This is a genomic window from Polycladomyces subterraneus (assembly GCF_030433435.1).
Lineage (GTDB): Bacteria > Bacillota > Bacilli > Thermoactinomycetales > JIR-001 > Polycladomyces > Polycladomyces subterraneus.
In genome coordinates this window covers 1-57,671 of sequence record NZ_JANRHH010000049.1, presented here as the reverse complement: position 1 = coordinate 57,671, position 57,671 = coordinate 1, and the positions used below count along the sequence as shown (strand labels likewise).

General features: G+C 51.9%; 62 protein-coding genes. 41 read left to right on the top strand and 21 right to left on the bottom strand.

Annotation, left to right across the window (positions count from 1 at the left end; genetic code table 11):
* Nucleotides 1–88: 88 nt before the first annotated feature.
* Complete coding sequence (locus tag NWF35_RS14460) at nucleotides 89–682, bottom strand: nucleotidyltransferase domain-containing protein (protein WP_301240052.1); 594 nt, start codon at nucleotides 680–682, stop codon at nucleotides 89–91.
* On the opposite strand from NWF35_RS14460, the gene NWF35_RS14455 reads away from it, so the two are divergent.
* Nucleotides 674–1,003 carry a VOC family protein gene (locus tag NWF35_RS14455; RefSeq protein WP_301240051.1) on the top strand — a complete coding sequence of 110 codons (330 nt, stop codon included), beginning with the start codon at nucleotides 674–676 and terminating at the stop codon, nucleotides 1,001–1,003. The genes NWF35_RS14460 and NWF35_RS14455 overlap by 9 nt on opposite strands.
* A gap of 139 nt (nucleotides 1,004–1,142) precedes the next feature.
* Here the strand turns inward: NWF35_RS14455 and NWF35_RS14450 are convergent, their stop codons facing one another.
* A complete protein-coding gene (locus tag NWF35_RS14450; RefSeq protein WP_301240050.1) occupies nucleotides 1,143–3,203 on the bottom strand; it encodes a molybdopterin-containing oxidoreductase family protein in 2,061 nt (686 codons plus the stop codon).
* A 126-nt stretch (nucleotides 3,204–3,329) separates the two neighbouring features.
* Here NWF35_RS14450 and NWF35_RS14445 point away from each other — a divergent pair, with 126 nt between their 5' ends.
* A complete protein-coding gene (locus tag NWF35_RS14445; RefSeq protein ID WP_301240049.1) occupies nucleotides 3,330–4,034 on the top strand; it encodes a hypothetical protein in 705 nt (234 codons plus the stop codon).
* 296 nt (nucleotides 4,035–4,330) lie between these two features.
* Here the strand turns inward: NWF35_RS14445 and yfhS are convergent, their stop codons facing one another.
* A complete protein-coding gene (gene yfhS / locus NWF35_RS14440; RefSeq protein ID WP_301240048.1) occupies nucleotides 4,331–4,510 on the bottom strand; it encodes a mother cell protein YfhS in 180 nt (59 codons plus the stop codon).
* Between the two features lie 87 nt (nucleotides 4,511–4,597).
* Between yfhS and pabB the strand changes: the two genes are divergently transcribed.
* Entirely contained in the window at nucleotides 4,598–6,022 is a 1,425-nt protein-coding gene (gene pabB / locus NWF35_RS14435; protein WP_301240047.1) for an aminodeoxychorismate synthase component I, read from the top strand.
* A gap of 146 nt (nucleotides 6,023–6,168) precedes the next feature.
* On the opposite strand, the gene NWF35_RS14430 is transcribed toward pabB, so the two are convergent.
* Nucleotides 6,169–6,531 carry a hypothetical protein gene (locus tag NWF35_RS14430; RefSeq protein ID WP_301240046.1) on the bottom strand — a complete coding sequence of 121 codons (363 nt, stop codon included), beginning with the start codon at nucleotides 6,529–6,531 and terminating at the stop codon, nucleotides 6,169–6,171.
* Nucleotides 6,532–6,635: 104 nt separating this feature from the next.
* Here NWF35_RS14430 and NWF35_RS14425 point away from each other — a divergent pair, with 104 nt between their 5' ends.
* The 6 genes from NWF35_RS14425 (at nucleotide 6,636) to NWF35_RS14400 (ending at nucleotide 12,600) form a co-directional block, all read left to right on the top strand.
* Entirely contained in the window at nucleotides 6,636–7,274 is a 639-nt protein-coding gene (locus tag NWF35_RS14425) for a hypothetical protein (RefSeq protein ID WP_301240045.1), read from the top strand.
* A 129-nt stretch (nucleotides 7,275–7,403) separates the two neighbouring features.
* Entirely contained in the window at nucleotides 7,404–8,012 is a 609-nt protein-coding gene (locus NWF35_RS14420; protein WP_301240044.1) for a class I SAM-dependent methyltransferase, read from the top strand.
* Nucleotides 8,013–8,085: 73 nt separating this feature from the next.
* A complete protein-coding gene (locus tag NWF35_RS14415) occupies nucleotides 8,086–8,802 on the top strand; it encodes a response regulator transcription factor (protein ID WP_301240136.1) in 717 nt (238 codons plus the stop codon).
* 25 nt (nucleotides 8,803–8,827) lie between these two features.
* On the top strand, nucleotides 8,828–10,231 hold the full coding sequence (locus NWF35_RS14410; RefSeq protein ID WP_301240042.1) for a HAMP domain-containing sensor histidine kinase: 1,404 nt from the start codon (nucleotides 8,828–8,830) through the stop codon (nucleotides 10,229–10,231).
* 202 nt (nucleotides 10,232–10,433) lie between these two features.
* Complete coding sequence (locus tag NWF35_RS14405; protein ID WP_301240041.1) at nucleotides 10,434–10,874, top strand: GNAT family N-acetyltransferase; 441 nt, start codon at nucleotides 10,434–10,436, stop codon at nucleotides 10,872–10,874.
* Nucleotides 10,875–11,304: 430 nt separating this feature from the next.
* Nucleotides 11,305–12,600, top strand: a complete 1,296-nt coding sequence (locus NWF35_RS14400) for a S8 family peptidase (protein ID WP_301240040.1) — start codon at nucleotides 11,305–11,307, stop codon at nucleotides 12,598–12,600.
* A gap of 85 nt (nucleotides 12,601–12,685) precedes the next feature.
* On the opposite strand, the gene proC is transcribed toward NWF35_RS14400, so the two are convergent.
* Nucleotides 12,686–13,525: a pyrroline-5-carboxylate reductase gene (gene proC, locus NWF35_RS14395; protein ID WP_301240039.1), complete on the bottom strand. Its 840-nt coding sequence runs from the start codon at nucleotides 13,523–13,525 to the stop codon at nucleotides 12,686–12,688.
* Nucleotides 13,526–13,981: 456 nt separating this feature from the next.
* On the opposite strand from proC, the gene NWF35_RS14390 reads away from it, so the two are divergent.
* The 16 genes from NWF35_RS14390 to NWF35_RS14315 all read left to right on the top strand — a co-directional run bounded on the left by NWF35_RS14390 (nucleotide 13,982) and on the right by NWF35_RS14315 (nucleotide 29,124).
* Nucleotides 13,982–14,518 carry a DUF402 domain-containing protein gene (locus NWF35_RS14390; RefSeq protein WP_301240037.1) on the top strand — a complete coding sequence of 179 codons (537 nt, stop codon included), beginning with the start codon at nucleotides 13,982–13,984 and terminating at the stop codon, nucleotides 14,516–14,518.
* Between the two features lie 11 nt (nucleotides 14,519–14,529).
* A complete protein-coding gene (gene lepB / locus NWF35_RS14385) occupies nucleotides 14,530–15,057 on the top strand; it encodes a signal peptidase I (RefSeq protein ID WP_301240036.1) in 528 nt (175 codons plus the stop codon).
* A 251-nt stretch (nucleotides 15,058–15,308) separates the two neighbouring features.
* On the top strand, nucleotides 15,309–16,088 hold the full coding sequence (gene codY / locus NWF35_RS14380) for a GTP-sensing pleiotropic transcriptional regulator CodY (protein ID WP_301240035.1): 780 nt from the start codon (nucleotides 15,309–15,311) through the stop codon (nucleotides 16,086–16,088).
* 168 nt (nucleotides 16,089–16,256) lie between these two features.
* Complete coding sequence (locus NWF35_RS14375) at nucleotides 16,257–17,444, top strand: serine hydrolase domain-containing protein (RefSeq protein ID WP_301240034.1); 1,188 nt, start codon at nucleotides 16,257–16,259, stop codon at nucleotides 17,442–17,444.
* Between the two features lie 160 nt (nucleotides 17,445–17,604).
* On the top strand, nucleotides 17,605–19,371 hold the full coding sequence (locus tag NWF35_RS14370) for an ABC transporter ATP-binding protein (protein WP_301240033.1): 1,767 nt from the start codon (nucleotides 17,605–17,607) through the stop codon (nucleotides 19,369–19,371).
* 37 nt (nucleotides 19,372–19,408) lie between these two features.
* Nucleotides 19,409–19,828, top strand: a complete 420-nt coding sequence (locus NWF35_RS14365; protein WP_301240032.1) for an anti-sigma regulatory factor — start codon at nucleotides 19,409–19,411, stop codon at nucleotides 19,826–19,828.
* Nucleotides 19,829–20,649: 821 nt separating this feature from the next.
* The gene (gene cyoE, locus NWF35_RS14360) at nucleotides 20,650–21,597 is read left to right on the top strand and encodes a heme o synthase (RefSeq protein WP_301240031.1); all 948 of its coding nucleotides are present in this window, start codon (nucleotides 20,650–20,652) and stop codon (nucleotides 21,595–21,597) included.
* Nucleotides 21,598–21,664: 67 nt separating this feature from the next.
* A complete protein-coding gene (coxB, locus tag NWF35_RS14355; protein WP_435873918.1) occupies nucleotides 21,665–22,681 on the top strand; it encodes a cytochrome c oxidase subunit II in 1,017 nt (338 codons plus the stop codon).
* 220 nt (nucleotides 22,682–22,901) lie between these two features.
* Nucleotides 22,902–24,671: a cytochrome c oxidase subunit I gene (ctaD, locus tag NWF35_RS14350; protein ID WP_435873917.1), complete on the top strand. Its 1,770-nt coding sequence runs from the start codon at nucleotides 22,902–22,904 to the stop codon at nucleotides 24,669–24,671.
* Nucleotides 24,668–25,291 carry a cytochrome (ubi)quinol oxidase subunit III gene (locus tag NWF35_RS14345; RefSeq protein WP_301240028.1) on the top strand — a complete coding sequence of 208 codons (624 nt, stop codon included), beginning with the start codon at nucleotides 24,668–24,670 and terminating at the stop codon, nucleotides 25,289–25,291. Before ctaD ends, NWF35_RS14345 begins: the two co-directional genes overlap by 4 nt.
* Before the next feature lie 17 nt (nucleotides 25,292–25,308).
* The gene (locus NWF35_RS14340; RefSeq protein WP_301240027.1) at nucleotides 25,309–25,620 is read left to right on the top strand and encodes a cytochrome C oxidase subunit IV family protein; all 312 of its coding nucleotides are present in this window, start codon (nucleotides 25,309–25,311) and stop codon (nucleotides 25,618–25,620) included.
* 314 nt (nucleotides 25,621–25,934) lie between these two features.
* Nucleotides 25,935–26,801 (top strand): cytochrome c oxidase assembly protein, encoded by an 867-nt coding sequence (locus tag NWF35_RS14335; RefSeq protein WP_301240026.1) that lies wholly within the window; start codon nucleotides 25,935–25,937, stop codon nucleotides 26,799–26,801.
* A gap of 268 nt (nucleotides 26,802–27,069) precedes the next feature.
* Nucleotides 27,070–27,519 (top strand): DUF420 domain-containing protein, encoded by a 450-nt coding sequence (locus NWF35_RS14330; protein WP_435873910.1) that lies wholly within the window; start codon nucleotides 27,070–27,072, stop codon nucleotides 27,517–27,519.
* A gap of 268 nt (nucleotides 27,520–27,787) precedes the next feature.
* Nucleotides 27,788–28,165, top strand: coding sequence for a CidA/LrgA family protein (locus NWF35_RS14325; protein WP_301240023.1), 378 nt, complete (start codon nucleotides 27,788–27,790; stop codon nucleotides 28,163–28,165).
* A complete protein-coding gene (locus tag NWF35_RS14320; protein WP_301240021.1) occupies nucleotides 28,162–28,848 on the top strand; it encodes an LrgB family protein in 687 nt (228 codons plus the stop codon). The genes NWF35_RS14325 and NWF35_RS14320 overlap by 4 nt, the downstream gene beginning before the upstream one ends.
* A gap of 114 nt (nucleotides 28,849–28,962) precedes the next feature.
* On the top strand, nucleotides 28,963–29,124 hold the full coding sequence (locus tag NWF35_RS14315) for a hypothetical protein (RefSeq protein WP_301240020.1): 162 nt from the start codon (nucleotides 28,963–28,965) through the stop codon (nucleotides 29,122–29,124).
* 286 nt (nucleotides 29,125–29,410) lie between these two features.
* Here NWF35_RS14315 and NWF35_RS14310 read toward each other — a convergent pair whose 3' ends face one another.
* From NWF35_RS14310 to NWF35_RS14300, 3 genes are all read right to left on the bottom strand, one after another.
* Nucleotides 29,411–33,925 carry a glutamate synthase-related protein gene (locus NWF35_RS14310; protein WP_301240018.1) on the bottom strand — a complete coding sequence of 1,505 codons (4,515 nt, stop codon included), beginning with the start codon at nucleotides 33,923–33,925 and terminating at the stop codon, nucleotides 29,411–29,413.
* A 482-nt stretch (nucleotides 33,926–34,407) separates the two neighbouring features.
* Nucleotides 34,408–34,800: a globin domain-containing protein gene (locus NWF35_RS14305; protein ID WP_301240016.1), complete on the bottom strand. Its 393-nt coding sequence runs from the start codon at nucleotides 34,798–34,800 to the stop codon at nucleotides 34,408–34,410.
* 483 nt (nucleotides 34,801–35,283) lie between these two features.
* Nucleotides 35,284–36,579, bottom strand: a complete 1,296-nt coding sequence (locus tag NWF35_RS14300) for a glutamate-1-semialdehyde 2,1-aminomutase (RefSeq protein ID WP_301240134.1) — start codon at nucleotides 36,577–36,579, stop codon at nucleotides 35,284–35,286.
* A 318-nt stretch (nucleotides 36,580–36,897) separates the two neighbouring features.
* On the opposite strand from NWF35_RS14300, the gene NWF35_RS14295 reads away from it, so the two are divergent.
* The 7 genes from NWF35_RS14295 to NWF35_RS14265 all read left to right on the top strand — a co-directional run bounded on the left by NWF35_RS14295 (nucleotide 36,898) and on the right by NWF35_RS14265 (nucleotide 43,271).
* Complete coding sequence (locus NWF35_RS14295; RefSeq protein WP_301240014.1) at nucleotides 36,898–37,851, top strand: protein kinase family protein; 954 nt, start codon at nucleotides 36,898–36,900, stop codon at nucleotides 37,849–37,851.
* Nucleotides 37,852–37,878: 27 nt separating this feature from the next.
* Nucleotides 37,879–38,625 carry a sporulation protein gene (locus tag NWF35_RS14290; RefSeq protein ID WP_301240012.1) on the top strand — a complete coding sequence of 249 codons (747 nt, stop codon included), beginning with the start codon at nucleotides 37,879–37,881 and terminating at the stop codon, nucleotides 38,623–38,625.
* Between the two features lie 30 nt (nucleotides 38,626–38,655).
* On the top strand, nucleotides 38,656–39,408 hold the full coding sequence (locus NWF35_RS14285) for a sporulation protein (RefSeq protein ID WP_301240011.1): 753 nt from the start codon (nucleotides 38,656–38,658) through the stop codon (nucleotides 39,406–39,408).
* Nucleotides 39,409–39,473: 65 nt separating this feature from the next.
* Nucleotides 39,474–40,190, top strand: a complete 717-nt coding sequence (locus NWF35_RS14280; protein ID WP_301240009.1) for an SDR family oxidoreductase — start codon at nucleotides 39,474–39,476, stop codon at nucleotides 40,188–40,190.
* A gap of 500 nt (nucleotides 40,191–40,690) precedes the next feature.
* Entirely contained in the window at nucleotides 40,691–41,695 is a 1,005-nt protein-coding gene (locus tag NWF35_RS14275) for an ABC transporter ATP-binding protein (RefSeq protein ID WP_301240132.1), read from the top strand.
* Complete coding sequence (locus NWF35_RS14270; RefSeq protein ID WP_301240008.1) at nucleotides 41,688–42,482, top strand: ABC transporter permease; 795 nt, start codon at nucleotides 41,688–41,690, stop codon at nucleotides 42,480–42,482. The genes NWF35_RS14275 and NWF35_RS14270 overlap by 8 nt, the downstream gene beginning before the upstream one ends.
* 3 nt (nucleotides 42,483–42,485) lie before the next feature.
* Complete coding sequence (locus NWF35_RS14265; protein ID WP_301240007.1) at nucleotides 42,486–43,271, top strand: ABC transporter permease; 786 nt, start codon at nucleotides 42,486–42,488, stop codon at nucleotides 43,269–43,271.
* Here the strand turns inward: NWF35_RS14265 and crcB (NWF35_RS14260) are convergent.
* The 3 genes from crcB (NWF35_RS14260) to gerPC form a co-directional block, all read right to left on the bottom strand.
* The gene (gene crcB / locus NWF35_RS14260) at nucleotides 43,268–43,636 is read right to left on the bottom strand and encodes a fluoride efflux transporter CrcB (RefSeq protein ID WP_301240006.1); all 369 of its coding nucleotides are present in this window, start codon (nucleotides 43,634–43,636) and stop codon (nucleotides 43,268–43,270) included. The genes NWF35_RS14265 and crcB (NWF35_RS14260) overlap by 4 nt on opposite strands.
* The gene (gene crcB, locus NWF35_RS14255) at nucleotides 43,633–44,040 is read right to left on the bottom strand and encodes a fluoride efflux transporter CrcB (protein ID WP_301240005.1); all 408 of its coding nucleotides are present in this window, start codon (nucleotides 44,038–44,040) and stop codon (nucleotides 43,633–43,635) included. Before crcB (NWF35_RS14255) ends, crcB (NWF35_RS14260) begins: the two co-directional genes overlap by 4 nt.
* Before the next feature lie 142 nt (nucleotides 44,041–44,182).
* Nucleotides 44,183–44,545, bottom strand: coding sequence for a spore germination protein GerPC (gene gerPC / locus NWF35_RS14250; RefSeq protein WP_301240003.1), 363 nt, complete (start codon nucleotides 44,543–44,545; stop codon nucleotides 44,183–44,185).
* Nucleotides 44,546–44,699: 154 nt separating this feature from the next.
* Between gerPC and NWF35_RS14245 the strand changes: the two genes are divergently transcribed.
* The 7 genes from NWF35_RS14245 (at nucleotide 44,700) to NWF35_RS14215 (ending at nucleotide 49,510) form a co-directional block, all read left to right on the top strand.
* Nucleotides 44,700–45,143, top strand: coding sequence for an Hsp20/alpha crystallin family protein (locus NWF35_RS14245; protein WP_301240002.1), 444 nt, complete (start codon nucleotides 44,700–44,702; stop codon nucleotides 45,141–45,143).
* 62 nt (nucleotides 45,144–45,205) lie between these two features.
* Nucleotides 45,206–45,409: a spore germination protein gene (locus NWF35_RS14240; RefSeq protein WP_301240001.1), complete on the top strand. Its 204-nt coding sequence runs from the start codon at nucleotides 45,206–45,208 to the stop codon at nucleotides 45,407–45,409.
* 14 nt (nucleotides 45,410–45,423) lie between these two features.
* Entirely contained in the window at nucleotides 45,424–45,804 is a 381-nt protein-coding gene (locus NWF35_RS14235) for a hypothetical protein (protein WP_301239999.1), read from the top strand.
* A 52-nt stretch (nucleotides 45,805–45,856) separates the two neighbouring features.
* Nucleotides 45,857–46,546, top strand: a complete 690-nt coding sequence (locus tag NWF35_RS14230; RefSeq protein ID WP_301239998.1) for a response regulator transcription factor — start codon at nucleotides 45,857–45,859, stop codon at nucleotides 46,544–46,546.
* A complete protein-coding gene (locus NWF35_RS14225) occupies nucleotides 46,536–47,891 on the top strand; it encodes a sensor histidine kinase (RefSeq protein ID WP_301239997.1) in 1,356 nt (451 codons plus the stop codon). Before NWF35_RS14230 ends, NWF35_RS14225 begins: the two co-directional genes overlap by 11 nt.
* A 347-nt stretch (nucleotides 47,892–48,238) precedes the next feature.
* Entirely contained in the window at nucleotides 48,239–48,712 is a 474-nt protein-coding gene (bcp, locus tag NWF35_RS14220) for a thioredoxin-dependent thiol peroxidase (RefSeq protein WP_301239995.1), read from the top strand.
* Between the two features lie 21 nt (nucleotides 48,713–48,733).
* On the top strand, nucleotides 48,734–49,510 hold the full coding sequence (locus NWF35_RS14215) for a class I SAM-dependent methyltransferase (protein WP_301239994.1): 777 nt from the start codon (nucleotides 48,734–48,736) through the stop codon (nucleotides 49,508–49,510).
* A 92-nt stretch (nucleotides 49,511–49,602) separates the two neighbouring features.
* Here NWF35_RS14215 and NWF35_RS14210 read toward each other — a convergent pair whose 3' ends face one another.
* The gene (locus NWF35_RS14210) at nucleotides 49,603–49,776 is read right to left on the bottom strand and encodes a hypothetical protein (protein WP_301239992.1); all 174 of its coding nucleotides are present in this window, start codon (nucleotides 49,774–49,776) and stop codon (nucleotides 49,603–49,605) included.
* A 182-nt stretch (nucleotides 49,777–49,958) separates the two neighbouring features.
* On the opposite strand from NWF35_RS14210, the gene nth reads away from it, so the two are divergent.
* Nucleotides 49,959–50,639, top strand: coding sequence for an endonuclease III (gene nth / locus NWF35_RS14205; RefSeq protein ID WP_301239991.1), 681 nt, complete (start codon nucleotides 49,959–49,961; stop codon nucleotides 50,637–50,639).
* A 67-nt stretch (nucleotides 50,640–50,706) separates the two neighbouring features.
* Entirely contained in the window at nucleotides 50,707–51,138 is a 432-nt protein-coding gene (gene perR, locus NWF35_RS14200) for a peroxide-responsive transcriptional repressor PerR (RefSeq protein ID WP_435873916.1), read from the top strand.
* A 40-nt stretch (nucleotides 51,139–51,178) separates the two neighbouring features.
* Here the strand turns inward: perR and NWF35_RS14195 are convergent, their stop codons facing one another.
* From NWF35_RS14195 to NWF35_RS14155, 9 genes are all read right to left on the bottom strand, one after another.
* The gene (locus NWF35_RS14195) at nucleotides 51,179–51,346 is read right to left on the bottom strand and encodes a hypothetical protein (RefSeq protein ID WP_301239989.1); all 168 of its coding nucleotides are present in this window, start codon (nucleotides 51,344–51,346) and stop codon (nucleotides 51,179–51,181) included.
* Between the two features lie 20 nt (nucleotides 51,347–51,366).
* Nucleotides 51,367–51,891 (bottom strand): hypothetical protein, encoded by a 525-nt coding sequence (locus NWF35_RS14190; RefSeq protein WP_301239988.1) that lies wholly within the window; start codon nucleotides 51,889–51,891, stop codon nucleotides 51,367–51,369.
* 18 nt (nucleotides 51,892–51,909) lie between these two features.
* On the bottom strand, nucleotides 51,910–52,689 hold the full coding sequence (locus tag NWF35_RS14185) for a hypothetical protein (RefSeq protein WP_301239987.1): 780 nt from the start codon (nucleotides 52,687–52,689) through the stop codon (nucleotides 51,910–51,912).
* Nucleotides 52,690–52,705: 16 nt separating this feature from the next.
* Entirely contained in the window at nucleotides 52,706–53,224 is a 519-nt protein-coding gene (locus NWF35_RS14180; RefSeq protein WP_301239985.1) for a hypothetical protein, read from the bottom strand.
* Nucleotides 53,221–53,733, bottom strand: coding sequence for a hypothetical protein (locus tag NWF35_RS14175; protein WP_301239983.1), 513 nt, complete (start codon nucleotides 53,731–53,733; stop codon nucleotides 53,221–53,223). Before NWF35_RS14175 ends, NWF35_RS14180 begins: the two co-directional genes overlap by 4 nt.
* Before the next feature lie 12 nt (nucleotides 53,734–53,745).
* Entirely contained in the window at nucleotides 53,746–54,345 is a 600-nt protein-coding gene (locus tag NWF35_RS14170) for a hypothetical protein (protein WP_301239982.1), read from the bottom strand.
* A 26-nt stretch (nucleotides 54,346–54,371) separates the two neighbouring features.
* On the bottom strand, nucleotides 54,372–56,480 hold the full coding sequence (locus NWF35_RS14165; protein WP_301239980.1) for an AMP-dependent synthetase/ligase: 2,109 nt from the start codon (nucleotides 56,478–56,480) through the stop codon (nucleotides 54,372–54,374).
* Between the two features lie 614 nt (nucleotides 56,481–57,094).
* Nucleotides 57,095–57,460, bottom strand: a complete 366-nt coding sequence (locus NWF35_RS14160) for a DUF2614 family zinc ribbon-containing protein (RefSeq protein ID WP_301239979.1) — start codon at nucleotides 57,458–57,460, stop codon at nucleotides 57,095–57,097.
* A gap of 17 nt (nucleotides 57,461–57,477) precedes the next feature.
* On the bottom strand, nucleotides 57,478–57,671 hold a 194-nt coding region (locus NWF35_RS14155), incomplete at its 5' end, for a hypothetical protein (RefSeq protein ID WP_301239977.1).

The window sequence follows — 57,671 nt, the reverse complement described above, 5'->3', positions numbered from 1 at the left end:
GCTTCGGGCTGTCTCTCATTTTTCCATGTCCAGCATGAGGTTTTGGAAAGAACGGCCCCTTCATTCTCAATGGATCACGACATGTGGCTTACTCGTCACTTTCCAGCAAGGCGATCCAATGACTGTCCGGTTGATATCTTTTCAGCGCGTTCAACAGCCATTCACGGCTTGTTTTGCCCAATCGTTTGAAGTGGTTGGCAAAATCCTGTTCATCTTTGGGGCGTGGGTTTTTGGCTTTGAACAGCAATTGCCATTCCGGAGCGACGTGGGGCCGGCCACTCCCGTCTTGTTGTGCAAAGCATTGAATATCCAACGTAATGACAGGGGACCGTCGGAACAGCACCTTGTCACCGTCACGGTCAATGAGCAGAAACTCCAACTTCAGGTCTCCTTTTTGGAAAACAAGCTCATGGCGAGGGGGGCGTACATCTTCCAACTCTCTGAAAATCTCATACCGTCTTTCACCCGGAATAGCCACATACGCTGTCCATCCGTCGAAATACTGAATGAGCCGCTCCGTATCTTCCCTGAAAATAGTGAGGTCGAGATCACCGTGTTCCCGTGTCACTCTTCCAACTGATAGATCAAGTGCCCAGCCTCCGGAAACAAACCAAGGGCGATCAAAAGATTTCATCACACTTAGAACTTGATCAATGGGATGGAACGGGTAGGTTTGATTCATGAACTACCCCTTTTTTCGAAAGACCATATTTTGTTGGGGATGGGCGATGTGTTGGGACTGGAAGTGACATACGAGTCCGATCAGTCAGTCTTTCTCAAATGCGGCGAGCAAATGATCGCCCTCTTTACCCATGAAAATCACCCGGAGGGTGCACGTCGCTTGGAAGGGGCGGTCAAAGGCATCTCCCATCTTGAATTCCGGATCAAACGAAGCGATAAAGAGTATTGGCACCAAAAACTGCGGGATGCCGGTTATCACGCTTACAAGGACAATTTCGAGGATGAAGACGGAAACCTGTTCCACGTTGTATATGAAGACTGAATGACAATTGAAGAGGATGGGCCTTTTTTTCCTCTTGTACTCACTCGTCGGAAAAAGGCCCATCCTCCCCTTGGATTAAGGATGATCAGACACGATTTTCTCTGCAATGTCTCTGATTCTCCGATCCATTATCTTCCCATCACTCCGCTTTTTCCAGTTGGACTGCAGTGGAGAAGAAGACGGCACCGCCCCCCATATCAGCTTCCCGGTCGGGCGTCAGTTGGTTAATTCCTTTTCCATCCGGATAGGAGGACAACCACCACAATCCCATGCTGACCAACACGCCGGGAAGAACGGCGTCGGTGACTTTCGCCGTCAAGATACAACTCCCCCGCTCATTCCAGATGCGTACGAGGCTCCCGTCGACGATTCCCTTCCGCGCTGCATCTTTCGGGTGAATTTGCAAAGTGGGCCGTCCTTCCATCTTCTGCAGTTTGGGAATGTTACCCATGCTGGAATTGAGATATTGGTGGTTGGGCGGAGAGATGAGCATGAACGTATCGGGATCTTTCGCGTTCCGTTCCCCGTCGGTCCCCTCTTTCGGTGCGATGTGAGCAGGGAGAGGGTCTAATCCTTCCGCCCGAAGCGATTCGTTGAACAGGAGAATACGAACACCGCGTTGCAACCGTTCCGGGAATACCGCATTCTCCGATAAATCCAACTTGACGATCTCTTTTTCCATCAGCTCGTCAAAATCAATACGGGACAGGCAGGGATTGTCCGAGTTGTCCAGGACTTGGCGGATCAGGTCCTCCTCCGTATCGTCAAAGCAGGGCTCAGTGAAACCCATCCGTTTGGCCAATGTACGGAACAACTTGTAGTTGGACCAGGCTTCACCTTGCGGCGGCAGGATCGGACGGGCCACTTGGACGTACATATGCCAATAGGATTTGTATACATCCAGGTTTTCAAAATGGGATGTGGCGGGCAGCACCAGATCGGCATAACGGGCGGTGTCCGTGAGAAACAGATCATGTACCACTGTGAACAGATCTTCCCGAGCCAGACCGCGCAACACCTTTTCCTGAGACGGTGCCACTGCGGCTGGATTGCTGTTATAGACGAACAGCATGCGAATCGGCGGATCAGACTCCAGCAATGCGCTCCCCAGATGGATCATATTGATGCTGCGCACGTTGGGATTGGGCAACAAATCGGGGCGTTCCAGTTTGTCGGTGTCCACTTGGACCAAACCGTTCCCCTTGAGCGCTCCGCCGCCTTTGTACCGCCATTGGCCAGTGAGGGCCGGCAGACAGGTGATGGTGCGGACGATCATGCCGCCGTTGTCATGATGTTGCAACCCGTTGCCGATCCGGATGAACGAGGGAGATGTTTTCCCATACTCCCGGGCCAGCCGGATGATGGTCTCCTTCGGTACGCCCGTGATGCGGGACACGCGTTCGGGAGGATATGCTTTCAGCCGTTCCCGCAGTTGCTCCCATCCAACGGTATAATCGCGCAAAAACGCTTCGTCGATCAGGTTTTCCCGCTCCAACACGTGCATCATGCCAAGCGCCAATGCCGCATCAGTACCAGGATACAACTGGACGAACTCGTCGGCCCACCGAGCCGTCTGATTGCGATGGACGTCGATGACCACGATTTTGGCCCCTTGTCTGCGGGCTTGTTCAAACAACATGACCTGATGCATGTTGGTGCTAACGATGTTACCGCCCCAAACGATGATATACCGGCTATGGACCGTGTCTTCGGGATCGATTGCCCCCTTGATCCCCATGGTGGCTTGGAATCCTTGACTGCCCGCCACGTTGCAGATGGTGCGATCCAGCCGCGTTGCTCCGAGACGATGAAAGAAACGTCGGTCCATTGTCCCATTGTTAACCAAACCCATGTTGCCGTAGTAACTGTAGGGAAGAATCGATTCGGCCCCGTGTTTGTAGATGAGTTGCTTCATTCGTGACGTGATCTCATCGAGTGCTTCTTCCCAAGTGATCCGTTCAAACTTGCCTTCCCCTTTCTCACCCGTGCGTCGCATCGGGTAAAGCAGTCGTTCGGGATGGTGGACACGGTCAGGGAAATGGCGTACTTTATGGCAAATTGCTCCGCGGGTGATGGGGTGATCGGGATCGCCGGTCACCCGGGTGATGCGGCCTTCTTCCACCGTGACATGCAAACCGCAGGTGTCCGGGCAATCCAGCGGGCAGACGGAGCGAAAAACCTCTCGGGTTGATGGTGACACGTTTCTCTCCCTCCAGCTTTTTTCCACTATTTTACCTTGTGCATAAGCGGTTGGAAAGAGAATGGGTTGTACGAATCCGGCGTCGTTTGAGACAATGCTCATGATGACAGTAAAGGAGGGACTGATGTGCTGGCCCAATTGTGGCGGGCGGCCGGATGGGGTGTGCCGTCCCATGAAGAGGCGAAAATGTGGGTGGAACGGGCGTTGAAAGAGGGAGAAAAACGAAAGGGATGGCTGGGAGATCAGCGGTATGAATGGATGGATTGGCCCATGTCGCCCAGTGTCCGTTTTCGGGTGGTGACGGACGGAACGCGTGTGGTGCAATTGGTACCGGCACTCGTATGTGGCTCGTCTCATTCGTTTCTGCCTTCCACTGTCCGGAAAACAGAACGTCACAGCGTCGCTTGGGGAGCGTGGCGGAGTATACCGGGTGGAATCCTGCACCGAACAGCGGTATGGTTGCAAAATGATTGGGGAGCGAAGCAACCGGGTCCATGGACGATGAGGATCGCCGGTCTGGCTTATGAAATAAAGGTGGATACGAGATCTTTGGGTACGGCAGGATCGATGCCGCTGTTTGCGCAGGTGGCTCGCTTTACGCGAGAAATCCCCTTGGAGGAGCAGGCACATTATACTCTTCGGGGAAGGGTAGAGGGGGTGGAAGAAGAAAGAAATCAAATTACCGGTCAGACAATTTGGAAGATCACATTGTCAGGAAAAGACCAGTGGCGGTTGACGATGGTGACACATCCTTCTCTGGTCGAGGGGAAAATCCGTCCAGGTGATTGGGTGGTGGCCGAGTGTCGGTTGCAAGGGGAGATGGTGAACTAGGGCATGTCTGGTAAATCCGTGAGGGGGCAAATGATTTTCCAGGTGAGCGAAGACCCGGAAGGCAACTTTCTCTCAGCGAAGCGTACTTTGCCCGCGACCTGCGCTCCTTGGTCGAAGCGGCCATGACTTGCTTCCTTGCAGGGCGCAGGTGGAGCGAGCCGGGAAAGCAATGGGACAGTATTCACCAGGGGATGTCAGTGGGTTCGCTCGTTGGAAAAAGGCCTCTTAGTCAGATGATTTGACGGGTTCCCTGACAGGCGTAGCGCAACTTTGGGTTACCGCCATCATCACTTAGTTCATCTGGAACCGCCGCGCCGCTCGATTTCCTCGATAATCTGATGATGCAGGCTGATACCCTGCGCATTCATCAGCGGGGAAAGTTGAGAAAAAACGGCGTGTTGAAACACCAGTTCCTCATCGGTCCACTGGGGAAGCGGTGTGGTGTGCAGCGTTTGCCAATCACGGCCGACAAACATGATGACTCACCTCATTTGCATCAGGTTTGCTTTCAGTATGGTTGAATTCAACGATTTGATACATCGAATCGTCAAGGAGTTGTGGTCATGAGTATCGAGGTGCGTCTCTTTCCTTATGAGATCGAACCGGAGTGCGTGTTCGCCCGGTTGTACGGAAGCTGTACCTATGCGTTTTGGCTGGATGGTCAGGGAAGTGACCGCAGCGGCCGTTTTTCCTGGATGGGAGGAGATCCGTTTCTGCTGATGTCCACCCGGGATGGGCGGACCACGATGACCCGAAACGGTCAGGTACGTAGATATGGAGACCATCCGTTCGCGCTGTTGAAATCCCTGGCCCAGTCGTGGTCGATTACGGACGTCCCATTGCCGGATATACCTTTTTTGGCCGGCGGTGTTGGGTATGTGGGCTATGAGATGAAACGGTATGTGGAGCAACTGCCGCAGACTGGCGCCGATCCGTTCGGCTTGCCGGAAATGTGCTGGATGTGGTTTGACAAAGTGATGGTATTTGACCATGCGGAACGACGGGTTTGGCTCTGCAAATGGCGGTTGGACGGAGAAACCGCTGCTGACGTGGAACGAACGCTAAACGAATGGGAAACCGCTCTCTTGCGCGCCGCTCAGTGTCCCCTCTCCACCCGTGCATGGCCCGATTGCAACGGGATCAGTATAGATGAGTCGGCATTTCGCTACATGGTGAGCCGTGATCAATATCTGCGCAAAATCGAAAGCATTCAACGCCATATTGCGGACGGGGATATTTACCAAGCTTGTTTGACGCACTTGGTCACTGCCGATTTGTCGACGGATGGTTGGGATTTGTATCGCGTATTGCGCCGGATCAATCCCGCACCTTTTTCGTGTTATCTCAAGTTGGGAGAAACAGAAGTGGTCTCTTCCTCTCCGGAGCGCTTTTTACGTGTGCGTGCCGATCGCATGGTGGACAGCAGTCCGATCAAAGGAACACGTCCGCGGGGACGTACCCCGGAGGAGGACGCGCGATTGGCCAACGAGTTAGCCACGCATGAAAAAGATCGGGCCGAAAACGTGATGATCGTCGATCTCGTGCGCAATGATCTGGGCAGAGTTGCGGATCCCGGCAGTGTGCGCGTGCCGGAGTTGCTTGCGGTGAAATCTTACGCCACCGTTCATCAACTGGTGTCCACAGTAGAAGGCAGGTTGCGGGAAGACCTGCACGCCGTGGACGCGTTGCAGGCCGCGTTTCCCGGCGGTTCGATGACGGGTGCGCCCAAGATTCGCGCGATGGAGATTTTGGATCGGTTAGAACCGACGGTACGGGGGATTTATTCCGGCGGGATCGGTTATTTGGACGTCCGTGGGACAATGGATCTCAGCATGGTGATCCGCACAGTGATTTGTCGGAAGGGACAAGCCTTTTTTCACGTGGGAGGCGGGATCGTTGCCGATTCAGATCCTGAGGCGGAGTATCAGGAGACGATGGACAAAGCCCGTGCGCTCAAGGCAGCGATCCACTGGGTGAATCGCAAATAGCCACCTACCACGAATAAAAAAACCTTTTTCCGATTGATTGGGAACAACAGGAAAAAGGTTGCGGAGTAAATACGGGGATTGTCAATTGTACGAGCGACGCGAGTAGCATGTATCTTGTTGTTGAGAATGGGAAAAATAGGAAAACGTCAATGCGTGCCCGTTCGGATGTTGGACAGTACTTTGACCTCAAACGGTTTGTGCGGGGCGATATCACCCACATTGCGATGTACCAGACGTTCGAGACGATGGTATTGATGCGGTTTTACCCAGCGTTCCGGCTCCACGTATAAGATAAGGCGTCGACCATCGTAGTCCAACCGGGCGGACCGGACTCCCTCGACGGTTTGAGCCGCCTGTACTATATGGCTTTCGGGATAACCTACATAGGTATAGGATTGACTGTCATTGGACAATCCTTGGCGTTGTTCCGGTGGTTTGGCCCATTGGCATCCCGCCGAAACTGTCAAGAAGAAACCACACATCAATACTACGAAAATGCGGCGAGTCATTCCCTTTCCCTCCTCTTTTGCATAGTTTGGGTTGAAGAAAGTCCGATTTTGCAAGGGAAATCTTCCCTGTCGGCCCGAAGCTTGATGGAAAAGGGGTGGAGGATGTGCGCGTACCCTTCCGTTTAACGAAGTGGTTGCTTCCGGCTACCCTTGCGGTGCATGCGGGAGGAGTGGCCGGATGGTTGGTCTGGTATTGTCGGGATGGGGAGGGAGGATCGCCGGCGTGGTTGTGGCAGGCCGGCATATTGGCGGCTTGTTGCATGGCTGTTTGGTACGGGAGATGGTATCGGTGCTTTTCCGCCGAATACGGTGCTATTCTCTCGTTGGCGTGGTTGGTGTGGGTGATTGGTGCCGCCTCCGTCATCCTGCACCATCTGGTGCAATTGACGATGATATCCGCTTTGACCGAATGGCTGAGGCAGATTCCTACGGTTGGGTTGCAGGCATATTTGGCGGAAGGGAACCGTCTGCTGTATGTTTTTGGCGGCATATTCGGCAACTTCTGTTATGTGTGTTCCGGTTTGATGTGTACGGTAATCTTGTCTCGGCATCCTTCGTTTTCAGCGCGGGTGGCCGGTTGTTCGTTCGGTTTGTGGTTGGTGGGTCTTGTATCGGTACTTTGGTCCTGGTATGTAACTGTTCCGCCAGCTTGGTTGTTTGGATTTCCGCTGTTTTTGTCCGGCGGTTGGTCGGCGTTGATGGCGGGGGCCACACCGGCAGAAGGCGGGGCAGCATCTCGGTGACCGAGTGGGCGGCCAGGAAAAGATCGCTTTATTGGATTGTGTTAAGAGAAAGTTAAGGACTTCCCTCCTGAAATGTTAAGAATCCGCGCTTAATCTGGTAGGTGTCAAAGGGTGCAAGGGAGTGATATCGTGGAGTCGTTGATGGACCGAATGGCATTTTTGTTGCGTTTTTTCAGATCTCCCCGCATGATCGGCAGCATCACCCCCAGCTCCGCTCACCTTGTTCGGGCCATGCTCGATCCCATTCCGTGGGAACAGGTCGATACAGTGGTCGAATTGGGAGCGGGAACAGGGGTGATCACCGAAGCGTTGGTTCAACGGACCCGTCCGGAGACCCATGTAATCGTATTTGAACGAGATACCCATTTACGAGACTTGCTTTTTCACCGTTTTCCGTACCTTCATCATGCCGAACATGCGGAAAAACTGGGTGAGGAGTTGGAGCAGCACGGGATCGGACAGGTGGATTGTATCCTGTCCAGTTTGCCTTTCACCAATTTTCCCAATGCGATACGGCATGCAATTTTGGATGAAGTGACGGAACGGTTGGCACCGGACGGTATGTTTGTCGCCTACCAGTACACACTGCACATGTTGCCTCTGTTTCGGGAGCGATTTCACCGCGTCTCGTCCCGGTTGGTATTCTGGAATCTGCCGCCCGCTTTCGTCTATGTATGCAGCAAACCCAAAACACGGGAGAAGGAAAAGGGAAATGGATGGGCAAATCTTAACCCATAACTGTAAAAGATCATCTGCCATGGGCGGAGAATGAGAAGGGACCGGTTGGGGGAGGATGAAAGGCCGGATGGAAATGCAAACAACCGTGTTGATCGTCGACGATGAGCCTGACATTCGGGAGTTAATCCGTCTCTATCTGACAAATGAGGGGTATCGCGTGTTGGAAGCGGCCGACGGTCGGGAAGCATTGGAACTAACGCGCAAACATACGGTTGACCTGATGATCCTGGACGTCATGATGCCAGGGATGGAAGGAATGGAAGCATGCACCAGAATCCGCAAAACACAGTGGATGCCCATCATCATGCTGACGGCCAAGACGGGAGATTTGGACAAGATTCAGGGGTTGGCTGTGGGGGCTGACGATTATGTCACCAAACCGTTCAACCCCTTGGAACTGGTGGCGCGGGTCAAGTCACAGTTGCGGCGGTACAAACGATATACCAACGACGCTTCCGTACGGACAAATCTGCTTTCCATTGGTGCGGTAACCCTTCATCCCGAGAAGCGCCAGGTATGGGTTCACGGTCAACCCGTTCACCTGACACCTCGCGAATTTGATATTTTGGCATTGCTGTTTCGTCATCCCGGAGTGGTGTTTCGGTCGGAAGAGATCTATGAACGGGTGTGGGGGGAACCGATGCTGTCCTCCAACAATACGATCATGGTACATATTCGAAAAATCCGCGAAAAGATCGAGGATGACCCCAAAAACCCCGCGATTGTGCTTACGGTTTGGGGGGTGGGATACAAGGCGGCGGCCGATTCCCATCCAGGTCGCGATGAATGATCCGAAACAGAGGAAAAGCCGTCTTGTGATCCGCTGGATTAGAAAAATGTGGTCTCGCCTGCGAACCCGGATGATCGTCGTGTTTCTGATCAGTTTGGCGGCTATGTTGGTGGGGGGAACGATAGGGGAGAAACTTACCATCAGAGAGAAACGCTATTACTACTACCCGGGAGAAGAGGAAATAACCCATATCTTCTTGTCACATTATGCCCGGGAAATGTCACAGATCCGAGCAGCCAAGCGCAACACATGGTTGAACAGCCTGGAACAAACCAGTCGGATGAGACTGCGCGTGTTGGATCATAATGGAAGTCTGCTTTATCAGTCGGCGCATGCACCCAGGAGAAGAGAAAATATTCACAACCTGTTTTTTCGTATGATGCGTCAATCGGATGATTTGAGTACTAGTGGTGGAGTTCAGAACTTGACGTTTGTCTATCCGTTCTATCTCGATCATCAACCGGTCTATTTGGTGGCCGATTGGAGGGGAAACGGGCAACCGGTTGGCCAGGGAAATCCGTTGATGAGTTTTTGCTCCGGTATTTTGTCTTTCTGGCTTGTGTACCACTTGCTGACCAGGGGGAAACTACGGCAAATTGCCGCTATGTCCCGCGGTGTCCAGGAGATTGCCCAAGGCAGGTGGGAAACACGTGTGCCTGAAAAAGGCGACGATGAATTGGGTATTTTGGGCCGACATATCAACGAAATGGCAAGAAAGCTGAAAGAAAGCCGAGAGAAGGAAAAACGCTTGGACGAACAGCGTCATGAGTTGATCACTAGTATTTCCCATGATCTCAGAACACCGTTGACTTCCATGATCGGATACCTCCTCTGGATACGGGATCACCCTGATGTGTCCGAAACCGAGATCCGTCGCTATGCGGGAATCGGGCTTTCCAAAGCCCAAAGTATGAAGAGATTGATCGAAGATTTATTCGACTACGCCAAGTGGACACATCATCAAGTGCCGATCCGGAAAACCCGTCTGTCTTTCAACCGACTGATCGAACAGCTGGCAGAGGAGACCATTCCCCTCGCCGAACGGGAACAAATGAGCATCCGGCTTGATTTGTGTGAAGACCCGTTGGAATTGGATGGCGATCCCGACTTGTTGGTGCGGATGTTGGACAATGTCTTTCACAATGCTCTCCAGCACGGCATCCGGCCGGGCGAGATGGTGATCACCACGGTAAGGGAAGGGGATATGGCAGTTTTAAAGGTGAAAAATATGGCTGATCCCTTGCCGAAAGAAATACTGAACCGATTATTTGACGTATTTGTCACCGGGGAGCGATCCCGATCATGGGGATCGGGTGTCGGCTTGGCCATCGTCAGGATGATTGCGGAAATGCACGGGGGATACGTGACGGCCACGCAGGATCAAGGGAGTTTGATGATCCAGTTTCGCCTGCCGCTGCTGCGCAGATGAACATACCAGTCCGTGTTTCAGTTGGGATAGTGGAAGCTGATATCAGTGAGACAGGGGGCGCCAAAGTGAATGAATAGTTGACGGGAAACCAAGCAAATGCTAGTTTTTAAAAGATATTTGACTGTTAACGGGGTTTGCATTCAGGATGCGGGAACGTTACACTTTTTAAAAGGAAGCCGCCATCGAGGGAGGAAACAACAACATGCGTCTGCGCTCTTTTCAATTATCCGATGCACACGATGTGTCAGAAATTTGGAAACTGAACACATCCGCAAAGCCGGAGGCGGAAACGCTGCAGGTACTCACTCAGCAGTTGGCTCGTGACCGCGATTTGGTGCTGGTGGCGGAAGTGGATAACCGGGTGGTGGGTGCGATCGTTGGCGTGCAGGATGGAACCAGCGGTTTTTTCTACTGTTTAGCCGTTCATCCTTCTTATCAACGCCGGGGAATCGGTCGCAGTCTCATCCGCGCTTTGGAAGAGCGGTTACGTAAAAAAGGGGTCAAACGGTTGTGGATCACAGTGGACCCCGGCACGGAAAAATTGCTTCCGTTCTATCAGCATCTGGGTTACAGTAATACGTGTTCCAGTTTGCTGGAAAAGGATTTATTTGAGGAATGCATCGAATGGCGAAAACAAGCTTAAACGGACTTAATTGAATTTTTATTAGGAACGAGCGGGAAAACCCAGCCCTTCAGGGTTGGGATGATAGCGAGCGTCGGACGAGGGAGGGCTTCAGCCCTCTCGCAAGTCCTACAAGATTTTGGTACGATCAAGTAGTGCGAAAACACTTAAAACTACTACGAATGCGAAAACTCGCCAAACGAAATCACCCAGGCTTGGACGAAGCCATCGTGGATGGATGTGGGTTGCCACGCCAGATGAAGCGAGAAGCCCACGGCGACCAAAGGGAGTGCCCCTAGTGCTTTAGCCGTGTGAAGCTAGCCAACGTTTTTCAACTCGATGGGTCTGTCCGGGTATACGGACGGACTTTTTTGTTTTCCGCAAATTTTTTTTATTTCAGAGCAGGATTGAGGCCAAAAATAGCCAATTCATTATATGGGAGGTGGAAAAAATGGGGAAAGGGCAAAAAGCCTGGTTTGAACAAGTGGCAAATTCGCTGGATCCGGTATTGGTTCATGAATTGAGACGCCTCCGGGAACAAGACGACGACAAAGCGACGGTTCCGGTGATTATCCGGTTGAAGAAGGATCTGGAAGACGAGAAAAAAGAGCATGTGTTTCAGTTGTGCCAAGAAGGGGAATGCAACGCTGTTCATGGTGAATTGGAGCTGGTGCACGGGTTGTATGGCCACCTTCATCCCGAGACCATCCGGCAACTGGTGGAGCATGAAGCGGTGGACCGTATTTTCCATGACCGGGAAGTGCGGGCGTTTTTGGACGTAGCTACCCGATCGATCGGTTCTCGCGATGTGCAGGCAAAACTGGAATACACGGGTAAAGGCGTCACCATCGCCATCGTGGACACCGGCATCTATCCGCATGCGGATTTGACTCGCCCCAAAAACCGCATCCTGAAGTTTGTCGACTTGGTAAACGGAAAAACCGAGCCATACGACGACCAGGGACACGGTACGCATTGTGCGGGAGATGCGGCTGGAAATGGTTATCAATCAGAAGGGTTGTATACGGCCCCTGCACCGGAAGCCAACCTGGTTGGCGTCAAGGTATTGGACGGAAACGGTAGCGGTCAATTGTCCACGGTGATCCGCGGGATTGAGTGGTGTGTGAAAAACAAGCAGAAGTACAACATTCGTGTCCTTTCGCTTTCCCTGGGTGCGCCTGCGTTTGAATCGTACCGGGACGACCCGGTGGCTCAGGCCGTGGAAAAAGCGTGGCACAGCGGTATTGTCGTGTGTGCGGCCGCAGGCAACGATGGCCCGTACCCGATGACGATCAGCACGCCCGGTCTGGACCCGATGATCATCACAGTGGGGGCGGCCGACGACCATAACACCGTCACGCGCGGAGATGACGAAAAAGCCTCCTTCTCCAGCCGTGGTCCGACCATCGATATGCTGGTCAAACCGGATGTGTATGCGCCGGGTACGGATATCGTATCTCTGTCTGCGCCGGGTTCGCAGTTGGAGAAACAATTGCCGGAAAACCGCGTGGGAGAGCATTACATCCGCCTGTCCGGCACCTCGATGGCCACACCGATTTGTGCGGGTGTCGTAGCACAGTTGCTGGAGGCCAATCCGTATCTCAGCCCCAACGACGTCAAGAGTATCCTGATGTCCACCTCTCAGGAAATGTCCGGTGACCAAGCTGGATACCTTGATGTACGTAAAGCGGTGGCGTTGGCCAAGAAGTATCTGGAATTCCAAAAACCGACGGTTTCCCAGACGTGAGTTTTGGAAAAAAAAAGTGGTCCATTGAGCTTTTCGAGTGGGACCTGACCAAGATACTCCCTCTGCTTGCCGGCAGAGGTTTTTTTTATGTTTTGACAGTGGTTGTGAACGCGCCGCCCAGTTCTTTTGAGCGTTCTTTGGCACGGAATATGGCCGATTGAACCGCCTTATCGAATTGATACTGGCGGAGCGTTTCCAACCCGGCCATAGTTGTGCCGCCTGGAGAGGTGACTTTGCGTCTCAGTTCCGCCGGTTCCTCCTTGGTTTCCATCAGCATGTGAGCCGCTCCCAACAATGTCTGCAGAGTGAGTTGCCGTGCAATGTCGGCGTTGAGGCCGGCTTCGACCCCTGCTTGTTGCATCGCCTCCACCATGTAGTAAATATAAGCGGGACCACTTCCGGATAAGCCTGTCACCGTGTCCATGGCTTCTTCCGACACCTCCACGACGATGCCGATAGCCTGGAACAGGTGGCGTGCCGATTCCATGTTTTCACGTGTGGCCCAGCGTCCTTGGCAAATGGCTGTTGCCGACAGGCCAATCGTACAGGAGGTATTGGGCATGGAGCGGATCACCGCGGTGCCTTCCTTCAGATGGTGCTCGATGAACGTGGTAGAAATGCCGGCTGCCACGGAGATCACCAGTTGATCGGTGCGGATCATGGGTCCCCATTGTGTGAGGGCGTCAGGGATGTCTTTCGGCTTGGCGGCAAGTATGACGATATCCGATTGGAGAACGGCGTCCCCTTTGTTTTCGGGAATCTGGACACCGTACTCCCGGTTCAGGTATGCTAATCGGGCCCGGTTCTGCCGATTGATGACCATGATCTGTTTGGGTTCGGCCATGCCCTTTTTTAGCAGCCCAGAAATCATGGCCTCTGCCATCGATCCCGCACCGATAAAACAGTATCGAACCTGTTGTTCCATCGTGATTCCTCCTTTTTTCAGCCGGAAAATAAAAAAACCCCTTTCGTCCAAGGACGAAAGAGGATTTCTTTCGCGGTACCACCTTGATTGACGCCCCAGTGGCGCCCACCTCTGCCGCGGTCTGAAACCGCGCAACCTTGATAACGGAGCGTGCTCCGGTTCCGGTTTGTCACCGTCCGCTACGGGGGTGGGTTCGGGTCGGCATCCCGGCGGAACCTTTCAGCCTGTGGGTTCCGCTCTCTGAGACGGTAGCACGGCCTTACTAGCCCCCGTCATCGCGTTTATGTAATCGATCCTGTGTTGTTCCATATATTATGAACGGGAATGAAGGAAAATGTCAAGGGGAATAAATGATTAAAAAATGGAAGATCTGGGCGGTTTTCAAAGATTTTGTGTTTTCTTGTTTTACTATTCATCCAATTTGGCAATAAAGAGAATGGATGGAGGCATCGACGGATGAACAAGGGTGACATCGTTCGCATTGAAAGTTGGAAACATGACGGTAGCCTGCATCGTGTGTGGAAGAAGTCCGTGGTACTTTCCCCTGGTGAGCCGCTCATTCTCGCAAACCACGATGTTGAAGTCGTCGAGTCAGACGGGCAGGAGTGGGTTTCTCCGGGACTAGCGATTTGCCAGTTTCATAGATATGAGTGGTTTCATACGATACTACTGTTTGATGAACAGGAGAAGCCCTGCCGATACTACACCAACATTGCGTCCCCCTGTCGAATCGAAAACGGTGTAATCTCATACATCGACTACGATTTGGATATGATCGCCGATGTCGATCTTCGGTATCGGTGGGTGGATCATGATGAGTTTGAAGTAAATCGGCGGAAAATGGGCTATCCGAAAGAGGTCGTCTGTGAAGTAGAGCGGGCGGTTAAACGTTTGGAAGAGCGGATCAGGCGTCGGGAAGCGCCATTTACTCCTTCATTTGCGAGAAAGTGGTATCATCAATATCTTCTTTTAAAAAAACGATTGATGGAGTGAAGTGAAGCCAAATGAAGTGGCGCAACACCCGTTGGTTCCGTTGGATTCGCATGATGGTGATGAGTGTTTTGGTGGCGCTGGCTGTCAATCAATTCGGCGTCGCGTTATCCGTCGTCAACGGAACCTCGATGCAGCCGACCCTGGAAAACGGTGACCGATTGCTTGTCAACAAATTTTACTTTTTGTTTGAGAAGCCGAAAGTGGGGGATGTGATCACCTTTGAAGACCCGTCACAAAAAGGACGATATCTGGTGAAACGGGTGATTGGCACACCCGGAGACCGGATTGAAATTAAAAATGGCGCGGTCTATCGGAACGGGATACGGGTAAACGAACCTTATGCGAAATGTCCGGTGGAAGACGGTAATTTCGGACCGGTGATGGTCAAACCAGGAACCGTGTTCGTCATGGGAGACAATCGACAGCGGTTCGCTAGCAGAGACAGTCGCTACGAGAGCGTCGGTTTGGTACCGTACCATTTGATCAACGGAAAAGTGGAGTTGATCTTGTATCGCCCCTCATTGGAAGCCTTTTTGTAACGAAAAGGGAAACATAGGAAGGGAATCAATTTGCAATAATAGCAAAAGTCAAAAAGAGTTCACAAATTGATTTCCCGAAATTCGTCAAATGGCTCATAATAGTGAAAGTGTGAGCGTTCCGATTCGGAAGTATACCAAAAAACAATTGAGGGTTCGAGAGGGGATTATTTCCGATACCCCTGGAAAATTCAGGGGCTCTTGAAGACTTTAAGAAAATAAAAGGTAAAAGAAATCAAAGGAGGAACTGTTCAATGGATCTGCTGAACAAAACGCGACGCATTTCTCGCATCTTACAAAAGAATGTCGGTCATCATTTGGTCGATTTCGACGATGTGGCCCAAGCATTGTGTGACGTCATTCAAGCCAATATCTATGTGGTCAACCCGGATGGAAAATTGTTGGGAATGGCCATCGACCATGAAATTGAAAACGAACGGATGCAACAATACCTGCGTGAACGCCAATTCCCTGCCGAGTATGCCCGCTTGCTGATGGAAGTGGAAAAAACCACAGCCAACATCAGTGTGGACAGCCCGTATACGGCTTATCCGACGGAGATGAAAGACATGTTCCGAACTGGATACACGACATTGGTACCGATCGTCGGCGGCGGCGATCATTTGGGCACGCTGGTCTTGTCCCGCTTGAACGAGGAGTTCGTCAACGACGACCTGATTTTGGCCGAATATGGAGCAACTGTTGTCGGCATGGAAATTCTGCGGGAGCGTGCCGGACAAATCGAAGAAGAGGCGCGCAGTCGTGCGGTGGTGCAATTGGCGATCAATTCGTTGTCTTTCAGTGAATTGGAAGCAGCTGAGCACATTTTCAAAGAACTGGACGGCAACGAAGGGTTGTTGGTGGCCAGTAAGATTGCCGATCGCGTCGGCATTACCCGTTCGGTCATCGTCAACGCGCTCCGCAAGCTGGAAAGTGCCGGTGTGGTAGAGTCGCGTTCGTTGGGGATGAAAGGAACCTATATCAAGATTCTCAACCCGAAACTCTTGCCGGCGTTGGAGAAAGCCCGTCATTGAGGCGCACAGGATAGAAATGGCTCTGTCTGGGGTTTGAATCCCCAGACAGAGCCATTTTTCGTTTTCAAACACCCCCTGTCATCGAATCGTGAGGGAATGGGAGGCATATATTGCTGGGAGGGGATGGTTTTGATGCACGTGAGATGGCCAAGACGTGGATAACTTCGGTTGCTGTTATTGGGCGTAGCCATGACGATCGGTGTGTCGGTCAAGGGGGAGATCTCAATCCTGACTTCGATTATGATCAGACAAACGGAGGAAATGGAGATGAAGCGGAACGAATGGAATGAAATCGACGGGATCATGCAACAAGCTGTGGAAAAAGGCGTGATTCCCGGAGGTGTCGTGCTGGTGGCCAGAAACGGCATGATTGCCAAAGTGCGGGCATACGGTTGGGCCGCACGGTATCGAGATGCACGAAAAACCCCCTTGACACAAGCGGTTCAAGCCACGACGAATACCGTTTATGATGTGGCTTCGTTGACGAAATTGTTTACGGCAACGGCAGTGATGCGATTGGTTGAACAGGGGCGGATCTCATTGGACGACCCTGTGGGACGTTATCTCTCCGATTTCACCAGTGAAGGAAAAGAATCCATTACAGTTCGTTATCTGCTTTCCCATACGAGCGGATTGCCGGCCAATTTGCCGCTATTCCAAAATTCCGGTCTGCCGGAAAAACGGATGCGGGTGGCGATGGGGACAAAACCCGTGGCAACTCCCGGAACCCTATACATATACAGTGATATCGGCTATATGGTGTTGGGCGAATTGGTTCACCGTGTTTCGGGAAAGTATCTGGATCAATTTATGCAAGAGAAAATCCTGCTACCACTCTCCATGTCTTCCACCGGATTTCGTCCGCCAGATACATGGAAAGCGCGGATCGCGCCAACTGAGGAGCAAATCGTTCCTTCGCGCGGTCTTGTCTGGGGGGAGGTACACGATGAAAACGCCTGGGCGTTAGGAGGAGTGGCGGGGCATGCAGGGTTGTTTTCCACGGTAGGTGATCTCGCACGGTTCGGTCAGATGTTTTTAAACGAAGGATCATTGGGTGGGGTACGGGTGCTTCATCCGTCATCCGTTCGGGAAATGTTCCGGTTGCAAACAAGTACGATTCCTCATGTGAATCGCGGACTCGGATGGGAGCTTCATCAACCGGGGTATATGGGAGAGCATACTGATGGGAAACGGGCAGGCCACACCGGATTTACGGGGACGTCCATCGTCTTGGATCGAGAGGATGGTTGGATGCTGATCTTATTAACCAATCGGGTCCACCCCACTCGTGAAGGACCGGCCATCGCCATTGTGCGCAAACGGTTGGCCAATGCGGTGGAAAAGACCATTCAATAGTGAGAAAGGACGAGGGGACAGAGCTTTCGCCTCTCGCCAGTCCTGCAACTTTTTGGTATAATTCATTTGACAACCTGCGATCATGTACGTTCCAAAGCGAATGTCATCATGTTGACATGCTGGCTACCCCAACATATCCTATCGTTCAGGAGAGGATTGCATGGGCAGTATTCGGAGGTATCTCCGTTTTGTACGACCCTATCGGAAGCACATTGTGTGGACGATGGTGGTTGGCATATGCAAATTCGGAATCCCCTTGTTGCTGCCATTGGTCCTGAAATATGCCGTAGACGACATTTTATTGGTCCAGCTGCCCGCAGAAGAGAAAATCAGACGGTTACTCTGGCTGTTGGCGGGGACTTTTTTCATTTTTACTTTCATTCGCTATCCGATTGAATACTACCGGCAATATTTCGCCCAATGGACGGCGAGCAAGGTATTGTTTGACATACGCAACCGTTTGTTTGATCACCTGCAAAAGTTGTCATTGCGGTTTTATCATAATCAGAAAGTGGGACAGATTATTTCCCGGGTAATCCACGATGTCGAACAAACAAAAGAGTTTGTCGTGACCGGGATGATGAATGTTTGGTTGGATTTGTTCACCATTTCGTTTGCCGCAGTAGCGATGGCGTGGATGGATCCGTTGATGACAGTGATCGCTTTATCTGTGTTTCCCTTCTATGGAGTGGCGGTCAAATATTTTTATCAACGCCTGCGTCAGCGGACCAAACAGCGTTCCCAGGCGCTCGCTGAGTTGCAAGGACATTTGCACGAGCGCATTCAGGGTATTTCTGTCATTCGTGCATTTCACTTGGAAGCGTATGAACAGAGCCAGTTTTTACAGCGCAACGGGCATTTTCTCGATAAAGCTTTGGCCCATACCCGCTGGAACGCAAAAACATTTTCAGTCATCAACACCATCACCGATCTTGCCCCCATTTTGGTCATTGGATTTTCCAGCTACTTCGTAATCCATGGTCAAATGAGCATCGGAGAAATGACCGCATTTTACGGATACGTGGGATTGATCTACTCTCCGATCCGCCGGCTGGTCAACGCATCCACCACATTGACCCAAGCATTGGCATCGATGGATCGTGTGTTCGAATTGATGGACGAACCGTATGAGATTACGGATCGTCCTGACGCTGTCCCTCTCTCACGGGCCGAAGGCCGCATCCGTTTTGAAAACGTGACATTTCGTTATCATGAACACGCTAATCCGGTGTTGACCGCTGTTGATTTGACCATTGAACCGGGGCAGACCGTCGCCTTGGTCGGTCCCAGCGGAGGGGGAAAATCCACCATTGTTTCGTTGATTCCCCGTTTTTATGACGTTCAAACGGGGAGTGTAAGCGTAGACGGCAGAGATGTTCGCGATTGGACGTTGGCCAGTTTGCGCAGTCACATTGGAATGGTGTTGCAGGATAATATTCTGTTTAGTGGAAGTGTGTTGGAAAATATCCGGATGGGGCGACCGACGGCTTCCTTCGAAGAGGTGGTGGCCGCCGCAAAAGCGGCCAACGCACATGCTTTCATCATGGAATTGAAAGACGGATACGAAACTGAAATCGGGGAACGGGGAGTCAAACTGTCTGGTGGACAAAAACAGCGCATTGCCTTGGCGCGTGTCTTTTTGAAAGCCCCCGCCATTCTGATTTTGGATGAAGCGACATCCGCATTGGATTTGCAATCCGAACGCCTGATTCAGGAATCACTCGATCGGTTGGCAAAAGATCGTACAACCATCATTGTGGCGCATCGTCTCTCCACAATCACCCATGCCGATCGCATCTACTACATTGAGGGAGGACGGGTGAAGGAATCGGGCACGCACGAGGAATTGATGGCCCTCGGCGGGAACTATGCAAAATTGTTTGCTATGCAGCATTTGGAGCGCCACGAGAAAACGGTCAGTCGTTGAAGAAATGAGCGCCCATCGTGAGACGGAGGGGAAAGTAGTGAAAAAGAGATTCCGGGTTCGATATGAGTGGGATATTGTCTCCATCCGCAGTGAAATTCGGGAGATCGCGGGGCAGGTGGGGTTTGACGAACTGGATCAGGCACGAATCGTTCAGTCGGTTTCCGAATTGGCCCGGAACGTGGTTCACTATGCGGAAAAGGGACTGATACTCGTCGAAACCGTGGAACGAGATGGGAAAGAAGGATTGCGTATTTTGGTGCAGGACTTGGGTCCCGGCATCACGGATATGGAAGAAGTGTTTCGTAAGATGGATACCCCAACCGTCACCGAAAATTCCGGCCTGCAACAAGTGAGAAGTTTGATGGACGAATTTTCGATTCAATCTGTAGAGGGCAAAGGTACTTGCGTGGAAGTAATCAAATGGCTGAAAACGGCGAAAACGATACAAGACAGCTGATTCATCGGCGCTGCATTTCCACTTTTACTCCGAATGAAGGAATCGGAGTATCTAAGGTGTGTCTGGTCATTCCGTAAGGGAGCAATGTTTTTCCAGGCGAGCGACAAGCCCTGACTGAGCGAAGACTCGGGAAAACGAAGGGTTGGAAATAGCGGGCAATTTCCTCAAAGCGATGCGTACTTTGCCCGCGTCCTACGCTGACCGTGTCGGAGCGGTCATCAACTGTTTCCCTGAAGGGGCGCAGGTGGAGCGAGCCGGGAAAGCAATGTGGACAGTATTCACCAGACACACCCCTAGGTGGACTTGTCAGCGCCGATGATGTTTTGTTCCGAGCAAGCGCTTTCACGGTGGATTTGTCTATGTTTCCATATTATGAACCTTTTTGGTGTGGCCTTGACGCCCTTCTTTTTGATCAACTAAAATGGGGATGACATCCGAGACTTGTCTTTTCATTGCCAGCTTATTCCTGTTGTTTCATCCATGATGGATCAACGGAAAATATGATGTAAAGCGTTTTCCCGCTATGACTTCACGTCGATTGGCGATCCGGGTGGGGGCGGAAGCGGTTCGCCATCCTCCTTTTTTTTGCCCGGACGCATTCGTCCGACGCTGGATGATGTATAAGTGGGATTCATTGAAACGGATACTATAGTAACTGGATTATGGGTCATGTCCAATTGGCAAGCAGCTGCAGTTTCGATACAGCTCTAACAAGGGCCGGTCTTGAAAGCATTAGGGGACCCGATCGAGGGTCTGAGCCGGCGCCACAATTGCGTATTATCATCGCTGGCGAAGTCCGGCCAAGAAAGGAGGTCTGCCCTGTGGAACGACCGTTGACACGTGAAACGTCCGTCGATCCCATCATGTCGACTGAGCCGTTTACGGCGACTCCAAGCAAAGCGACATGGCGAGATTATCTCAACATCACGAAGCCCGGTATCAATGTCTCCAATCTTTTGGCGGCGTTTACCGGGTTTTGGTTGGCCGGACCTCGTTCGCTTGACCTCACTTTGCTGTTCTTCACACTATTGGGAACGGCTTTGGTCATCGCCGGGGGATGCACACTGAACAACTTCATCGACCGGGATATCGACCCTTCGATGGCACGAACCCGTAACCGCCCTGTAGCTTCCGGACGAATCGCCCCTGGTACCGCTCTGTGGATGGGTATCGTCCTGACGGTGGCTGGCATCTCAGTGTTGGCGCTGGGAGCCAATCCGTTGGCAGCGGTTTTGGGGATGATTGGCTTTTTTGTGTATGTTATGGTCTACTCTGCATGGCTGAAACGGACGACGACACTGAACACGGTGATCGGTGGCATATCTGGTGCCGTACCGCCGATGATCGGTTGGACGGCTGTAACGGGCAATGTGGATCTTCCCGCTTGGATTTTGTTTCTCATCTTGTTCATGTGGCAACCGCCGCATTTCTTGGCATTGGCCATGCGAAAAGTGGAAGATTACCGAGCCGCGGGTGTTCCGATGCTTCCCGTCGTCCGTGGTTTTATGGAGACCAAACGACAGATCATGGTGTATGTGGCGGCGATGATCCCTTCATCACTCTTCCTGTACCATACGGGGGTCGTCGGGAAGATCTATTTTGCCACCGCCATCATTCTTGGGGTTATCTATTTGGTTTTGTCGATCGCCGGCTTCTTTACGAAGGACGATGATCGATGGGCTCGGCAGATGTTCTTGTATTCCTTGGTTTATTTAACGGCCATCCTCTTGGTGATGATAGTGGATAAGGTGCCTCCCGTCGCCGGATGAAGGCGGCGGGAACGCAACCACTGTTTAGCCAAGTTTACGCGATGAGAGAAAGCGAGGTTTGAAGGTGTTGAGACGACGGCAACATTTGTGGCGTTATCTGTTGGTGTTTGCGGCACTGGCGCTTCTATTGACCGGTTGCGGTGACCCGAGGTTGAATACCTTGGATCCTTCGGGACCCGCTGGGGAAATGCAATTATCGTTGATCAAGCTTAGTTTGGGGATCATGATCGGCGTTCTCACCGTCGTGACGATCATTTATGTTTATGTGTTGGTCCGTTTCCGGCAGCGCCCGGGGCAAAACGATATTCCCAAACAGGTTGAAGGCAACACTAAATTAGAAATACTCTGGACGGTCATCCCGATCGTCTTGCTGGTGGTACTAGCGGTGCCGACCATATCGACCACATTCAACCTGGCAAAAAATCCGCCGCAAGGACAAACTGTCGAGGTGAAAGTGATCGGGCACCAGTATTGGTGGGAGTTCATCTATCCGCAATACGGATTCCGTACATCTCAGGAACTGCACATCCCGGTGGGGAAAAAGGTGCACTTTGAAATCACTTCAGCCGATGTGATTCATGCTTTCTGGGTGCCCAACCTGGGCGGTAAAATGGACGCCATCCCCGGAAAGAAAAATCATATGTGGCTACAGGCTGACAAACCGGGGCGTTATACCGGGAAATGTGCAGAGCTCTGTGGCGCAAGTCACGCATTGATGGATTTCACGGTGATCGCCCAAAAGCAACAAGATTTTGATAAGTGGGTCAAAGCGCAGCAACATCCGCAATCCATGGCGGCAAACAAGACTCTGGAACAAGGGAAACAATTGGTGGCGCAAAACTGCATTGGTTGCCATGCCGTACGTGGTGCGGATTTCCGTTACGAAGGCAAAAAGGGACCGGAACTGACCGGTTTCGGCCAACGTACGACGATCGCCGGCTTCCTTCCGCATGACGAGAAGCATTTGCAAGCATGGCTGAAAAATCCGCAAGCCTTCAAACCAGGTGCTCGGATGCCGAAGATCGGTTATTTGGACGAAAAAGAGATGAAGGCGCTCACTCAATACTTAATGAGTTTGAAATAACAGACAAGAATAGCGGAAAGCCCCCTTTGCCGGAAGGGGAGCACATTGAACGGACGTTTGAAGGAGGGACACCATGGGAGCGTTTTTAAGCGTGCTGGTCTTCGCCATGTTCATCCTGGCCATCTTCACCGGCGGTTACAACGACCGCTTCCTTGAGCGGGTACGCAACCATTGGCTGTGGGACTGGCTGACCACTGTCGATCATAAAAAGATTGGGATCATGTATTTTCTCTCCGGTTTCTTCTTTCTCCTAGTCGGTGGCATTGAAGCCTTACTGATTCGGATGCAGTTGATCGTTCCGAACAACCATTTCATGGTGGGCGACACGTTTAACCAACTGCTTACCATGCACGGAACGACGATGATCTTTCTGGCGGCCATGCCGATGATCTTCGGCTTAATGAACGTGGTTGTTCCGTTGCAAATCGGTGCACGCGACGTGGCGTTCCCGTTCATGAACGCATTGGGCTTCTGGCTATTCCTCGCCGGGGGCTTGTTGCTCAACTTCAGCTGGTTGTTCGGCGGCGCACCGGATGCCGGTTGGACGTCTTATCCCTTATTGGCGTTAAATCATTTCAGCCCGGGACCCGGTATCGACTATTACGTGCTTGGGTTGCAGATCGCTGGGCTCTCAAGTCTGATGGGCGCTATCAACTTCCTGGTGACGATCGTGAACATGCGGGCGCCCGGGATGACCTTTTTGCGCATGCCGCTGTTTACCTGGGCCACATTCGTCACTTCCGCGCTTCTTTTGTTCGCGATGCCGCCATTGACGGTGGGATTAATCCTGCTGATGTTCGACCGTCTGTTTGGTTCGCATTTCTTTGATGTGGCCGGTGGCGGTGACCCGGTGATCTGGCAACACTTGTTCTGGATTTTCGGGCATCCGGAAGTGTACATCGTGGTTTTGCCCGCTTTCGGGGTCATGTCTGAAGTGATCGCGACTTTTTCCAAAAAACGTCTGTTTGGATACTCGTCGATGGTGTTCGCGATGGTGCTGATCGGATTCTTGGGCTTCATGGTGTGGGTCCATCATATGTTTACCGTGGGTCTGGGACCGATGTCCAACGCCATTTTCGCGATCGCGACGATGACCATTGCGGTTCCGACGGGGATCAAGGTGTTCAACTGGCTGTTCACCATGTGGGGCGGATGTATTCGGTTCACTACACCTATGCTGTTTGCGGTTGGCTTCATCCCGACATTCGTAATCGGTGGAGTAACGGGGGTTATGCTAGCGGTACCGCCGGCTGACTTTCAGTACCAAGACACTTACTTCGTCGTGGCCCACTTCCATTACGTGCTGATCGGGGGCACCGTCTTCGGAATGTTTGCGGGCATGTATTACTGGTGGCCGAAAATGTTCGGCAAGAAACTGAACGAAACGTTGGGACGCTGGCATTTTTGGCTGTTCCTCATCGGATTCCACATGACATTTTTGGTTCAACATTGGTTGGGTCTGTGGGGGATGCCGCGCCGGGTGTTCACCTATCAACCGGGTTACGGTTTGGAATGGGGGAACCAGTTGAGCACGGCAGGTGCGCTTTTGATGGGCATCTCCATCATCTTCTTACTGGTGAACATAGCCGTCACCGCTCGTCGCGGTGAAGCGGCCGGCTCTGATCCGTGGGATGGTCGGACACTGGAATGGGCGATTTCGTCTCCGGCACCGGAGTACAACTTTGCGCAGTTGCCGCTGGTGCGAGATGTGGATGCCCTGTGGTACGCGAAAATGAACGGCAAGAAAGGCGTGGAGCCGGCCGAGCCGATCGGTTCGATTCACATGCCGTCTCCATCCTATCTGCCGATATTGATGGCGGTTGGCTTCTTCATCGCCGGTTTCGGTTTTGTCATGCGGGCGATCCCGGCGGCAGTGCTAGGCTTGATCATGGTCTTCATCACCATGTTCATGCGTTCGTTTGATCATGATCCTGGCTACCACATTGAACCTGAGGAAATTGAGGCTACGGAGAAGGGGGCGAGAGCATGAGTGATCACAATCAACTGAGCATGGCTCCGGAAATGCCTCATCACACGGAAACCTCAACGTTGGAAGGAAAAAATAAGATCTTGGGTTTCTGGTTTTTCCTCGGGGCCGAAACCGTCTTGTTCGCTTGCTTGTTCGGTACGTTCCTGGCTCTTCGTCATTCTACGATGGGCGGTCCGACCTCGGAAGAGCTGTTCAGTCTTCCGATGGTCGCCGCCGCGACACTCATCCTGTTAACCAGCAGCCTGACCAGCGTTCTCGGCATTTTGGGCATGCACCGCGAAAATCTGAAGTCGATGCTCTTCTGGTTTGGCGTGACGGTTCTGCTGGGCTTGGCTTTCTTGGGATTGGAGATCTACGAGTTCATCGAATACGTGCATGAAGGGCACACCTTCACTCGCAGCGCGTTCGGCTCTTCGTTCTACACGCTGGTGGGTACGCACGGAAGCCACGTGTTGTTTGGTGTCACTTGGATCACAACCCTGATTTATCAGGGGTGGAAAAAAGGCATCACCAAGGAAACGGCGCCAAAATTCTACGTCGCCAGTTTGTACTGGCACTTTATCGACGTGGTTTGGGTGTTTATCTTCACTGTTGTTTATCTGTTGGGGATGATTTCCTAAGGAAGGTGGGATGACCGGTGCAAACGTCGACACAAACGACGACCTCCCAACAGCCGTCGAAAAAACAAGATGGCGTGAGTAAGCATCTCTTGTCTTTCGCCGTGATGATCGTTTTGACCGCGATTGCGTTCGCGGCGGTTGGTTTGAAAATCATCCCGACCCATCTGGTGATTCCTGTATTGTTGGTGATGGCGGCGATTCAGGTGTTCCTCCAATTGTTCACTTTCATGCATCTGGACCAGAAAGGAAGTTTTTTCCCGATTCTCTTCATCTGTGCAGGGATCTTTGTCGCTATCGTATCCGCAGTCGGGATCTTCATGCTGTTGTAAACAATCAAACCTATCTTTGAAAATCTGGCCCCTCGTGTATGAAAGCGCAGTCTTTCGGCGAGGGGCCTGGTTTATAAAAAGCGAGTAGCAAAGACCAGCCCTTCCATGGTGATGAAAGCGAGTATCGATCATGGAAGGCCTTTCATCTCTCGCAATTCCGACAGGATTTTTGTATTAGGCCATGGAGTGCAGAAAAATGGTTGTCACTCCAGATGAAGCGAAAAGCCCACGGCGACTAAGGGAAGTGCCTCTGGTACTCTAACCGTGTGGAGCAAGTCAAGATGGGAATTCCCTTCAACGGGAGATGATAAATGATGCACACTCATATGCACCATGCCGCGCATGCCGGATCGACGGTCGCGAGCTGGTTTCATTGGGAAGCGATTTTGATCGTATTGATTTTGGGAATCGGTTATGCGTGGTACACGGGACCGCGACATAAACACCTGGGTACGACGAATCCGGTGCCTACTCATCAAAAAGTGTGGTTTTACACAGGATTGGTGTTGATCTATGCCGCACACGGCAGCCCGTTGGCCGACTGGGGACATATATCGTTCAGTGTGCATATGCTCCAGCAATCAATCATGTATTTGATGGTGCCACCGGCCATTTTGCTGGGTATGCCGCCTGATGCGGCCAGAGCAATGATCCAGCGGTTACCCAAGGGCTTGTTTGCGTTTTTGACCCAACCGTTGATTTCGATATTGCTGTTTAACCTGTTATTTTCGTTGTATCATGTACCGGTCATTTTCGACACACTGATGAGTCGAACATGGTACCATGTAATCAGCCATACATTGCTGATCTTGACGGCTTTCATGATGTGGTGGCCTGTGGTGTGTCCCGTTCCCGAGTTGGACAAACTGAGCGAGCTGAAGAAAATCGCGTATATTTTTGCCAATGGCATCCTACTCACACCAGCCTGCGCACTTATCATCTTTGCCCGCGATCTGTTATACGCGTCGTATGGGCATGTGCAGGTTTTCGGTTTCCTGCCGCCGATCGATGATCAGCAATTTGGTGGCGTGATCATGAAGATCATTCAGGAAATCGTGTATGGAACGGCGCTGGGAATTATCTTTTTCCGATGGGTGAAAAAAGAACGTGCCAAAAGCGATGAGCAAACGGATGCTGTCGCCGCTCGCATGCGCACAGCGGAAGGCGAAGGGCATACGTGATCAAAACGGGGGTCAATCACCTCGTTTGGCCCATACAGGCGATCGATAAACCTGTCGTTGAAGAGAAAGCGTCTCCTACCGAGGCATAGCTGGTCATTTACTGGTCCAAGAGAAGGTGGCTTTATCCGCCGAGTGACCTGTGAGCGTTTGACCACGGAATAAAAATATATAGATACGTATCTGAGACGGGAGATGGCTATTTATACTTGATTGACTAAGTGCATCCTTTTCTGTTGTGGTTGCCATGTTGATAAGGGGTGGAATGCAGGTGTCGATTTCGATGTTACTTGCTACTGTCAGCACGTCATGTACGGTCACCAGCGCCATTTGCATGGCTGCGGGATGGGTGGCCATCAAAAAAAAGAAAGTGGACGTGCACAAACGCTTGATGTGGCTGTCCATCTTTTTCGCATCTCTGTTTTTTATCCTGTATATGTCACGGACCGTGTTGATCGGCAATACCGCTTTTGGCGGCCCGGAAAATCTGAAAACCGCATACAACGTTTTTTTGACGATCCATATTGTGTTGACCATCCTTTCGCCGGTCCTGGTGATCACTACCCTGACATTCGCTTATCGGAAACGATTTGATCGCCACAAGCGACTCGGTCGACGTTCAGCAGTGATCTGGTTTGTCACCGCGATCACGGGAGTGGTGGTGTATTTGCTGTTGTTTGTCATCTTTCCTCCGGGTCCGACGACCAATCATTTTCAGTAACTTCACATTGGAATTCCGAGAAGCCGATTCCTGCCATCCATATGGTGGAGAATCGGTTTTTTGATGTGTAAGATAATATGACAAAAATGAGAGGTTGCAGTTGATTATATGTCAAAAAACATAACACAAAATTGCGGATGAAATCCGTATAGCGTGAAAAAATAGGATGTAACCGTTTTATTTGTGTTAATTAACTTCACATAAAATTTGGATATCGGGCAAATCGACGATATACTCAAAGTGAGAACCGGATCGGAAGGGGATGCGGATGAACGGCAAAAAGCTGCCTGTATGGTTCGTGGCCGTAGAGATCCTCATCCTGTTCCTGGTGTTCCTGTTGGGAAATGCGGTGGTTCGCCTGATGAAATGGCCCGTACCGCCGGGGCTGTTGGGGATGGGCATTCTGTTCATCTTGTTGGCAACAGGCAAGGTGCGAGTACATTTGTTTGAGGTTTCCAGCCAATTCTTTGTTCGCCATATCGTACTGCTTCTTCTTCCGGCGATTGTCGGTGTGTTTCGGTTTTGGCCTGTTCTGAAAAAAGAGGGATGGAAACTGGGACTGATCTTGGTGGTCAGTACGATAACGGTCTTGGTTGCAACGGCAGGGATTGCCCGCATGACCAAAGCAAAGGGGGAGGAAAAATGATGGTTGGTCAAACCGCTTTACTTCTGGTGTTGACGCTGTTTTCCTACTGGGCGGGATGCAGGCTTCACCGACGAATCCCCCATATGTTGATGAGCCCTGTATTTACCAGCACGTTGATAGTGGCCGGGATTTTGTGGTTGACCCATACCGATTACCAAACATACCGGATGGCCAATGAGCCGCTGACCTGGCTTCTCGGCCCCGCCCAAGTGGCCATGGCCGTTCCTTTGTTTCGGGGATGGAACCTGTTGAAGAAACATCTCTCTTCCGTTTTGAGCGGTGTTTGTGGCGGGACGGTATCGGGGATGCTGACAGCAACATTGATGGGCAAGATCTTGCATCTGAGTACTGTAACGATTCTCTCACTGGCGCCAAAGTCTGCGACGACACCTGTCGCGATGCTGACCTCACAAGCGGTGGGGGGGGTTCCGGAATTGGCTGCGCTTTTTGCCGTTTTGACAGGCATTCTCGGGGTGGTGGCGGGCCCTGTCATTCTTCGCTGGATGGGTATTCGCAATATCCTGTTCAAAGGGCTCGCGCTCGGTACCGCCGGGCAGATGATCGGAGCCGCCCGTGCCTCAAAATGGGGTGATGCCGCCGCCGCCATGGGCATTGTGGGGATGAGTGTGACTGCCCTGTTGATCGGCTTGTTTACGCCCCTACTCATACGCGTTTTTATATGATATAAGGCCATGGAGGAGTCCTATATTGTTGGTATTCCTTTTGTACGCGGTTGTTCAGAGGCCTACTGATAACCCCGGCGACTCAACTGTCGCCGGGTGTTTTTTGAATGGTCGATGGGTGAAGTGAAGTTGGAGATGAAGGGACGGTTTGATTTGAGTATTTTCAGATGGACCGCGGATTACAACGATTCCATGACATTCCTCGATATGTGCGAAACGAAAAACTGCCTGAATTTCGGCCATTGGTCCACCTACCGCTACGACCGGATCATCTAGAAATCAAAAGATATGTCAGACTACGGGCAGCGCAACGAAAACCTGATTGAGGCCGAAAAACTGTTACTGTAGGATGCGGCTGCGCCACCCCTCTACTACGATATCAATGTATTTCTGCAAAAAAGCTAGGTGCAAAACATGGTCCATCATTCCGGTGGGGGAGAAATATTCCCTGAAATGGTGGAAATCCGCAAGAAAAAGAATCCATGAAAGGAAAGAGGAGAGCGCCTGAAACGCTCTCCCCTTTTCTACAGTGGCAAATCAGAATAAGAGGTGATATATCGCCTTATTCCGTCGAAATGGACGGATCGGCTTGCACTTTGTGAGGAATGACTTGCATGAACGAAGCGCGCGGGTCTTTCACGAGTTGGGCCACCTTCTCGGCTTCGGCTTGCTGACCGGATCGTTCCAGCTCCTCCCGGTAATATCCCAACAACTCCCGGATGTCTCGTTCTCCCTGATCATCCAATGGTTGCAACGAGACTTTGGCACCTTTGGCGATCCGGCGTTGCAGTGCTTGTTGATCCAAACCGAGCTCCGGAATCAGTCGTAGGTAAACCCGTCCGCCGGTCATGCCAGCACAGATCCATGGTCCGGGATCGCCCATCACGACGGCCCGACCGTTGGTCATATATTCAAAGGCGAAACCTTTGATATTTGCACGTGCACCGATCATACCCAAATCGTCGCGGATCGGTCCGCTCGGCTCGCCACCGATGATGACATCGGCACCGGAGAGACGGATTCCCGCACGTGAGTCGGCATTGCCTTGCACGATGAACAAACCTTTTTGTGCACCGTAGCAGAAGCTTTTTCCGACTGATCCGTTGATCATGACGCCGTTGGCACCCGGTGACTTCAGGATGCTCACCCGTCCACCGAACGCCGTTTTGCCCACGCCATCCTGTGCACCGCCATGGACCACCATCCGGATGCCTTCCGCGTTGAATGCGGCAAAGCCGTTGCCCGGAATCGAGCCGTCTTTGAATGTGAGCGACACTTCCGGCAACTGGGCATAGCTACCGTCCAGACGGTTGCGGACTCGGGCCCCGGAGACCCGGCTTCCCATGACGCGATCCGTGCTGTTGACGCCTGCATACGACTCAGATACCGGACGATCGAACGTGATCCTGTCCGCCAAGATGGCTTCAGCTTCAGCTCCAACCGCCACTTTGAGATCGTCAGATTGTGACGTGACGGCGATTTCGCTTGCCGCAGTCTGCCTCCAATCGATGGCGATCGGGTGCAACAGGTCGGACAGGTCCACGCGCTCCAATTCACGTACTTGTTTCAACAAGTCGGAGCGTCCGACCAAGTCTTGCGTGCGCGTAAATCCGAGTTGTGCCGTCAACCTGCGGATTTCTTCGCCGAACGCGGAAAACAGGCGTACTAGCGAATTGACGGCATCTTCGTATACGCGGGGAACGAAGCGGCGCAAACCTTTTTCTTCCGCTTCCTCCATCGATTCGATCTGCGTGGCGATCCCCACGTGGCACGTATCCAAGTGACAACCGCGACAGGTCGTACATCCGATGGCCAACATCGCCAAGGTACCGAATCCGATACGGTTGGCTCCGAGCAGCATCATTTTGATGACGTCCAAACCGCTCTTCAGCCCACCGTCCGCCCACAGTTCAACTTGATCGCGGATACCGGCTTCTACCAATGCATTGTGGGCAGCTTTGACGCCGATCTCCGCGGGCAGGCCCACATGCTGCAGAGCGTGTACCCGTGCGGCACCAGTGCCGCCGTCAAATCCGCTCAAGGTGATGATGTCTGCACCCGCTTTGGCGATCCCGACGGCAATCGTGCCGATGTTGGGAACGATGGGCACTTTGACGATGACTTTGGCGAATTTGTTGGCCGTTTTCAGCTCAGTAATGATTTGCGCCAAATCCTCGATCGAATAGATGTCGTGGTTGTTCGACGGCGAGATCAGATCGACTCCAGGCGAAGCATTCCGCGCCGCGGCCACTTTTTGGGAAACTTTGACCCCGGGCAAGTGTCCGCCTTCACCCGGTTTGGCGCCTTGCCCGATTTTGATCTCCAGAAGCAGGGCGGAGTTGACCAACTCCACGTTGACACCGAACCGGCCGGATGCGATCTGGTGTCCGCGCGTACGCGGATATTTGCCGAGCATGTCTTTGATCTCTCCGCCTTCACCATTGAGGCTGACCATGTTCAGCCGTTCTGCCGCTTCGGCATATGCACGGAAGGCGGTTTCGTGTTGAGAACCGAACGACATGGACGAAATCACGAGCGGCAGGTCATGATCCCCCACGCTGATGTCCACTTCATCCGGGTCAACCGGCGTTACCCGATCCAGGTCTAGATCGGCCACATGGCGCAAGCTGATGGGGTTTTGCTTTTCCAGATCCTCCAACTTTTCCGCAAATTCGCGATACGAGATTGCGCCAGAGGCGACTTGGCCGATGGACTTCCATACCCGCGGCCAGAGATGGAATGTTTTGGCCGGTTTAGCTTTTTTGGAAGCATAGTCCTCGTAACGAGCCTCCGCATCTTTTTCCAGGTCGCTCCAAGACGTGCCGGCCCGTTCCGTACCGCAGTAGTTGACGATATTGAGCACATCGGCGATTTCCGGATACAGACCGATCGATGAGAACAACCGGGCATAACCGCGTAATTCGTGAATTCCGATCGTGGAGATAATTTTCTCCAATCCTTTGTTGATCGCGTCAAACAGGTTGGCGGCGGATTTGTTCTCTTTCCCGACAATGGTGGCGAACATCAGGTACGGGTTGACCGCATCTGCGCCCAAACCGACGGCGATGGCAATATCGTGCAACGAACGCAGGGCGGCTGAGCGAAGTACGATGCTGCATTCGCGGCGCCAGTTTTGGCTATCTTTCGGCCACGGAGCGGCTTTTAGTGCCTGATCCACTTTGGAGACAGCCAAGTGCGGATCCAAGAACAGTCGGTCCTCCTGATGGCAACCCGCATCATCCAAGATCAACAGGCTTTTGCCGCTCTGTACGGCTTTGAGTGCCTGTTCAGCCAGCTTTTCCAACCGCTCTTTGACTGAGCTTCCACGCGGATAGGAAAGCGAAAGGCGCTCCGTCAACCCTTTTTCTTCAAATAATTGTACCAGTGACTCATAAGATAGCGTGCCGTGCGACGATTGCAGCTCCACCCCGTCGTTTCCTTCCACCAGAACCGGGGAAGGCAATTCCACGCGCAAGGAGGTATTGGTTTCCTTCTTGTTCAGGAGCGGACGGCGTCCCAACACCACCCGGGTGGAGAAATGCTCCATCTCCCGTTCGCGGTCGATCGCCGGGTTGGTTACGACAGCGACGCTTTCTTTGATGAAGTCGGAAATATTTTGCCGGGATTTGGATAATGCGGCCAAAGGACCGTCATGACCGAGCGATCGAATCGGGTCGCTGCCGGTATCCGCCATCTGTTCCACCAGTTGAATCTGCTCCCGATCCCATCCGAATGCGGCATAGGCTTGATCCGTCGCGGGCTGCGTTTCTTGCGGCGTTGCGGAGGAATGGGGCAACCGGGAAAGATATTGACGGTATTCCTGGAAATCGACATGTTGTTTGGCACGTTCCAGCACGATCTGTTGTAGCTCGTGGTTCGGGATAAATGTCACGGTCGGTGACAGTCTTACACCAACAGTTTCACCCGGTGCGAGCGGTTTAGGCTCGCTCACCATCCGATCGACCGGAATGATGCCCTGCTCGGAAGAGAAATAGAAACATCGTTCGCTTTCCAACATCCACAGCGGACGGAGTCCGAGCGCGTCGACACGGAAGGCGCATTCGTCGCCGTAACGGGAAACGATTCCCGCAGGTCCTTGGGCGAACGGTCCCCATGCTTGACGGTAGTAGGTATAGAGATCCTGCAACTCAGTCGGGAGCTGGTGGATCTCGTTGATAATCGGGGGAAACACCATTTCGATCGCTTCCAGCAAAGAAAATTCATAGCGATGAATCAGTGTTTCCATCACCCGGTTGAGATCTTGCGAATCGCTTCCTCCTTCAGCGAGAGGAACGCCGATCATGTGCGCTTCGTCACCCAGTTTACGCACTGTGTTGATCTCACCGTTGTGTCCGAGCAACGAGAACGGCTGAACGCGGAAAAAGTTGGATAGCGTGTTGGTGGAGTAACGATTGTGTCCGATCGTGGCTACCGTTTGAAATTCCGCTTTGCCGAGGTCGTGAAAATACTTCGGCAACAGGTTAGCCGCTCCCATTACTTTGTATACAACGGTGCGATTGCTGAACGAAGCGACTTGAAGGGGGAAGTCCCGTTCCAACTGGATGACCAGGTCAAACAGACGGGCCGGCAGCCGCTCTGCCGATTCCGCACGCAAGGCGATCTGCCAGAAATGCGGCTCATCGGCACGGCCGTTTTTTCCCAGTACATGGCTGTTGACCGCATCGATCGCCTCTACGAGGATACGTAACCCATTGTCTTTCAGGATCTTACGGATTCGATCCTGCAGGGAAGAGAGCGTCATGTCGCCACGTTTGGGCACGAACAAGTGGGCGACGGCAAACGTCTCTTCATATGCCCATTCCGATGGATAACCGGCTTGGGTCAGTTTTTGGGCCCATAATGCCCGAGGAATGTCGGTCAATATACCGCAACCGTCCCCTTCACCGTTGATGAAACCGGAACGGTGTTCCATTTTGATCAGCGCATCAATGGTGTCCAACAAGTTAGCACGCGTCGGCTTGCCGTTTTTTTCGATGATAGCGACAATTCCGCAACTATCGTGCTCTTCCGAAAGCAAATTTTGAAATCGACCGATGTCAGCGTTGACTTTTCTCATTGGATCCGGTCAGCGTTGACCTGTTCACCTCCATTGGAAGAATGGTCCCTTCCGCGATCGACTCTCCTTTCCACAAATGACAGATTTATCTGAAAACCCGTGATGGGTCATAAAAATATACTGGTCATGCAAGGAGGAAACGAGTGATATGACTGCAGGAGGAGTATCCGGAAGGTTGTTATGAAACGGCAAGTATAGAATAACATGAATCCCAATGGGAAACAAGAGGTTTTGATGATTTTTATTCAAACGAGGGTGTTTTTATGCATTCAGAATTCAGGTTGTGCCGTTTGGAATAAGAGAAGTGTTAGGGGTGAAAAATAATGGGATCCCACGGTTTTAACACATCTGTTATACCAACGTGAACCCGGTCGGATATAAGAAAGCGCTTTCAACAAAAATGAATAAATATACAACTCGGTTTGTAAATAAACAGAAAAATCTGGTGATTCCATACAAAAAGAGGCAGCCGCTAGTACGCTTCAATCCGCGGCTTCATCCGGCGTGTTCACCATGTGGTGGGCGGCAATCACCAACCGGTTCCACATCTCTTCTCGTGCTTCGCCGGTGACGCCGACTTCATCCAACGCTTCAGCCATGCATTGCAGCCACGCCTGCGCTCGTTGTGGCGTGATCGGAAAGCGCAAGTGTCGGGCGCGCAACATTGGGTGACCGTGCACGGATGTGTATAGTGGCGGTCCACCGAGGAATTGGGTGAGGAAGCGGTACTGCTTTTCCTTGACCGGCTCCAGATCTTCCGGAAACAACGGTTTCAAAAGTGGATGTTGTTGCACACGTGGATAGAAAGCTTCGACGATGCGGCGAACGGTTTGGTCCCCGCCAATCTTTTCATAAGTGGATTGAATGGAATGCAATGGGTTTTCCTCCTTGACGAATCTGGAATTGTTTCGGCTCCGGTAAAAAGACGGCTGATGTCAGCCTGGTTATGGACAAACGTTGAGAAAAGCGAAATTCGTCTCCCAGTCAAGCGTCTCTCGTCTCTAGTGTGTCCAGTGAATAGTGTCCAATTGCTTTCCTGGCTCACTCCACCTGCACCTTGTAGGGAGACAGATGATGACCGCTCCGACCCGGTCAGCGCAGGACGCGGCCAATTTACGCTTTGCATTGAGAAAATTGCTCGCAATTTCAATCCTGCGCTTCATGGGTCTTCGCTTTCCCGGGAAAACATTGCTCCCTTACGGAATGAACGACACTCTCTAGTCGCAAGGGTACGAAGCAGCGGCGGGAGACGGCTGTTCGCAGATCTTGTTTTGGTAAGACCACCTATGCTTCCTCGCTGAATGAGGGATGAACTTACCTAATCCATAAAGCATCGCAGAAAAATGGTTGGATCCGTCTCAGGACTTCTTCATTTGTTTAAAAGCGTGATCTACCGCTTGAAGTGTATCGGATATATCTTCATCGGAGTGGGCTAAGGTCAGGAACCAAGCCTCATATTTGGACGGTGCCAGGTAGATGCCTTCTTCCAGCATCAGGCGGAAAAAGCGTGCAAACATTTCACTGTCTGCGCGTTGCGCTCCTTCGTAATCGATGACGGGTTCTTCCGTGAAATAGACCGCGAATGCGCCGCCCTGCCGATTGATTTGCACCGGTATCCCGTAATTTTGGGCCAAATCCCCGATCCCGTCGGCCAACCGTTTGCCCATTTCATCCAACCGTTCGTAGACGCCCGGTTGGGACAATACTTCCAAGCAAGCGATTCCGGCTGCCATCGACAAAGGGTTGCCAGCCATCGTGCCGGCCTGGTACATCGGTCCCATCGGCGCCACTTTCTCCATGATTTCCCGTCTACCCCCGTAAGCACCGATTGGTAATCCTCCTCCGATGATTTTGCCCAAGGCGGTCAAGTCGGGCTCCACCCCGTACATCGTTTGAATGCCACCGTAATGGAAGCGGAAGGCAGTGATCACTTCGTCGTAGATCACCAGACCGCCGGCTTGATGCACCCACTCGTTTACCTTTTCTAGAAAGCCCGGTTGTGGTGGGACGATGCCGAAGTTCCCCACCAGTGGCTCGACGAGTACGGCTGCAATCTGGTCACCCCAGCGGTCCAACGCTTCCCTCAGGGCGTCCAGATTGTTAAAGGGAATCGTAATCACTTCCTGTGCGATACTTTGCGGAATCCCAGCACTGTCCGGGATGCCGAGCGTAGACGGCCCAGATCCGGCAGCGACTAGGACCAGGTCGGAATGGCCGTGATAGCATCCAGCGAACTTTAATATTTTATCCCTTCCGGTATATGCCCTGGCAAGACGAATGGTGGTCATTACGGCTTCGGTTCCGCTGTTGACAAAGCGGATTTGCTCGCAAGAGGGAATGGCTTCGCGCAACATGCGAGCGAAACGGATTTCTTTTTCCGTCGGTGTTCCGTATAAAGTCCCATCGGCGGCTGTTTGCACGATGGCCTCCGTGACGGCGGGATGGGCATGACCCAGGATAATGGGGCCGAACGCACCCAGATAATCGATGTACCGATTGCCGTCTTCATCCCAAAAATAAGCGCCTTTCGCCCGTTTCATGAACACGGGTGCGCCGCCGCCCACCGCGCGGAAGGAGCGGGATGGGCTGTTGACTCCGCCCACGATGACGTCCAGCGCTTGCTCATACAATTGTTCCGAACGTTCCCGTTTCAGTGCCAATGTTGTTCCTCCTCTTCTCGTTTCCCTTCTCTATTTTATGGGTGGCGATCGTTTGAGAGCAAGCGCTGGATCATGGGGGTTGGGTCCGTAAAGATACAAAAGGGGATAGTTCATTCTACGCCCAGGATTATCGGTACTTGACGCTTTTCGTCGTTTCTTGTAAGGGGTGCTGTTTGTGTGATATTCTGAATCTGTTAACAGTGTACGATGATCATGTTGTTGATGGAGCTGTCGATGGGCGCATACGATGAGTGGGATTGGATGTTTGGCAGCTTCACATGTCAGTTTTGAGTGGATATGGGGGCGAGAGCATTGTCGTTCTTTGCGGTGGGTGATCGATACCGTGACACCTACGAGATCGAGGCGGTTTTTCCATTTTTCGACGGGGAAGTGGCGATCGCTCGATCAGGAGATCAACGGTTTTTGTTGCAACATGCTCAACTGAAAAGACAAGCTCCCTCTCGTGCGATTCAACAATATCGTTCGCTGGATCATCCGCTGATTCTCCCCTACCGGGAAGTCTACACGGAAGAACGTTCACTGGTGTTTATCCGTCCCTATGCACCATATCAACCTTTGTACGATGCAATTAGACAACAACCGGCATCCGAGGATGAGCTGGTTCGCTGGGGAAAAAGCTTGTTACATATGGAAGCGTATTTACGCAGCAAACCGCTTCCAATGTATTTCATACTCGACCCGCGTAATATCGGGTTGACGGCTGATGGAAAGTTGATCGTACTGTATTGCGGTTTGCGCCAGATCACGGCCTTGGAACCTTCCTTGGATTGGGGAACCTTCTTCTACATTCTGCTCACCGGAGAGATGCGCGAGGAACCGCTGGACAAAATCTCCGCAGACGCACCTTTTTCCAAGCCTATGATACGCCTGCTTCAAAAGAGCTTACGCAACCAATCCGTCGATTCCGTTCTTTCGCAGATCGAAACCTACGAACGAAAGAAAAAAGGAAAAGGCCTGTTGGATCGATTGTTCGGGGACCAAGCGGAGGAAGAACCATCGCAAATGACACCGAACCGGATCGTAGTGCCGACATTGGTGCCGCCGTCATGGAAAGAGGCGGCCGAGCGTGAACAATTGGAGCAGGAGCGGCTGGCGCGCGAAGCATCGGAGCGAGAACGCTTGGAGCAGGAGCGGCTGGCACGGGAGCGACTGCGCCGGGAGCGATTGGAGCGGGAACGCCAAGAACACGAAAAGCTGGCAAAACAGTTTCAGGAGTATATGGAAGCTTTCTATAAAAGCTCATAACTGTAGAATTCCGAAAGAGGTGGATCAATGCTGTTTGAGAAAACACTGGCCAGCCTCGGTGTGGGTGCGGCCAAGATCGACACCCGCCTGGAAAAGTCGCAGGTGCAGGCAGGCGAAGTGTTGAAAGGGGAAGTATTCATTCAGGGAGGACAAGTGGAGCAGAGAGTGGATGACATCTATCTCTACCTGATTGTCCACTACGTCAAAAACAATAAGCTGACGCAACATGTGTTGCGGAAATATCAGTTGTGCGAACGGTTCTACCTCCAACCCGGAGAGTACAAAATCATTCCATTTGAGATCCGGATCCCGTTCGAGGCACCCATGACAACGGGGCGTTTTCCCGCCTATCTGAAAACCGGCCTGGATATCAAAAAAGCGGTCGATCCGACCGATCAGGACAAAATCGAAGTGTTTCCCCATCCCACGGTGGAACGTATGCTGGGGGAAATCGAAAAGGCGGATTTCATTTTGTACCGGATCGACAATGAATATGAAAAAGACATGAAACCCCATCCCTTCCTGCAAGTGTTTCAGTTCCGTCCCACTGGACGGTATCATGGTTTTCTTGATGAGCTGAACTTGATTTTCGACGTGACCAACCATGATGTGCGGATGGATGTGGAAATCGTGCGGGGGACGCGGGTGCTCACATCCTGTTTCCACTGGTTATTATCCGATCCCAACGGAACGCTTGTCATGGACAACGGGATCGAACAGCAACGCGTTTCCAGCCCCGTGGAGATCATTCAATCATTGCTCAAAAAGAATTAAAAGCGGTGAGCGGGGGAGGGAATCATTATCTTGTCCGTTTTTGGAAAGGCATTGGCCAGCCTGGGTGTCGGATCGGCCAAGGTGGATACGCGGTTGTCCAAATCCCAATTTCGGCAGGGCGATCTGGTGAAAGGAGAAGTGTTTGTCCAGGGAGGACAGGTTAGACAGCATATCGATGAAATTTATCTGTATCTGATCATTCAGTATGTAAAAGACGGGAAACAACAAGAATATGTGATGGAAAAGTTCCGTCTCGCTGAGCCGTTTGATATCGGGCTGAGCGAAACGAAAGTGATTCCGTTTGAATTTCAGTTGCCGTTTGACACCCCCGTGACGACGGGTGGGTGCCCCGTTTATCTCAAAACGGGATTAGATATCAAAATGGCCAAGGACCCCAAGGATGTGGACGGGATTGAGGTGCTGCCACATCCATTGGTGGAAAAAACTTTGCAGGCCATAGAAAATATTGGGTTCCAATTGGTTCGTGTCGACTTTGACTTTGAGAAATATTATTCTCGGCATCCCTTCATTCAGGAGTTCGGTTTCGAACCGATCGGACCGTTTCAAGGATTTTTGGACCAACTGAAAGCGGTGTTTTACGTTGGCGATGATGAGATCGATCTCATCATGGAAGTGGACCGCAAAGCAGTCGACCTGATGAGCTCCCTGGAAGAGGCACTGGAATTGGATGCCCGTACGATTCGGTTGACAGTGACCGAAGATATGGCGAAAAAAGGGAAATTGGAAAATGAGTTGAATCGTTTGATCAAGGAACAGATTTGAGAGAACGGGGCAGCGGGGTTTCTGGCTGCCTCTCTCCTTTTACCTTCGTACAGGGAGGAAGTGTCATGCGACTGAAGAACAAGGTGGCCATCGTAACGGGAGCCAGCAGAGGAATCGGGGAAGCGATTGCCGTTGCCTTGGCACGTGAAGGTGTGGATTTGGTATTGGTCGGTCGGAAGGAAGCCGATTTGGAGCGCGTCGCCGCACGCGTTCGCGATGAGGGGCGAGCGTGCCGGATCAGTACGGCGGACGTATCACGTGAGGAAGATGTACGTCGTACGGTGGAACTGGCGCGCGAGGCGTTCGGCAAAATTGATATCCTGATTAACAACGCCGGCATTGGATTGTTCAAAACGGTGCAGGAGACGTCTTTGGAGGAATGGAACCGCATTTTGCAGGTCAATTTGACGGGCGCGTTTCTGTTTTCGCGAGCCGTGTTGGAAGATATGATTGAACGTGGACAGGGCCAGATCATCAACATTTCATCCGATATCGGCAAACGGACGATCCCGCGGGCGTCCGCATATTGTGCCAGCAAATTTGGCCTGGAGGCGTTCAGTGAAGTACTTGCAAAGGAAGTGCGCAAGTCCGGTGTACGGGTAGGTGTGATCCGGCCCGGTCTGACCGACACCTATTTCAACGATACGAAACAGGGAGCCCCCGAGAAAGAGGGGTGGTTGCAAGCGGAAGATATCGCGGAAGCGGTTGTGTATATGGCGTCGGCTCCCCGGCACGCGTTGGTGGACGAAATCACGGTTCATCCCGTTATTCAGGAATATTGATTGAAGTCATTTCATCCGTGGATCAGATGAAGAGTGACCATTTTTCCGTGAGCGACTTTTGTGATGCGAAACAGGAGCGAGAGGAAAAATGGTCACTCTCTTTTTAGGGCTTGTCTAGTAAATCCGTGGGTGAGCATATGCTTTCCAAGGTGAGCCAAGATCCAAGCCCGGCCGAGCGAAGACTTGTGGAATTTCAGGAATGAAATCACGGGCCATTTCCTCTAAGCGAAGCGTCCTTTACCCCGCGTCTGCGCTCCGGGTTGGAGCGGCCATGACTGCTTCCTCAGCAGGGCGCCTGTGGTTAGGGGAGGGGGTTCGAATTTTTCTTCAGGTGCGAAGCTTCAGGCGGGAAAACAACACCGCGTACTTTGCCAATCCACTTAAAAAGTCATCATGGGGTGGATGTTTTTTACAAATTTTATGACGCTTGACGGGGGTGCTACAATATCGGATGGGATAGTGGAAGATGGGGACGTGGATGACGGGAGTGGATGAGACCGATGTACAGCATTGATGCGAAAGGACTCACCAAAGAGTTTCGAGTATATCAGAGCCGTCCCGGATTGCTCGGTGCATTCCGGGATTTGTTGAACCGAAAGTACCGCGTGATCCGGGCGGTAGACGGGATCGATCTGCAGATCGAACAAGGGGAAGTGGTGGGATACATCGGTGAAAACGGCGCCGGGAAATCGACCACCATCAAAATGCTAACCGGTATTTTGCAACCAACAGCGGGAGAATTGCGGGTCAACGGCTTCGATCCCCATCGCCAAAGGGAAGCGTTTGTGCGTACAATCGGCGTGGTGTTCGGTCAACGGAGTCAATTGTGGTGGGATATCGCAGTGCAGGAATCGTTTCGTCTCCTGCAAAAGGTGTACCGCATTCCCGACGAAGAGTACCGCCCGCACATGGATCACATCATCGATGTGTTGCAGATCGGTCCACTGTTGGACCAACCTGTTCGCAAACTGAGCCTGGGTCAGCGCATGCGGTGCGAATTGGCCGCGGCTTTGGTTCACAAGCCATCGCTCTTGTTTTTGGATGAACCTACGATCGGGCTGGATGTATTGGTCAAAGAAAACATCCGCCAATTCCTGCGGGAGATCAACCAACGATACGGTACGACCATCCTGTTGACCACCCATGACATTTCTGACATTGAAGCGTTGTGTTCACGGGTGGTCATGCTGGATGAGGGGAAAATCATCTATGACGGTCCGCTCTCGCAATTGCGGGCGCAGTGGGGCGGAAACCGGAAAATCCAGGTGGAATTGGACCGTGAGACGGCTTTGGAGACTTTGAATCGGCTCACGGAAGGACTTGCCGTACGATGGGAGTCTCGGGGAGCAGCGCGATACACGGCTCATTTGGAAAACGGGGCGGAAGTATCGCAAGTGTTGGCCCGGTTGGTAACCGAAGTGGGGATCAAAGAGGTTCAAATCGAGGAAGCTTCCACGGAAGAGATTGTCCGGCGGATTTACCAGGAGGGGAACGACCGTGCTTAGTACCTACCTGGAGATGATCCGCATTCGTTTCTTGATGATGTTGGCGTATCGCGTCAATTATTACAGCGGCATCGTCATCTACAGTTTGAATATCGGTGTCAACTACTTCATCTGGATGGCGATCTACGGTTCGAACAACAACCTGCAAGGTATGACGGCTTCCCAGATGGCCACTTACGTAGCCGTTGCGTGGATGTCCCGTGCGGCCTACTTCAACAATCTCGACCGCGAAATCGCCCAGGAGATCCGGGACGGTACGGTGGCAATCCAATTGATTCGCCCCTATCACTACCTGATGGTCAAGTTTTTTCAAGCATGGGGCGAGGGATTGTTTCGCCTATTACTGTTCAGCATTCCGGGGATGTTGATCGTCTCCCTGGTCTTTCCGATTCATTTGCCAGGCTTTGATCCCGTCTGGCTGCTCTTTGCCGCCAGTTTGCTTCTGGGATTCGTGATTAACACACAGATCAACATGATTACCGGATTGGCGGCTTTTTTCATTTTGAATAACCAGGGACTGGTTCGGGCGAAACGTGTATTGGTCGATCTGTTTTCCGGATTGATTTTGCCGATTCGCTTTTATCCCAATTGGGCGCAGGCGATCCTGTCGTATCTGCCATTCCAGGCGATCAGCTACCTGCCCAGCATGATCTTGGTCAAAGGGATCGGGGGCCCGGCGTTGGTCCATGCATTTACGGTGCAAATCATCTGGTGCGTGTTGTTGTGCCTGCCCATCTTCCTGTTGTGGCGCCGGGCGCGTCGCACATTGACGGTGCAGGGGGGATGAGCCGTGTTCTACGTTCAGATCTTCTGGCAGTATTTAGAACAATATCTGAAAACGCGATTGGCGTACCGATGGGATTTTCTTACCCAGTTTGTAACCGATCTTTCATTTCAAGCGGTTAATCTCGTGTTTATCCTGGTCGTCTTTTCCCATACGACTTCGATCAAAGGATGGACGCGGGAAGAAGTGATTTTTATCTACGGTTATTTTCTGGTCCCGTTCGCGGTGTTCGCGGCGTTTTTCAACCTGTGGGAATTCAATGAACGGTATATCATCAAGGGAGAGATGGACCGGGTGTTGACCCGGCCCGTACACAGCCTGGTACAGGTGATGTTGGAGACGATGGCTCCGGAATCGCTGGCCGGGGCGTTGGTCGGGCTTCTCATCATGGGCTGGGCAGCGGCCCGGATGAACCTTCAGTGGACGATATGGGACATTCCGCTGTTTGTGATCTTCGTGATTGGCGGTGTGTTGATATACGGCGGGATTTACATTGCACTGACCAGCATCAGTTTCTTTTCCGATTCCAAAACGGACATCCAACCAATCATGTATAACATCGGTAACTACGGCCGGTATCCGGTCAATTTGTATCATCGGATCATCCAATTCGTCCTGACGTGGGTATTGCCGTTCGCGTTTGTGGGATTTTATCCGGCCAGTTACCTGTTGGACCGGGACCATTGGATGTGGCTGGCCTTTCTGACGCCGGTAGTGGGTGTCGTTTACTTCGTTTTCGGCGTTTTTTGTTGGAATTGGGGGGTGCGTCACTACCGGGGAGCCGGTAACTAACGCCCCCATTCAAAACTGAGCCACAAGGCCAACAGGCTGAGGAGCACACTGGAGATGACATACAGTACAGCTGTGCCCCCAGCCTTTTGTTTCAGCAATTGAACGGTCTCTACACTGAAGGTGGAAAACGTGGTGTAGGCGCCCAAAAAGCCCGTGGTAAAAGGATGGGTAACATGATGCCAGGCGGTTTCATACGCTGTGGCGTGGGTGGTGGAAAGCCAACCCCCCAGTACAAAGGCGCCTGAAATATTGATCACCCAAGTTTGCCACGGAAAAGGGGAACGGACCCGGTTGCCGATCCACGATCCCAACCAATAACGGGCGATCGCTCCCAAAAAACCGCCGACGGCGATCCACAGGGTCATTTGACCGATCCTCCTTGCGGTGAAGTGGTCCTCTGCTTATGTAATGCCCATTGCTCTCCCTTCATCCACCCCCGCCATGTCAGCAGAATCCCCCCGCTCAGCGTTATGATCAGATAGAGAGCGGACGTCCAGTGGTGTCCGCTGATCCACAAATACATCATTTCCCCGTCCCAAGTGGAAAACGTGGTTAATGCACCGACAAAACCGGTGCCGATTCCCAACCGCCATGCTTCGGGCAACCATGATCGACGACGGGTTGCTCCGGTGACCCATCCGAGTATCCAACAACCCGTCAGATTGGCCGCCAATGTCCCCCAGGGAAATAGAGGGGAGGACAAATTTCCAAGCATCCATCGAAACAGGGCACCCAGTGCCCCGCCGATCCCGACGGCAATGGTTCGCATCCATTTCCCTCCTCCAAAACGACAAACTCCCGCCCGCTTACAGGCAGGAGGAATGTGTCAGGTAAATCGTTCTACTTTGAGTTCCTGTTTTTCATCCTATCGGATGACGGTTGGCTGGTCAAGCGAGGAGATGCGGGTGGCTCTATTGGGAGGATCGTTCTGACGGAGTAGACGGGGAAGAGCTTTCCATTTGAACCGGAATCGAATCGTCTTTCAGTGAAGAGGATCCTTCCAAATCTCCCATGTTGACAGAATCCTCATTGTCGTTGTCTTTCATCTGATCAATGATTTTGGACAATGTCTGCTCATCGCCGTGAGCGCTTAACCCCACATTGAGCGTACCGCTCAGCGTTTCGACGCGTAACTCCTGAATTTTGTATTCCATTCGCTCGATGGTGACCGGCTGGATGGAGGCGAGCTGCTTCCGGATCTGTTCGTTTTCTTCTTTCAAATTCTCAATTTCCTGCTGCAACTGGTTGATCCGGTCCCACAGATAGGCGTACATGGAAGCCCACCTCCAAAGATCAAAATGATTGGATCAAGCATACCCTATGATCAGTATATGGGTATTCACCCAAAGAACATGACCGGGACAGTGACCAGTTTCTGCCCATGTGAATAGAATGAGGTGAAAGGTCCCAAAAAAGGGGAAGATCCGGATGGATGATCAACAACAACACTTTCAAAAATGGAGTCAATTGGCGCGGAAGTTTTTGGGGGACGATTTTTGGTCCGATGTGATGAGCGCATCTCCAGCTTCTTCTTCTTCTTCTTCGAGTGGCCCTAAAGCAGATGTCTATCAAACACGAAACGAAGTGATCGTATTGGTGGATTTACCAGGGATCGAAGATATCCATTTGCTGGATTTGCGGATTCACGAAGATACATTGTATATCAAGGGACACATCCCCACCCGTTATGCCAACTACGAAGCTACTTTGAGTGAACGGCTTTCCGGAGATTTTGAGCGTTCGATACCACTGGGGGCGACTGTGACTCGTCAGCACAGCTCCGCCCGCTACCGCAAGGGATTATTGGAAGTAAGGCTGAACAAAGTGCATGCGCCACGTACCCAACATCGTATCCGTGTACAAGACTCCTGAGTTCACAACGCCAAGGCTTCCCTCATAGGATATGGTAGACCTTGCGTCAGGGAGGGTGTCCGATGGCGACTGTCAATAATATATTCAATCTCAAGATTCAAAGTGTATCCAGCGCAGGGTCTGTCAATTTTGGGAACACCATCAACATTGGCGCCGAAAGTAACACCAAATCGCTGGGTGGTTCTTCACCGATCGGCGATTTTGCGAAAAATATCGATTTTGAACAGAATCAAGGGATCGATCCGGATGTCATCGACCAACCGTAAAGGGAGGGAGGGGCGTGTTCCGCATCAGCATCCACACGATCAACATCACCACCGTCTCCGACGCCGGATCCGTCAACATCGGCAACACCGTCAATGCGGTGCAAAAGCAGCAAGTCCTGCAGGAGACTCAACCCAGTCCCCAACCGCAAAAGCCAGAGGGACCGCCCGCTCTCGAACCGACGGTACCCGGTCCCTCGTCACCGGGTACCTCCGATGGTGGGGTCCCTCCCGCTCCTCCCGGCGGTGTTGCCCCCGGTGGTCCAAGCTGCGCCGGATCGTTTTCTTCCGGCAACCGCCCCAGCGCCTTATCGTCCCGTTTGCCTCATCCCCCTATGATACCGCGTCCTGTTAGCGGATATCGTCACCCCGTCGTGGTGATTTCTCCCTCTGTTTGATCGAATAGTATAATGGAGATAAACACGGGATTGAAGACAGGCAGGTGGGAACATGGCGGAAAAACGGGTACTGATCATTGAAGATGAACCGCAACTGGCCCGGTTTTTGGAGTTGGAGTTTACGCACGAAGGATATCAGGTTAAAGTTTCACATGACGGACGGACTGGTTTGGATTTGGCTATATCCCAGGAGTTTCAGGTCATTATCCTGGATATTATGTTGCCAGATCTCAGTGGATTGGAGGTTTGCCGCCGGATTCGTGCGGAACGGAATACGCCTATTATCATGTTGACCGCAAGAGATGCGGTACCGGACCGGGTCATCGGGCTGGAAGCTGGTGCAGATGACTATATGACAAAACCGTTTGCCATCGAAGAGCTGCTGGCAAGGGTTCGTGCCATACAACGCAGGGTGGCGCCGGAGCAGGACCAGATGGTGGAAGTGGGCTGTTGCCGGTTGTTTCCCGAACAACGGCGAGTCATCTGTGCGGACAAGGAACTGAAATTGACAACGCGGGAATTTGATTTGCTGGCTTGTCTGATGCAAAATCGCAACCGGGTGATGACGCGGGAGATGATACTTGACCGGGTATGGGGTTACGATTATGAAGGGGATACCAATATCGTTGATGTGTACGTGCGCTATGTTCGCAGCAAATTAGAGGAAATCGGCGTGAAAGACTATATCGAAACCGTGCGCGGTGTGGGTTATGTGATCAGGGAGGATGGACATGCCCATTAAATGGCGTCTGGTGGTGTTGTCCGCGGTCGGTTTGTTGTGCATTTTGTTGCTGTTTCACATATTTGTCTACCAGTTGTTTCAAAACATGATGATACAGACGGAGCAAAGCGTGCTGGATAACAAACTGGCCACTCTGGCGCAAGTATATGAGACTCGCCGCATCAATCCTGATTTTTTGCACGGTTGGTTGCAATTGTATGTGGAGGAAGGGCAAGCGATCCGCATTGTGGTAAACGGAAAAGTGGAAGCAGATGTAAATAAAGGAATTTCCCCGGCGTTGTATCTATCCCGTCCGCTGCCGCATCATAAAGTGCGGGAGGTTCGCAATTGGTATGGCAAGCAGGTTTCCATTCTGGCCATGCCGCTCGACAAGCCAGTAAAAGGTAGAGTGGAGCTGTATACGGATTTCACATCGTTGCGCCGGTATTTGGACACAATGTTGACCGCTTTGTTCATCGGCTCCTCTGCTCTGTTGGTACTGGTGATCGTCGGGGGTTACATCATGTCCACCATTGCTCTTCGCCCGGTTATCCGCATTACCAAAACGGTGCGTGAGCTCGATCCGTCACGAATGGAGAGTCGTTTGCAAGTGCCGGAGACACATGATGAGATTGCGGAGCTGTCCCGGACATTCAATGAGCTGCTCGATCGGATCTATCAGTTGATCCAGCAACAGAAACGATTTGTGGCGGATGCTTCCCACGAACTGCGCACGCCTGTTTCCGTGATTCGCGGATACACCAACATGCTGAAGCGGTGGGGGAAACGGAACGAAGATGTGACTGAAGAAGCACTGACCGCGATCGATCAAGAAACGGCACGGATGGAACAGATGACCGATCGTCTGCTTCGGCTGGCCCGCTTGGAAGGCGATGTAGCGGGTGCGGAGCGGGAATTGCTGGATCTGACATCAATCGTGGCCGATCGAGTAAAACGATGGCGTCGTTCTTTGCGCAATCGTCACATCGAGTGGGACGATACCACACCCCCTGTCTGGGTGCGTGCCGTCCGGGCGGAGTGGGAAGAGTTGATCGATATTTTACTGGACAACGCGGGAAAATACTCCGAGCCCGATAGTACGATTACCGTTCGGTTGGAATCGGGGGAACGGGATGTACGCCTCATCGTTCAGGACACAGGAGAAGGCATTCCAAAAGAGGAATTGCCCCGGGTCTTTGAACGATTCTACCGGGCGAAACGGGCGCGAAGCCGGCATCGCAACGGGAGTGGTTTGGGTCTTTCCATCGCCCGTCAAATCGTGGAGTCCTATGGAGGCACGATCCAGATCGACAGTCAGGAAGGAGAAGGAACTGAAGTAAGCGTTTCCATTCCGATTTCTCAGTGAATTCTAATTCTCCTCTCCACTCTCTCTCATTTTCGTTTGCTACTGTAGGAATACGCACGGAAAGGAGAGAGATGGGATGCATATCACAATGGAATTGATGGTATTGGTATTGATTGTCCCCGTTTGGGCGATCAAGGCAGTTGTTTCTCTCCGCGCCATGTTCCGTTTATTTCATGAAGCAAAGGTCCAATCTTGAGATGGATGGTTGGATCGTTCGGGTGCACGCAGATCAAAGTGGATGGACAAGCCTAGCCGGATAAAACCGGCTTTTTTTGTTGGTCCATGTTTTTTGCGGTTCACTGAGTGGTAAAATGAAGAATGCATCTTCAATGAAAGGAGTCGGGCCGATGTTGAAAGAAGGAGATATGGCACCTGATTTCACTCTTCCCGCTGACAACGGCGAACAGGTAACCCTGTCGGATTACAGAGGTGACAAACATGTCGTCTTGTATTTTTACCCCAAAGATAACACTCCCGGTTGCACGCAGGAAGCGTGTGACTTTCGCGATCGGGTGACGGAATTCGCTGACTTGGACACCGTGATTCTGGGTGTAAGTCTGGATGATGTGAAATCGCACGAGAAATTTATCGCCAAGTACCAGCTGCCGTTCCGTTTGCTGGCAGACACAGATGCCGAAGTGTCCAAAATGTACGACGTCTACAAGGAAAAAAACATGTTCGGCAAGAAAAAATGGGGAATCGAACGTTCCACGTTCATCATCGACAAAGACGGACGGTTGGCCAAAATCTACCGGAAAGTAAAAGTGCCGGGACACGTGGACGAAGCGCTTCGCTATATTCGGGAACATTTGTCTTCGTGATGGCGTTCGGGAGGGACCGAATTGTCGGAAGTCAGTATGTACGCTTGGCCTGATTACTATGACTGGACGTCGGGCGGCCTGGAAGGTGACACCACGTACTACACCGAACTGGCACAAGCCAGTGGCGGGCCTGTCCTGGAACTGGGGTGTGGCACGGGAAGATGCAGTTTGGCCATTGCCAGGGCAGGGATAGAAGTTGTCGGAGTCGATCTGTCACCGGAAATGCTGAAAAGAGCTCGGGAGAAAGCGGATGCAATGGGATTGAGCGACCGCACCCAATGGGTGGAAGCCAGTATGACCACGTTTGAGTTGGATCGTCGCTTTCCGTTGGTGATCATTCCGTATCGCTCCTTCCTCCACTTGATGACTGTCAAGGATCAACTGATCGCATTGAAACGCATCCGTCAACATTTGCAGCAGGGCGGTATGCTCGTGTTGGATGTGTTTGTTCCATCACTGGTGGAGTTACACGAGATTGAAGGGAAAAATGTGCATCGGGGGACTTTTCCGATCCCCGGAAGCGCGGAGTGTGTAGAGGTGCATGATATTACCGAACACGATCCGTTTCGCCAATGGGTGCATGTCATTCGCTTTTACGAACGTTATGACGGAAGCGGTCGATTGGTGGAACGCCTGCGTACCGTGTTTCAATTGCGCTATATTTTCCCAGCGGAATTGTTCCATCTGCTCCGATTGGCCGGATTTCAGATTGTGGGCCGATACGGCACGTTTCACCGCGGCCCGTTTGATCACCGCAGCACCGAGCTGATCGTCGAAGCGAAAAAGATGGAGACATAACTAGGAAAGGAATCGGGCAGAAACTCAAAACTCCTTCGGCGCTGAGAGCTACCCGGCAATCAGCGCCATTTGTTTTTGTGCCGAAAGACCGCTTATCGAGAATGGTTCCGCTCCGGATAAAACAGGTAAGCAAGGCCGCCCCAGAGGGATGACGCCAGACCGAAACCGAACAGACCATATCCCCAGGCTGAGGGGAATGAGTAATAACCGATCAATAACAAGACGACTCCGATGATCCAGGACAGAGAGGCGGGACGATTGCGCATCGATTTTCCCCCTTTATTTGAAGGAAAAGGTTCAACTTACTTCACAGCAAGGCGAATGTCCTAACATGTTCAGGCTCATTCTGTCCGAAGGTCTGTCCCCCTATGCGAGCAGTGGTCAATTTTCCCTGGATTTCGGTACAATAGACAGAGGTGCGATCGAGCGGAAAAAGGAGGGGACTTGGATGAAGTCGAAGCCCAAACGCGTGGCGACGCGCAAAATATTGGATACATTGGCTCGCATGTACCCAGATGCCCATTGTGAACTCATCTTTCGTAATCCGTTTGAACTCTTGATTGCTACGATCCTCTCTGCCCAATCTACGGACCGGCAGGTGAACAAGGTTACGAAAGAGCTGTTTCGGAAATACCCGACTCCCGAAGCATTCCTCACGTTATCGGAAGAGGATTTGGCAGCAGAAATTCGAGGGTTGGGTCTTTTTCGCAACAAAAGCAAAAACATCCTGAAAACGTGCCGGATTTTGGTGGAACAATACGGAGGAGAAGTGCCAAAAGATCGAAAAGCCTTGGAGGCGTTGCCAGGAGTGGGACGAAAAACCGCCAACGTGGTGTTGTCCAATGCCTTTGGTTTGCCTGCCCTGGCGGTGGACACCCATGTGCAACGTGTAGCCAACCGCTTGGCCATGGCCGACAGCGAAAATCCGCTGGAGACCGAACGTCAATTAATGAAGCGGGTGCCGCGGGAGGAATGGTCCATCACCCATCATCGGTTGATCTGGCATGGGCGACGCATATGTTCAGCTCGCAGTCCGAAGTGTGTGGTTTGTGATTTGCTGCCCTATTGTTGGTACGGAAAAAGTCGCTTGGAAGGCAGCGCATTGACAAAATCGGCTGACTCCCGTTAGACTATTTATATAGATTATTAAAAGAGAATCTTTTTTCTTGTGGCGGTAGGAAGTGAGGTGGATGGCGATGAACAGCCGCCTGGAACAAGCTGTTGAAAAATTGAAGTCGACCGGTGTGCGCATGACCCCGCAGCGGCATGCCATCTTGGAATTTCTGCTCTCATCGATGAGCCATCCAACCGCCGATGAAATTTATAAATCACTTGAGGGGAAATTCCCCAACATGAGTGTAGCCACTGTATACAACAACCTGCGGGTTTTCAAGGAAGCGGGATTGGTAAGGGAATTGACCTATGGCGATGCATCCAGCCGGTTTGATGCCAATATGACGGATCACTACCATGTCATCTGCCGGGAGTGTGGAAAGATTACCGATTTCGATTATCCCCCGCTCATCGATGTGGAACGGGAAGCAGCGAAACGCACCGGCTTTCGCGTCGAGTCCCATCGGATGGAAATCTACGGTATCTGCAAAGATTGCCAACAACACACAGCATAAAAAAACCTGCGTGCCCGATGACACGCAGGTTTTTTTAGACTCAGATCCAGACGCTCATAGCGACAAGGAATACATAAATGAAGGCGACCGCTGTCAAGCCCATCAACCATCGTGTTACCGGCTGTTCGCGGATGATGGCCACGACACTGAGGACGGTGAAGGTGACGATGGCGATGAGCGCGACCATATAAAGCAAACTGAAAAACAAGGTGCGGTTCCTCCTTTTCATCACGGCAACGGCAGCAGACCCACCCAGGCGAATTTTCGATTGAGCTTGGCGATTTCCTGAATGGATGTCCCGGTCATCTCATACAGACTTTTCATCAAGTTATGCTCATGTTTCGTTTGTTTCGCAACGTTGGACGATGGGGGAACCAACCGGCCGTTTGCTCCCTGCAAACGATTGATTTGATTCATCACGATATAGGTGTTTTGATTGAGCTGATCCAGTCCTGTCACGATTTTTTGCTCACTGGTCGTCACCCGGTCCAGGCTTTGGTTCATGTGGGTCAGCATTTGATTGGTACGATCCAATTTGCCGTTCATGATTTCGATCGTATCTGCCGTTTCCCGTAAGGGTTGTAGTTGGTGGTTGGTGGTGACGGTCAACGCATGGGCTTTTTTGATGTTTTGATGTACCTCAGCCATGACTTGGTTAGTTGATTTTTGCGTTACGATCTGCTGAATGGTTCCCCACAACGTGAGCCCTAAGAGGGCCAAATTAATCGTCAGTACAATGGCACGTGCCAGCAAATGCAACCCTCCTCCCCGTCAAGGCAACAGCGGTAAGGGCAACAGCTCCTTTAAACCGTCTCTCGGTGAAGTGGAAGGATCATCCGGATCGGATGGAGGTTTCGGAATCACCCGTTTGATGATGTCTTCCACCGGTTTGGGGTCCACCAACGGTTTCGATGGAGGCGCTCCATCGTTTCGCGGATCCGGCAAATCGATGCCCAGCTGTTTTTTCAGATAGTCAATCGCTTGCGGAACGAGAGCCACATAACGGAAATTGTAAATGGATCGGTCCAGTTCCGCCAACAGAAGATCCAATTGGTTGTTGAGACCACCGGAAGTACGTGCGACCTGTCCGGTGTAGTCCGCCACCTTTCCCAGGTGCATAACGACTTGTACCATCTGTTCAGTCAATTGGTCGCCGCTGGTAGCCACTTGCGTCGTTAGCACAGCTGTTTGCCGTTCCCGAGTCAAAATGGCGTTCATCAGCTCGCGGGCCTGTATATTTCCGGACAACTGTTGATCCAACTCATGTTGGATGGATCGGTTGGTGCTCACCTGATGGGCGAGAAGCTGATCCTGTCGCTTCAGCCCGTCCAGGGTAGAGTTGGCCTTGCTGACTTCCGTTGCCAGTTTCTCCGTGTCGGTCAACATGCCGTTGGTTCGTTTTACCATGTCCGAAGTCAACCCGAAAATGTTGTAATCCGCCATGTTGGGGAGGACGATTTCATCACTCCATTTGGCCAAAGTGGGAGTGGCGGCGATCAGAATCGCGGCTATTCCAACACCAAGGGCAATTTTCCACCTGGTCAAACGCATGGAGGACATCACCTCCTCATTTCTTCTCCGGAAGGACGGCCGTTTTCTCGTTCATCTGCCGGAGATTTGCGTTGATCTCCCCTTGGATCGACTTCATCGCGCTCAGCGAGTGTACAATCTGTTGATTGGACTGTTGGATGGATTGTAACATGGCGATGCTGGCGTTGAGTGACTCTTCGATCTGCTTCAGATCCTGATATGTAGCGCCCGTGTTTGCACCGATGGTGTGTACGCGCTGTGCGATGGAGGCGACCACTTGGTCGAGCTTCGTCAGTTCCCGGTTCAAACCGCCGCTATTGCGCTGAATTTGTGATACCTTGGCGTTCAAACGCTTGGTTTGTTCACGCAACTGTGCAATCGTGGCCAATTGGTCATTCATCTTCTTCGATTTCGCTGCGGACGCGATCAGTTCCGTCTTCAGGCGTTGGGAGTTTTTGGCAATCTCCTTTTGCATCGACAATTGCAGCCAAGTATTTCCCGCGATCACCGCGAGCAACAACGTGATGAGCAGGGTGGTCACTTTGAATGTTTTCATCGTAAGCTCACCCCAGGCGTTTTTTTGTTCATCTCGCGCGTCGATCGCAGGATATCCTGCATGTGTTGCTGGTCGGCGGCCGCTGTTGCTCTCATCTGCTTCAGCATCCGATCCAGTTGCCGCATGTAGGGGGAGAGTTCTTGCAAAGAGGAGCTGATGGCCTGGATTTTCTGCTTGGAGTTGTTGGAGTATCCCAGCATGCCATCATTGAGCCGCAAGCTGTCTGCGTTGTAATCCACCACCGTCGTCAACAAGGCCAGCGTCCGATCGGTTTTGACGATGGTGTCGTTTAGACCCTGGTCAATCCGCTGAATGGTTCGAAGCATATGTGCCAGCTCGCCATTTTTGTCGATGATCGCCGCTTGAACTTGATTCAACTGCTGAATGGATTGCAGGTTATCCTCTAACCCGGAATGGATCCGTTTGAGATGCTGCGTCATCGTGATACCGTTGATCAAGACACCGCTCAGGAGGAGGATCCCCAAGATCGAGATAAATTTTCGAATCAATCGAATTCCTCCTTACGGCAAGGAATTGGCGGCTTTCTCGCTCTTGTCCGCCGCTGCGCTCAGTTTGCGTTCCATCTGAAGGTTGTAGGACAAGGCCCTTTGCAATTTGGACTTGGTGTCCAGGGTGATGGTGCGCAATGCTTGGACTTCGCTCATTTGCTTGTTTGCAGAGGCGGAAATCAGATTCATCTTGCTGTGCAAAAGCCGGCTCAATCGGTTCAGGTTCTGGCTCAGCACCACTTGTTGGCCCGTTACGGTTCGCATGTCCCCCAGGATCGAGCCCTGATCCCCTAATCCTTGATATACAAGGGACAATTTGTTACTCACATCCATAGTTTTGTTCGATTTGTCATTGATTCCTTGTAATGCGCTTAAGATATTGGCATTGACGGTACCTAGATGGGTGTTGTTTTGATTGATTTGCTCCAACATGCCGTTCAGGTCATATTGTGGGGGTATATGATGCAATGAGTCCGTGTCAAACTTCGACATGTCGGGTAACGTTACACTTTTTGGAGGCTGTGGCAATCGGGGGCCATCACTGAACAAGGGCAGTGATACCGTCAACCCGAACGCGATCACCGTTGCCATCACGGCGACCAGGTAACGCACGCGGAGCTGACACCTCCTTTATCAAATTAAAACCATAACCACTTGACCACAAAACCAGCCACGATCCCGATCAGGATTCCGATCAAGACCGGTGGACTGAACAATTGCCTCAGCAACGTCACGGTGTCGGCCACCACACTGACCCAATTACTATTTTGCATCGCTTTTTTCCTCATGTCCATGGATGCTCCATTGGTTGGAATGTGAGTTGAAGGCGTTGTCACTACGATACTTTCCACTTGCGACCATGTGTCTGTTTGCCGTTCCTCGGTCGACCATACTTTGGAGAAACGGTCGGTTAACGATGCGGCGTGCTCCGTATGTCCGATATTGTCCGCGGTGGAAGCCGCCACTTCCTCTGCCGGTATGTCTTCATACAAACCGGCGATAACAGAAGCGTATCGTTGTTCTACTTGTTTGGTGCGCACTTTCAGCGTGGGAGTGAGTTCACCCGCTTCCAGTGTGAATGGCCGGGACAACAGAGCAAACTTTTTGGGACGTTCAAACGGGGCAAAATCAGCGGATAGACGCTGAATCTCCCGTTCGATCAGTTCACGTGTACCGGGGGCTTTCGCGATTTCTTCATCCGTGTGTGCATCCCATTTGTTCGCGAGCGGGCGGATGGCCTCAAAATCCGGCACGATCAGAGCCGAAACATATTTTCGCTTGTGGCCTACCAGCGCCGCTTGCTGGATGTAACGGCTGGAACACAATGCGTTTTCGATGGGTTGGGGAGCCACATTTTTTCCGGTGGACAACACCAGGATATTCTTTTTGCGGTCTACGATGCGGATATAACCGTCTTCGTCGAATTCCACGATGTCTCCTGTATGCAGCCAGCCATTTTCCACCGTTTTGGCCGTTTCCTCCGGTTGATTGTAATACCCCATCATGACGCTGGGGCTTTTAACCAACAGCTCCCCGTCTTCGGCCAACCGCACCTCCGTCTGGGGCAACGGTTTACCGACGGTACCCGGTTTGGGATGTACCAACGGATTGCACGCGATCACCGGCGAACACTCTGTCATGCCGTACCCTTCGATGATGGGAAGGCCGATGAGCGAGAAAAACCGCGCCACATTGGGATCCAATGCGGCACCGCCCGATACCAGCATGCGCAATCTTCCGCCCGTTTGGGCGTGGATTTTGGAAAACACGAGCTTCCTCGCCATCAAGTATTTCCGCTCCAGTGAAACAGGAACCGGCCATCCTTGTTCACCATTGGTCAGATTCAACCGTTCTTCAGATACATTCAAGGCCCATTGGAAAATCCGGCGGCGGAGAAAGGAACTGTTTTCCACCCGGTCTCGGATGCGCTGCTGCATCTTTTCGAACAAACGAGGCACACTGATCAAGACAGTCGGTTTTACTTCAACCAAATTTTGTGGAATTGTCTCCATGCTTTCCGCGTAAGCGATGGTACCACCCACTGCCATGGGAATAAATTGGCCGCAGGTTCGCTCGAAAATGTGGGAAAGCGGTAAAAATGACAAGGATATGTCGCGTGAACTGACCGGAACGAAATACTGGTTTTCCTCAATATTGGTCAACAGATTGCCATGAGAGAGCATCACCCCCTTTGGATCGCCCGTCGTTCCGGACGTATGGACGATGGTGGCTAGATCCTCCCGCTTCAGTTGTTGCCAGCCCCAACGATCCACATTGATGCTTTCCGATTCACCCCGCTTCAACACGGATGAAAACGTCGTGGCCAGCGGATGGTTGGATCGGTCCTTTATGACGATAACCGACCGAACCTGCTTTGGCCATTCATGGACACGATCTACCATCTCGGGCGTTTCCATGATGACGAATTCAACATCGGCATTTTCTAGGATGAAACGGATTTGTTTGCCTGTCAGCGTAGGATAGATCGGGACCGAAACCGCTCCCAGGCTCATGATGGCAAAATCGCTGACCAGCCAATATGGACCGTTGGTGGAGCAAATGGCCACCTTGGACCCAGATTGCACTCCCAGGCTGCGGAGACCGAAGGCCATGTGACGGATCGTTTCCCACAGCTGGGCATAGGACCAACCTCGATAGTGACCGTCTTCTTTCCATAACAAAGCATTTTTGTTTGGGTAACGTTTGACGGTTCGGTACAACATGTCCACGAGGTTCTGAGGTTTCACGGGAGCGTCCTCCTTCCGGTTATACCGAAATGATCTCCTCATGAATCAAGATATTCGTGACATTGTGAAGATAGAGGACCGAAATGATTGATGAGGAATAACAGATATGGATGTAGGCAAGTATGGCTGGAGTTTCGGTAACCGGATCAAACTTGTAATCGCTTACAACATAACAGGGCATCTATCCCCGTCCTGTAAGTGTTACACACATTATACCGAGCTTTGACTCAGAAAAGAATAATATTTAGAAAAAATATAACGAAAGTAATATGCGCAAAGAATAGCCCGGACGGGCTTAGGGTGTATCAGGTTATTCCATTCATTTTAGTTTGGAAAAAGACCGCCTCTTTTGGGGCGGATGATTGTTCGTGTTAGGAAAGGAGCAAATGCTTTTCAGGGTGAGCGAATAACCTGAGATCGGACGAGCGAAGACCCGGAAAACCAGGAATGAAATCGCGGGCAACTTCCTATAAGCGAAACGTACTTTGCCCGCGTCCTACGCTCCGGGTCGGAGCGGCCATGATCTGTTTCCTTGCAGGGCACACGTGGAGCAAGCCGAGAAAGCAATTGGACTGTATTCATCAGACACGCTATAGAGGCAAGATGATCCGTGATCATGTGGCGGATTCGGATGATTCCGTTTCGGAACCGGAAACCGCATTGGCTGAAGAGGTTGAATCCTTTGGAGCATGAGCGGGATCCAGCGAAAGATATACTTTGCAATAGGGACATTGGTCGACTTTTCCCAGAATCTTGGTCATTCGGCCGCACTTGGGACATTCTACCTGAACGGCCTGCAACGACAAGATGCCGATCCAAAAGTAGAGGCCTACACTGGAGAAGATGACGAGAATCCCCAGGAACAAGAAGAATACCATCCATCCCGGCCAGACAAAGCCGAAGTACATAACGCCGATGCCGAGAAAGGTGAGTAACAAAGCCAGGGTCCGCACTTTATTGATCTTACTAGCCCATATCATGACTGCCGCCTCCTTTGTCAAAATTGAGTATACCACTTCTGGTTTGGCACTGCCAAAGTGGTTTTATCTATATAAGTAGAAAGCCGGATGTGTGGAAAGCGATCGGAGTCTCTTTGTAATCCAAATAATTCCTTATTCATTTGAAGAAAAAAATCCTTGACTTCATATTTGGATGGTGTTATAGTATCTATTGTCGCCGCGCGAGAGCGCG

Coding starts and splice junctions, on each gene's coding strand:
- NWF35_RS14405 (WP_301240041.1), top strand. CDS start 10,434: ATGCGTCTGCGCTCTTTTCAATTATCCGATGCACACGATGTGTCAGAA.
- NWF35_RS14280 (WP_301240009.1), top strand. CDS start 39,474: ATGCGACTGAAGAACAAGGTGGCCATCGTAACGGGAGCCAGCAGAGGA.
- NWF35_RS14315 (WP_301240020.1), top strand. CDS start 28,963: ATGGGTGAAGTGAAGTTGGAGATGAAGGGACGGTTTGATTTGAGTATT.
- perR (WP_435873916.1), top strand. CDS start 50,707: ATGAACAGCCGCCTGGAACAAGCTGTTGAAAAATTGAAGTCGACCGGT.
- crcB (WP_301240006.1), bottom strand. CDS start 43,636: ATGACCCTGTGGATCGCCGTCGGCGGTTTTTTGGGAGCGATCGCCCGT.
- NWF35_RS14400 (WP_301240040.1), top strand. CDS start 11,305: ATGGGGAAAGGGCAAAAAGCCTGGTTTGAACAAGTGGCAAATTCGCTG.
- NWF35_RS14275 (WP_301240132.1), top strand. CDS start 40,691: ATGTACAGCATTGATGCGAAAGGACTCACCAAAGAGTTTCGAGTATAT.
- gerPC (WP_301240003.1), bottom strand. CDS start 44,545: ATGTACGCCTATCTGTGGGACCGGATCAACCAGTTGCAGCAGGAAATT.
- NWF35_RS14180 (WP_301239985.1), bottom strand. CDS start 53,224: ATGAAAACATTCAAAGTGACCACCCTGCTCATCACGTTGTTGCTCGCG.
- NWF35_RS14415 (WP_301240136.1), top strand. CDS start 8,086: ATGCAAACAACCGTGTTGATCGTCGACGATGAGCCTGACATTCGGGAG.
- NWF35_RS14225 (WP_301239997.1), top strand. CDS start 46,536: ATGCCCATTAAATGGCGTCTGGTGGTGTTGTCCGCGGTCGGTTTGTTG.
- NWF35_RS14345 (WP_301240028.1), top strand. CDS start 24,668: ATGAGTGATCACAATCAACTGAGCATGGCTCCGGAAATGCCTCATCAC.
- NWF35_RS14310 (WP_301240018.1), bottom strand. CDS start 33,925: ATGAGAAAAGTCAACGCTGACATCGGTCGATTTCAAAATTTGCTTTCG.
- nth (WP_301239991.1), top strand. CDS start 49,959: ATGAAGTCGAAGCCCAAACGCGTGGCGACGCGCAAAATATTGGATACA.
- bcp (WP_301239995.1), top strand. CDS start 48,239: ATGTTGAAAGAAGGAGATATGGCACCTGATTTCACTCTTCCCGCTGAC.
- pabB (WP_301240047.1), top strand. CDS start 4,598: ATGAGTATCGAGGTGCGTCTCTTTCCTTATGAGATCGAACCGGAGTGC.
- NWF35_RS14335 (WP_301240026.1), top strand. CDS start 25,935: ATGCACACTCATATGCACCATGCCGCGCATGCCGGATCGACGGTCGCG.
- NWF35_RS14160 (WP_301239979.1), bottom strand. CDS start 57,460: ATGATATGGGCTAGTAAGATCAATAAAGTGCGGACCCTGGCTTTGTTA.
- NWF35_RS14325 (WP_301240023.1), top strand. CDS start 27,788: ATGAACGGCAAAAAGCTGCCTGTATGGTTCGTGGCCGTAGAGATCCTC.
- NWF35_RS14390 (WP_301240037.1), top strand. CDS start 13,982: ATGAACAAGGGTGACATCGTTCGCATTGAAAGTTGGAAACATGACGGT.
- crcB (WP_301240005.1), bottom strand. CDS start 44,040: ATGCGAACCATTGCCGTCGGGATCGGCGGGGCACTGGGTGCCCTGTTT.
- NWF35_RS14210 (WP_301239992.1), bottom strand. CDS start 49,776: ATGCGCAATCGTCCCGCCTCTCTGTCCTGGATCATCGGAGTCGTCTTG.
- yfhS (WP_301240048.1), bottom strand. CDS start 4,510: ATGTTTGTCGGCCGTGATTGGCAAACGCTGCACACCACACCGCTTCCC.
- NWF35_RS14230 (WP_301239998.1), top strand. CDS start 45,857: ATGGCGGAAAAACGGGTACTGATCATTGAAGATGAACCGCAACTGGCC.
- lepB (WP_301240036.1), top strand. CDS start 14,530: ATGAAGTGGCGCAACACCCGTTGGTTCCGTTGGATTCGCATGATGGTG.
- ctaD (WP_435873917.1), top strand. CDS start 22,902: ATGTATTTTCTCTCCGGTTTCTTCTTTCTCCTAGTCGGTGGCATTGAA.
- NWF35_RS14370 (WP_301240033.1), top strand. CDS start 17,605: ATGGGCAGTATTCGGAGGTATCTCCGTTTTGTACGACCCTATCGGAAG.
- NWF35_RS14245 (WP_301240002.1), top strand. CDS start 44,700: ATGGATGATCAACAACAACACTTTCAAAAATGGAGTCAATTGGCGCGG.
- NWF35_RS14240 (WP_301240001.1), top strand. CDS start 45,206: ATGGCGACTGTCAATAATATATTCAATCTCAAGATTCAAAGTGTATCC.
- NWF35_RS14460 (WP_301240052.1), bottom strand. CDS start 682: ATGAATCAAACCTACCCGTTCCATCCCATTGATCAAGTTCTAAGTGTG.
- proC (WP_301240039.1), bottom strand. CDS start 13,525: ATGGAACAACAGGTTCGATACTGTTTTATCGGTGCGGGATCGATGGCA.
- NWF35_RS14185 (WP_301239987.1), bottom strand. CDS start 52,689: ATGCGTTTGACCAGGTGGAAAATTGCCCTTGGTGTTGGAATAGCCGCG.
- NWF35_RS14320 (WP_301240021.1), top strand. CDS start 28,162: ATGATGGTTGGTCAAACCGCTTTACTTCTGGTGTTGACGCTGTTTTCC.
- NWF35_RS14290 (WP_301240012.1), top strand. CDS start 37,879: ATGCTGTTTGAGAAAACACTGGCCAGCCTCGGTGTGGGTGCGGCCAAG.
- codY (WP_301240035.1), top strand. CDS start 15,309: ATGGATCTGCTGAACAAAACGCGACGCATTTCTCGCATCTTACAAAAG.
- NWF35_RS14430 (WP_301240046.1), bottom strand. CDS start 6,531: ATGACTCGCCGCATTTTCGTAGTATTGATGTGTGGTTTCTTCTTGACA.